43 protein-coding genes and 2 pseudogenes (1 of these 45 running past the window's edge) are annotated in these 57,671 nt (G+C 52.8%); 15 read left to right on the plus strand and 30 right to left on the minus strand.

Annotated elements, in window-relative coordinates:
• The 15 genes from rfbB to CWM53_RS10775 form a co-directional block, all read right to left on the minus strand.
• The coding region (gene rfbB, locus CWM53_RS10715) for a dTDP-glucose 4,6-dehydratase (protein ID WP_100750787.1) at nucleotides 1–1,055 on the minus strand (1,055 nt) is incomplete at its 3' end.
• 222 nt (nucleotides 1,056–1,277) lie between these two features.
• Nucleotides 1,278–2,684, minus strand: a complete 1,407-nt coding sequence (gene gndA, locus CWM53_RS10720; RefSeq protein ID WP_060619172.1) for an NADP-dependent phosphogluconate dehydrogenase — start codon at nucleotides 2,682–2,684, stop codon at nucleotides 1,278–1,280.
• 244 nt (nucleotides 2,685–2,928) lie between these two features.
• Complete coding sequence (locus CWM53_RS30475) at nucleotides 2,929–3,978, minus strand: hypothetical protein (protein ID WP_133123784.1); 1,050 nt, start codon at nucleotides 3,976–3,978, stop codon at nucleotides 2,929–2,931.
• Nucleotides 3,979–4,008: 30 nt separating this feature from the next.
• On the minus strand, nucleotides 4,009–5,253 hold the full coding sequence (locus tag CWM53_RS10725) for an oligosaccharide flippase family protein (protein WP_165785069.1): 1,245 nt from the start codon (nucleotides 5,251–5,253) through the stop codon (nucleotides 4,009–4,011).
• Nucleotides 5,253–6,170, minus strand: a complete 918-nt coding sequence (locus tag CWM53_RS10730; protein ID WP_100729443.1) for a glycosyltransferase family 2 protein — start codon at nucleotides 6,168–6,170, stop codon at nucleotides 5,253–5,255. Before CWM53_RS10730 ends, CWM53_RS10725 begins: the two co-directional genes overlap by 1 nt.
• 32 nt (nucleotides 6,171–6,202) lie before the next feature.
• On the minus strand, nucleotides 6,203–7,030 hold the full coding sequence (locus CWM53_RS30480) for a glycosyltransferase family 2 protein (protein WP_133123785.1): 828 nt from the start codon (nucleotides 7,028–7,030) through the stop codon (nucleotides 6,203–6,205).
• A 32-nt stretch (nucleotides 7,031–7,062) separates the two neighbouring features.
• Entirely contained in the window at nucleotides 7,063–8,151 is a 1,089-nt protein-coding gene (locus tag CWM53_RS10735; RefSeq protein WP_100729444.1) for a glycosyltransferase, read from the minus strand.
• The gene (locus CWM53_RS10740) at nucleotides 8,148–8,978 is read right to left on the minus strand and encodes a glycosyltransferase family 2 protein (protein ID WP_060619714.1); all 831 of its coding nucleotides are present in this window, start codon (nucleotides 8,976–8,978) and stop codon (nucleotides 8,148–8,150) included. The genes CWM53_RS10735 and CWM53_RS10740 overlap by 4 nt, the downstream gene beginning before the upstream one ends.
• Nucleotides 8,979–9,020: 42 nt before the next feature.
• Nucleotides 9,021–10,136, minus strand: coding sequence for an EpsG family protein (locus tag CWM53_RS10745; RefSeq protein WP_100729446.1), 1,116 nt, complete (start codon nucleotides 10,134–10,136; stop codon nucleotides 9,021–9,023).
• A 167-nt stretch (nucleotides 10,137–10,303) separates the two neighbouring features.
• On the minus strand, nucleotides 10,304–11,221 hold the full coding sequence (locus tag CWM53_RS10750) for a glycosyltransferase family 2 protein (RefSeq protein ID WP_072199776.1): 918 nt from the start codon (nucleotides 11,219–11,221) through the stop codon (nucleotides 10,304–10,306).
• A 39-nt stretch (nucleotides 11,222–11,260) separates the two neighbouring features.
• The gene (wbaP, locus tag CWM53_RS10755; RefSeq protein ID WP_060619717.1) at nucleotides 11,261–12,688 is read right to left on the minus strand and encodes an undecaprenyl-phosphate galactose phosphotransferase WbaP; all 1,428 of its coding nucleotides are present in this window, start codon (nucleotides 12,686–12,688) and stop codon (nucleotides 11,261–11,263) included.
• Nucleotides 12,689–12,772: 84 nt separating this feature from the next.
• Nucleotides 12,773–14,941: a polysaccharide biosynthesis tyrosine autokinase gene (locus CWM53_RS10760; RefSeq protein ID WP_100729447.1), complete on the minus strand. Its 2,169-nt coding sequence runs from the start codon at nucleotides 14,939–14,941 to the stop codon at nucleotides 12,773–12,775.
• A 15-nt stretch (nucleotides 14,942–14,956) separates the two neighbouring features.
• Nucleotides 14,957–15,391 carry a protein tyrosine phosphatase gene (locus CWM53_RS10765; protein ID WP_072199778.1) on the minus strand — a complete coding sequence of 145 codons (435 nt, stop codon included), beginning with the start codon at nucleotides 15,389–15,391 and terminating at the stop codon, nucleotides 14,957–14,959.
• Nucleotides 15,391–16,527 (minus strand): polysaccharide export protein, encoded by a 1,137-nt coding sequence (locus CWM53_RS10770; RefSeq protein WP_032740100.1) that lies wholly within the window; start codon nucleotides 16,525–16,527, stop codon nucleotides 15,391–15,393. Before CWM53_RS10770 ends, CWM53_RS10765 begins: the two co-directional genes overlap by 1 nt.
• Nucleotides 16,528–16,672: 145 nt before the next feature.
• Nucleotides 16,673–18,106, minus strand: coding sequence for a capsule assembly Wzi family protein (locus tag CWM53_RS10775; protein WP_032740101.1), 1,434 nt, complete (start codon nucleotides 18,104–18,106; stop codon nucleotides 16,673–16,675).
• A gap of 330 nt (nucleotides 18,107–18,436) precedes the next feature.
• Between CWM53_RS10775 and CWM53_RS32360 the strand changes: the two are divergent.
• Nucleotides 18,437–18,520 (plus strand): annotated as a pseudogene (locus CWM53_RS32360) (hypothetical protein); the annotation flags it as partial.
• A gap of 545 nt (nucleotides 18,521–19,065) precedes the next feature.
• On the opposite strand, the gene CWM53_RS10780 reads toward CWM53_RS32360, so the two are convergent.
• Entirely contained in the window at nucleotides 19,066–19,695 is a 630-nt protein-coding gene (locus CWM53_RS10780) for a phosphatase PAP2 family protein (protein ID WP_100729448.1), read from the minus strand.
• A 315-nt stretch (nucleotides 19,696–20,010) separates the two neighbouring features.
• Nucleotides 20,011–20,984: pseudogene (galF, locus tag CWM53_RS10785) on the minus strand (GalU regulator GalF).
• 770 nt (nucleotides 20,985–21,754) lie between these two features.
• On the opposite strand from galF, the gene CWM53_RS10790 reads away from it, so the two are divergent.
• Nucleotides 21,755–23,338, plus strand: a complete 1,584-nt coding sequence (locus CWM53_RS10790; protein ID WP_100729449.1) for a TerC family protein — start codon at nucleotides 21,755–21,757, stop codon at nucleotides 23,336–23,338.
• Nucleotides 23,339–24,077: 739 nt separating this feature from the next.
• Here the strand turns inward: CWM53_RS10790 and asmA are convergent.
• The 4 genes from asmA to alkA form a co-directional block, all read right to left on the minus strand.
• Nucleotides 24,078–25,925 (minus strand): outer membrane assembly protein AsmA, encoded by a 1,848-nt coding sequence (gene asmA, locus CWM53_RS10795; RefSeq protein WP_100729450.1) that lies wholly within the window; start codon nucleotides 25,923–25,925, stop codon nucleotides 24,078–24,080.
• 30 nt (nucleotides 25,926–25,955) lie between these two features.
• Nucleotides 25,956–26,537, minus strand: a complete 582-nt coding sequence (dcd, locus tag CWM53_RS10800) for a dCTP deaminase (RefSeq protein WP_004151145.1) — start codon at nucleotides 26,535–26,537, stop codon at nucleotides 25,956–25,958.
• A gap of 90 nt (nucleotides 26,538–26,627) precedes the next feature.
• Nucleotides 26,628–27,269: a uridine kinase gene (gene udk / locus CWM53_RS10805; protein WP_002912442.1), complete on the minus strand. Its 642-nt coding sequence runs from the start codon at nucleotides 27,267–27,269 to the stop codon at nucleotides 26,628–26,630.
• A gap of 114 nt (nucleotides 27,270–27,383) precedes the next feature.
• Nucleotides 27,384–28,232, minus strand: coding sequence for a DNA-3-methyladenine glycosylase 2 (gene alkA / locus CWM53_RS10810; protein WP_100729451.1), 849 nt, complete (start codon nucleotides 28,230–28,232; stop codon nucleotides 27,384–27,386).
• 137 nt (nucleotides 28,233–28,369) lie between these two features.
• Here alkA and yegD point away from each other — a divergent pair, with 137 nt between their 5' ends.
• The 5 genes from yegD (at nucleotide 28,370) to CWM53_RS10830 (ending at nucleotide 33,689) form a co-directional block, all read left to right on the plus strand.
• On the plus strand, nucleotides 28,370–29,722 hold the full coding sequence (yegD, locus tag CWM53_RS10815; protein WP_100729452.1) for a molecular chaperone: 1,353 nt from the start codon (nucleotides 28,370–28,372) through the stop codon (nucleotides 29,720–29,722).
• A 289-nt stretch (nucleotides 29,723–30,011) separates the two neighbouring features.
• A complete protein-coding gene (locus tag CWM53_RS10820) occupies nucleotides 30,012–31,868 on the plus strand; it encodes a sensor histidine kinase (protein WP_100729551.1) in 1,857 nt (618 codons plus the stop codon).
• Between the two features lie 14 nt (nucleotides 31,869–31,882).
• Nucleotides 31,883–32,584 carry a response regulator transcription factor gene (locus CWM53_RS10825; protein WP_012541069.1) on the plus strand — a complete coding sequence of 234 codons (702 nt, stop codon included), beginning with the start codon at nucleotides 31,883–31,885 and terminating at the stop codon, nucleotides 32,582–32,584.
• Between the two features lie 237 nt (nucleotides 32,585–32,821).
• A complete protein-coding gene (locus tag CWM53_RS30985) occupies nucleotides 32,822–32,962 on the plus strand; it encodes a small membrane protein (protein WP_046621842.1) in 141 nt (46 codons plus the stop codon).
• 115 nt (nucleotides 32,963–33,077) lie between these two features.
• Nucleotides 33,078–33,689, plus strand: coding sequence for a helix-turn-helix transcriptional regulator (locus tag CWM53_RS10830; RefSeq protein ID WP_023297970.1), 612 nt, complete (start codon nucleotides 33,078–33,080; stop codon nucleotides 33,687–33,689).
• A 275-nt stretch (nucleotides 33,690–33,964) separates the two neighbouring features.
• Here CWM53_RS10830 and CWM53_RS10835 read toward each other — a convergent pair whose 3' ends face one another.
• Nucleotides 33,965–35,239 carry a dicarboxylate/amino acid:cation symporter gene (locus CWM53_RS10835; protein ID WP_008804082.1) on the minus strand — a complete coding sequence of 425 codons (1,275 nt, stop codon included), beginning with the start codon at nucleotides 35,237–35,239 and terminating at the stop codon, nucleotides 33,965–33,967.
• 300 nt (nucleotides 35,240–35,539) lie between these two features.
• On the opposite strand from CWM53_RS10835, the gene CWM53_RS10840 reads away from it, so the two are divergent.
• The 8 genes from CWM53_RS10840 to yegS all read left to right on the plus strand — a co-directional run bounded on the left by CWM53_RS10840 (nucleotide 35,540) and on the right by yegS (nucleotide 49,400).
• Nucleotides 35,540–36,778 (plus strand): MdtA/MuxA family multidrug efflux RND transporter periplasmic adaptor subunit, encoded by a 1,239-nt coding sequence (locus CWM53_RS10840; RefSeq protein WP_100729453.1) that lies wholly within the window; start codon nucleotides 35,540–35,542, stop codon nucleotides 36,776–36,778.
• Nucleotides 36,778–39,900 carry an MdtB/MuxB family multidrug efflux RND transporter permease subunit gene (locus tag CWM53_RS10845; protein WP_100729454.1) on the plus strand — a complete coding sequence of 1,041 codons (3,123 nt, stop codon included), beginning with the start codon at nucleotides 36,778–36,780 and terminating at the stop codon, nucleotides 39,898–39,900. The genes CWM53_RS10840 and CWM53_RS10845 overlap by 1 nt, the downstream gene beginning before the upstream one ends.
• On the plus strand, nucleotides 39,901–42,978 hold the full coding sequence (gene mdtC / locus CWM53_RS10850) for a multidrug efflux RND transporter permease subunit MdtC (protein WP_074388076.1): 3,078 nt from the start codon (nucleotides 39,901–39,903) through the stop codon (nucleotides 42,976–42,978).
• A gap of 1 nt (nucleotide 42,979) precedes the next feature.
• Nucleotides 42,980–44,395, plus strand: coding sequence for an MFS transporter (locus CWM53_RS10855; protein WP_074388075.1), 1,416 nt, complete (start codon nucleotides 42,980–42,982; stop codon nucleotides 44,393–44,395).
• On the plus strand, nucleotides 44,392–45,894 hold the full coding sequence (gene baeS / locus CWM53_RS10860; RefSeq protein WP_061153901.1) for a two-component system sensor histidine kinase BaeS: 1,503 nt from the start codon (nucleotides 44,392–44,394) through the stop codon (nucleotides 45,892–45,894). The genes CWM53_RS10855 and baeS overlap by 4 nt, the downstream gene beginning before the upstream one ends.
• Nucleotides 45,891–46,613, plus strand: coding sequence for a two-component system response regulator BaeR (gene baeR / locus CWM53_RS10865; protein ID WP_074388074.1), 723 nt, complete (start codon nucleotides 45,891–45,893; stop codon nucleotides 46,611–46,613). The genes baeS and baeR overlap by 4 nt, the downstream gene beginning before the upstream one ends.
• Before the next feature lie 286 nt (nucleotides 46,614–46,899).
• Nucleotides 46,900–48,261 carry a tRNA 5-hydroxyuridine modification protein YegQ gene (gene yegQ / locus CWM53_RS10870; RefSeq protein ID WP_008804076.1) on the plus strand — a complete coding sequence of 454 codons (1,362 nt, stop codon included), beginning with the start codon at nucleotides 46,900–46,902 and terminating at the stop codon, nucleotides 48,259–48,261.
• A 242-nt stretch (nucleotides 48,262–48,503) separates the two neighbouring features.
• The gene (yegS, locus tag CWM53_RS10875; protein ID WP_165784240.1) at nucleotides 48,504–49,400 is read left to right on the plus strand and encodes a lipid kinase YegS; all 897 of its coding nucleotides are present in this window, start codon (nucleotides 48,504–48,506) and stop codon (nucleotides 49,398–49,400) included.
• Between the two features lie 239 nt (nucleotides 49,401–49,639).
• On the opposite strand, the gene CWM53_RS10880 is transcribed toward yegS, so the two are convergent.
• From CWM53_RS10880 to dalT, 8 genes are all read right to left on the minus strand, one after another.
• On the minus strand, nucleotides 49,640–50,413 hold the full coding sequence (locus tag CWM53_RS10880; RefSeq protein ID WP_044649923.1) for an ABC transporter ATP-binding protein: 774 nt from the start codon (nucleotides 50,411–50,413) through the stop codon (nucleotides 49,640–49,642).
• A 10-nt stretch (nucleotides 50,414–50,423) separates the two neighbouring features.
• The gene (locus tag CWM53_RS10885; protein ID WP_100698113.1) at nucleotides 50,424–51,287 is read right to left on the minus strand and encodes an ABC transporter ATP-binding protein; all 864 of its coding nucleotides are present in this window, start codon (nucleotides 51,285–51,287) and stop codon (nucleotides 50,424–50,426) included.
• The gene (locus CWM53_RS10890; protein ID WP_100729455.1) at nucleotides 51,259–52,164 is read right to left on the minus strand and encodes an ABC transporter permease; all 906 of its coding nucleotides are present in this window, start codon (nucleotides 52,162–52,164) and stop codon (nucleotides 51,259–51,261) included. The genes CWM53_RS10885 and CWM53_RS10890 overlap by 29 nt, the downstream gene beginning before the upstream one ends.
• Nucleotides 52,161–53,198 (minus strand): ABC transporter permease, encoded by a 1,038-nt coding sequence (locus CWM53_RS10895; protein ID WP_004149062.1) that lies wholly within the window; start codon nucleotides 53,196–53,198, stop codon nucleotides 52,161–52,163. The genes CWM53_RS10890 and CWM53_RS10895 overlap by 4 nt, the downstream gene beginning before the upstream one ends.
• Nucleotides 53,195–54,817 (minus strand): ABC transporter substrate-binding protein, encoded by a 1,623-nt coding sequence (locus tag CWM53_RS10900; RefSeq protein WP_100729456.1) that lies wholly within the window; start codon nucleotides 54,815–54,817, stop codon nucleotides 53,195–53,197. Before CWM53_RS10900 ends, CWM53_RS10895 begins: the two co-directional genes overlap by 4 nt.
• 119 nt (nucleotides 54,818–54,936) lie before the next feature.
• A complete protein-coding gene (locus tag CWM53_RS10905) occupies nucleotides 54,937–56,091 on the minus strand; it encodes a mandelate racemase family protein (RefSeq protein ID WP_074388072.1) in 1,155 nt (384 codons plus the stop codon).
• 297 nt (nucleotides 56,092–56,388) lie between these two features.
• Complete coding sequence (locus CWM53_RS10910; protein WP_100729457.1) at nucleotides 56,389–57,051, minus strand: HAD family hydrolase; 663 nt, start codon at nucleotides 57,049–57,051, stop codon at nucleotides 56,389–56,391.
• 48 nt (nucleotides 57,052–57,099) lie between these two features.
• Nucleotides 57,100–57,671: the final stretch of a D-arabinitol transporter gene (dalT, locus tag CWM53_RS10915; protein ID WP_100729458.1), read on the minus strand. The gene runs 706 nt beyond the window's last position; only the last 572 of its 1,278 coding nucleotides appear in the window; its start codon lies off the right edge, out of view — the gene reads right to left on this strand; the stop codon is at nucleotides 57,100–57,102.

Here is a 57,671-nt window from a genome sequence, read left to right on the forward strand (position 1 = left end):
AGGCCAAGACGCTCGCCGGCATAGGAGCCGTCCAGCACGCGCTGCCACCAGGTCTGGTTGTTCAGGTACCAGTGCACGGTTTTCTCAATCCCGCTCTCGAACGTCTCCTGCGGTACCCAGCCCAGATCGCGCTGAATTTTCGCGGCATCGATGGCATAACGCAGGTCATGTCCCGGACGGTCGGTGACAAAAGTGATCAGGTCGGCGAAGTGGGCGATGTTGCCCGGCTTCTGCGCCACCACCTTGTCGAGAATGGCGCAGATGGTGCGCACCACGTCGATATTTTTACGCTCGTTATGACCGCCGATATTGTAGGTCTCGCCGCTTTTGCCTTCGGTCGCCACTTTGTACAGCGCACGGGCATGGTCCTCAACATACAGCCAGTCACGGATCTGCTCCCCATTGCCATACACCGGCAGGGGTTTACCCGCCAGGGCGTTAAGGATGGTCAGCGGGATCAGTTTCTCCGGGAAGTGATACGGACCATAGTTGTTGGAGCAGTTGGTCACCACCACCGGCAGGCCATAGGTGCGGTTCCAGGCGCGAACCAGATGGTCGCTGCCCGCTTTGGAGGCGGAGTACGGGCTGCTCGGGGCGTACGGGGTTTCTTCGGTGAACAGGTCATCGGTGCCGTGCAGGTCGCCGTACACCTCATCGGTGGAAATATGGTGGAAGCGGAAGGCCTGCTTCTGCGCGTCCCCAAGCCCGGACCAGTAGTGACGGGCCGCCTCCAGCAGAGTGAAGGTGCCGATCACGTTGGTCTGGATGAAGGCTGCCGGGCCATCAATGGAGCGATCCACATGGCTTTCTGCCGCCAGGTGCATCACGATATCCGGGCGGAACTCGCTGAACTGGGCTGCCACAGCAGCAGCATCGGTGATATCAGTCTGGGAAAACGAGTAGCGTTCGCTCCCGGCCACCGGCGCCAGGGATTCGAGGTTGCCGGCATAGGTCAGGCAGTCCACCACGCGGACTTCATCCCGGGTACTTTCAATGATATGACGAACTACAGCAGAGCCGATAAAGCCTGCGCCACCGGTGACAAGAATCTTCATATTTTATTTACCTTTGATTACACATGCAAAAAGAAAATAATTGCATACATCTCCATATTAAAATGTTTGAGATGTAATTTCATGGGGATAATATCGGAGGAACACTTTAAAAACAAATAGCGAAATTCTTAATTTTCGCTATTTATCATAATAGAACTTGATAATATTCGAGCTTTTTTAATAGACCTTCAATAAAGTTATGAAGGTCTAGTAAGATAAATATTAATCTAACCACTCAGTGTGGAAAACGCCTTCCTTATCGGTACGCTTATAAGTGTGCGCACCAAAGTAATCGCGCTGAGCCTGAATCAGGTTAGCTGGCAGAACTGCGGAACGGTAGCTGTCGTAGTAGGCAATTGCGGCAGAGAAGGTCGGTACCGGAATACCATTCTGCACGGCATAAGCCACGACATCACGCAGCGCTTGCTGATAGTCATCAGCGATCTGTTTGAAGTACGGCGCCAGCAGGAGGTTAGCAATGCCAGCGTTTTGCGCATAAGCATCAGTGATCTTTTGCAGGAACTGCGCACGAATGATGCAGCCAGCGCGGAAAATCTTAGCGATCTCGCCGTAGTTCAGATCCCAGTTGTATTCATCAGAAGCAGCACGCAGCTGGGAGAAGCCCTGAGCATAGGAAACGATTTTACCGAGGTACAACGCGCGACGCACTTTTTCGATAAATTCCGCTTTATCACCGGCCGGTTGAGCCTGCGGACCACTCAGCACTTTCGACGCGGCTACACGCTGATCTTTAAGCGAAGAGATGTAACGAGCAAATACGGACTCGGTGATCAGAGACAGAGGTTCGCCGAGATCCAGTGAGCTTTGGCTGGTCCACTTGCCGGTACCTTTGTTTGCAGCTTCATCAAGAATGACATCAACGAGGTACTTACCTTCTTCATCCTTCTTGGTGAAGATATCTTTGGTAATATCGATCAGGTAGCTGCTCAGTTCACCTTCGTTCCATTCGGTGAAGGTTTGCGCCAGCTCTTCGTTGGAAAGTGCCAGACCGCCTTTCAACAGCGCATAGGCTTCAGCAATCAACTGCATGTCACCATACTCGATGCCGTTATGAACCATCTTCACATAATGGCCAGCGCCATCAGCACCGATATAGGTCACACATGGCTCACCGTCTTCAGCAACCGCAGCAATCTGCTTCAGAATCGGAGCGACCAGCTCATAGGCTTCTTTCTGCCCACCAGGCATGATGGAAGGCCCTTTCAGAGCGCCCTCTTCACCACCGGAAACACCGGTACCGATAAAGTTAAAACCTTCGGCAGACAGTTCACGGTTACGACGGATGGTGTCCTGGAAGAAGGTGTTGCCGCCATCAATGATGATGTCGCCTTTGTCGAGGTAAGGCTTCAGGGAATCGATGGCGCTGTCGGTGCCAGCCCCGGCCTTCACCATCAATAGGATACGGCGTGGTGTTTCAAGGGATTCAACAAACTCTTTTACTGTGTAGTAAGGGACCAGCTTTTTGCCAGGATTTTCGGCAATCACTTCTTCGGTCTTTTCACGGGAGCGGTTGAAAACGGAGACGGTATAACCACGGCTTTCAATGTTCAGCGCTAGGTTACGCCCCATCACTGCCATACCGACAACCCCGATTTGTTGCTTGGACATTACATACTCCTGTCAGGTGTGATCACTGCAATATTTACTGTAAGTCATTCGTACTCATGGTAACTCAAAGATGACTATACTCAAAGAGCAAAACATTAAGTTTAACTCTTCTATAAAGCAACAACATCAAAATCAAAAAAACATTGTAAATATCAAAATCAGAAAAACCACACAGTAAATAATGCTTTATTCGTAACACTCTTTATCAGAAGATAAAAAATTAATATGAACTAGACATCCCGGACTAATTAGCTAATATATTTCTTGCAAAATCAGAGGTGAAATTCATGTTGCTAACAGATACTCGCTTATTAGACAAAACAGTAAAATCGTTATTGACACCATCGGTTAACAATGTAACGTTATTTAAAGTTACCTGGTTATGATTGTACTGCTCAAATAGATAGTACTGACTTTTATTTTTACCAATAAAAATACAGCCACCATTAAAAAAGAATGAAGAGATATCGTTATGAATAGTTACAATAGGCGAATCTCGTTCTGCAAACTCAACATGGCCATTAATAGTTACATGACCATTTATGATATGAGCGATTTCTTTAAAATAATCAAAACTTCCTCCCTGCCAATATATTTGACCTAAAGGATTGTCAATATAAAATGCAGTGCCACCATTTTGCCATATGCAAGAAGAAAAAGAAAAACGTTCATATGAGTCTTTCTCTTTAATCAAATAAAGAAGATAATTACAATTATCGAAACCGCAGCGATCCCAATTCCACCCCCAACCACCAACACCATTACTAAAGATGCGATTAAAACCAGTGAATCTGCATTGAGATATGTTAATTAGGCATGAAGGATTACTCCCCGGAGTAGCATTATTCGAAGCGTAAATTAAGTTAATTTTATTTTCGGAGACAAAGTTTATCGAGTCAAATAATGAACCAACTCCATTGGTGTAAGACACATTACCTTGACCATCAGGTCTGAGTACTATTGCGTAATCCCGGCCTCTGCTCTTTTGAGAGAAAACTAGAGTCACTGGTCCTAATATATTAATTTTTGACGCGTCAATGTATAAAGTTTTAGATATTCTAATCACACCACTCAATTGAATTAATACCTTCTGAACCCCATTAGGTACAATTTGCGCATACCCTGCAGCCTGATCTAAAACTTTTTGCAGGGCATCAGTACTATCTTTTCCACCGGAAAAATCTATGTCATTGAGTAATAAATTAGAGGAATCAACAGGTGACCCATTAGCAGTATAGACTTTCAGAAATGGTGCACTAATCAGCGCTGTTGAGATAAACGTTCTTCTATCCATAAACCACCTTTGAATTATAAAAATGAGTACCTATTGAATTAATATTTTCTTTTTCTTTATGAACTTATAAAATAGACACACAATCAACAATTCAACTAATGAAATAGAGATTGCCACACCATAAACCCCTCCCCATTTAATCATAGGGTATATGATTGAAAAATAGAAAATGACAGCAAATAGATACACTTTTTTAAGATAAAAACTTTGTCCTGCCGGAATCACTATTAAGTTAACTAATATCATCGAGATAGCAATAATGAACTGAGTGAAAATCATAACACGCAATAGTGCCGATACACTCTCACTCTCAGAGAAAAACAAATTAATTACGACCTCTCCTAAAAAATAATTAGAAATATAGGCAAAAAGGCTAATACCTAAAAAAACATACGCAATTTTAATGAATAACTTTTTTAAAGTCGAATATTGTTGCTCATGAAACAATGAGCATACACGGCTAAAATTTGCTTGAACAAGAGGTATATATAACTGACGCAAAACATTAGCTAATTTATCAGCAAAACTATAGACGCCTAAAACACTATCCCCTAAAAACACTTTAATGATAATTGGATTAAAATAAGTAAAACCAAGAGTCAAAAATGAAGCTGAAAAGTTATGAAAACTATCTCGAGTGAGTATTTTAATGTCCTCAAAAGATATATAAGACGTGGCGAAATCGACAATTTTATTTTTTAATATTATTATTTGCATACCAACACCAGCTAGTACTGGTGAAAATAGCTGACAAATGGCGGCAATTATAAGATCATCTTGATCCTTTACAAATAAAACAATCAATAATAATGATAACAACCTAGATGCAAAATTAAGAAAAGCCACATTTGAATTTCGTCCTAAACCTTGAAATAACCATGCAGGCATTAATATTGATGAGCTGGCTGATATAACACCTAAAATTGTTAACTTTTTATCAATTATGCTTTGATTTGATAACAAAACAAAAACAACACCTAATAAAATAACCACAATAAAAATTAGCGATTTGATAACCTGTACATTTGAATAAATTCGGCTAATATTTTTTGTGTTGTTAGTATCTATCCCAATATTTCTTGCAGCAGAAAAGTTAAATCCAAAATCCACGAAAAAAATAGCAATATAGCTTATTGCTTGCGCATAACTTAGTTTTCCAAAAAACTCAACGCCCAACACATGTGCCAAATAAGGAACTAGTACGAGGGGGAGAATTATATTTGAGACTTGCACCAAGTATAAATATATAGTTTCCCGACCAACATTAGCTTTCATTAAATAAACCACCATATCAAATAAGTTAAATACTTCGACTCCCCTGATTTCACTTTTTTAAGTAAAGACAATCTTTCTTTGTATGTTATTTTACCTAGGACTAGACTAAGAAACTTATCATTTTTGACTGTTGGTTTTGCCAAATTATTAAAACGCTCAATGAATCTTTTCGTTATGATATTGTTTCGTCTTAATAATTCAGGAATATTTTTAATCATTGTGAGTGTAATACCATCTTGTTTAAACATGCCTGACGCACCAACTACATTCCCACCATGCTGTCTATATTTAATTAATGGTTTATTGACATAAAATATATTTCCATAATATGCAGCAATTAAAGCAATCCACCAGTCATGCATGCGCACATCATCAGGAATTGGTTCAAATAGACTTTTTAGAGAACGATTAAACATCATTACACAACCAGGTATGTGGTTGCTAATTAAAAAATCCTCAGGATTACTACATTGATTACTTTTGTTAGATATCCGGAAAAAAGAACTATGAATGCAATTCAATGTTGAATCAACCACTTCTAAATCAGAAAAAACAAGAACAGGTTCTCCGAATTCATTTTCTTTATCTTTCATACTGCTTAGTAAAGTTTCTAATTTATCAGGCATCCAATAATCATCTTGGTCACACAAACATATATAGTCCGTATTGCAGTACGATAATGAACGTTTAAAGTTTTTGAGAGCACCTTGTCCACCCGTAACATCATGTACAATCAACTTTCCCTCTGTGTATAGGGGATGCTGATGTAAGAGTTCAAGTGTATTATCAGACGAACCATCATCGCATACATGAATAATGAAATTATTGTATGTTTGTGATTTTATCGAATCCAACAATTCAGTAATGTAGCGAGATCCATTGTAAGTCGCCAACGCAATAGAAACATCAATAGCCATCGTTCACCCTCTATCCAAAATACGATTAAAAACTAGCAGCGTGGATGCTTACCTTTAATAAAACAACTTATTAAAGATAATAGATTGCCCCAATTAAATAGAATGATATTTTTTAGCAAGCGCTTCACGAAATAATATATTCTAATGCGATTTGGGTAACGCCTTGCTATAATTGCAGCATCATAAAGCCTTTCTCTTTCTCTAAATAACGATGGTTTAGAATTATTTGCTCTTGATAAAGAATGCATTATCACGGAAGAGCAGATGACATTTAATTTATAATCTAGTTCTTTTAATCTTAGAAAGAATGATGTATCTACACCATATAACGCAAAATTTTCATCAAAGACACTTCCATATTTATTTTTCAACAGCGGTACTATATCACGTTTAATAGTAAGCCCTGATGATATAGACATTAGGTCATCAATATCGATATAGCCTTCATTCGTAATTGGAACGCCGTTCACCGTCGGGTAATAATATTGACCATCATCAACACTTAATATCCTTGGAACGCAAACATCAAAGATGTTTAAAACAATATTTCTAAAAAAAGTGATCTCCAACTTTGAATCATCATCGATAATAACAAAATAATCAGCTCTACTATTATCATCAATAAAATCATTATATACTTTACTTAAAGGTTTATTTTCTAAATGTTCAATATATCTTATCCCTTGGAATAAACTCTCATTAGATGACAAAAATTCTTGCACTTGTGGGATCGATTTTGGACCATTATTGACAATGGTAAGATCTACATTGCATAAATCATTGCACAATAACATTGTACGTAATGTGGCTGAATCTGATATGATTTTATTGTATAGAACTACCAGTACTGAAATTTTCATTCTCTTCCCATCATTCACCAAATGGTATCAAATCAGCTATCGAGAGCATTTTTCAAAATCTTTGTCCAAGAAAAATTATCTATAGCAAAATTACGCTCTTTACTTGCAAAATCTGTAGGTAATTTTTTGTACCAAAGAATTATTTCAGATATATTGATATCGCTTTCATCCGCATTAACTTGATATATAAAAAACTCATTATCAAAAGCATCATCAACATGACTTTTTATAAATGGTATGCCCATTGCTGCATATTCTTTCGATTTAATTGAGCTGTTATTATTATTACCACTTCGATGTCTGCCTAGCGCATCAACACAAACATTAACTTCTTCTAACAACTTGTTTATTTCATCATCTTCCATTCTTCCCAAAAAATGGACTTGGTTTTCAACACCTTTATCATGAACAAGTTTTTTAAGTCTAGAGTATTCAGGTTCTGTATCACCAACTATATAAAAACTAATAATATCTTTATGTTCGTACTCTGCGATCGCGTTTATTAATCGATCATAACCATGCCAGTACATTAAGTTAGCAATACCAGCAAATGTAAAACGAGTTACATCTCTTTTATTACTACCTAAAAATTTAACTCTAGATTCATCAACACCATTATTCATTTTTTTAGCATTTATACCATATATCTTTTCTGGCCCCTCTCCAATGTAAAGAACCTTAGAAAGATTTTTTTTAAAGAAGCAAAGTGAAAATTTATATGATAAATAACTAATATAACCCAGCAAGCCTTCACTTTCATTTTTATAAGGATAGGTTGGAATTTCGAAAAAAATTTTTGCTAATGTATTAGCCTTTTTTACTTTATTAATTGGCATGAATGAGAATAAAGGATACAACCCACCATGAGGTTTACGAAAATACACGACATCATAAATGTCATTTATTTTCTGAGATAAGGTATAAAATATAAAATATCGGTGAAACAGTGGGTAAGTTACTTTATTGTTGTCACTTTCAATAACTAACGCCCCGGCATCATAATAAACCAAATCGACTGAATAACCTAATCCATGCAATGCATTAGCTTGTGCTTGTATCTTTTTCCAAACTCCATTAGATAAGTCTTTTGTTATATGCGTAAGAAACAATAATTTTTTCATTCACCCCCCCCTTTCCTTTCAATTAGTATGACATAAAGGTATTTCAAGATAGAAAATGGTAAAGCTCTTTTTTTGAATTTAAAAGCTATCTTCATGTCATTTTTGGCTGATATCAACCTACTCCAATAAGGGTTTTTTTTGCGCTCTCCTCCCCATCCCCTGCAATGATATGCAAATAAGTCATTAAATATTAAAATCTGCCATTTACTTTTTATTCTTAACGAAAGCTCAATGTCTTCTTTGTACATAAAGAAGCTCTCTTCGAAGCCAATATTTCCTGAACTATCCTTTAATTGCATTAAAGCCGAGACTCTACAAAGCATAAAAGCACCACATATTGCCTCATATTTAACTAATGACGTAGAGTTAATCTCACATCTAATATCCTTCCATCTGCCAAGATAATCACAATAGATCCCCAAGGAATCATAGTTATTACTTTTCTTTCCTTCATCAAAATTATACTGAATTAATGGAACAGAAAAAATGCCAACATTGGAATATTTTTTTTCGTAAATACGTTCTAACATTACACTTAGAACGTGCTTTTCAACTCTTGCATCAGGGTTTAAAAAAAGCACAAAATCATAATTAATAATATCGTATAAGCCTCTATTATTAGCCTTTGCAAAACCAATATTATTCTCAAAGATGACATCTATCTCTTCGTTTTCTCTAGATAAAGCTTTCAAGTACGCTGTATCAGAAGAACCGGAGTCTACAATCCGAACCTGACACTCAGCATTATGTAATAAAGGTTCTAATGCCCAACTTAAATATTTACTACTATTATGAGTTACAATTACCACCAAAATCTTCTTATGCATATGAAATCCTATAGTTGAACGATGCTCCATCATTATTATAAATTAAAGGCATCTGGTTATGACAATATCTTCATAGTATTTACGTAATATTGTACACTTTCGACCTATCTCATTATTAATATCTTTCTGTTGAGAAAAAACAGAAAGATGATTTGAGGCACCTTCTCTATAAAGTGGATTCCATAATGGTATTGTTGCAATTGAATAAACAATTATCACATAAGTGAATTTGAATAGTGTCATTTTAGAGCCTTTACCGCTCTGACTCATGAACCCGTCCACTGAGATAATCAAGAACGGAACAAAATAATACCCTATCCTCACCAAAAATGAAGACAATCTACTCAAGAAAAGGAAAAAGACAGCCCCCACCCCAGAAAAGATACCAGCATTAGCATCCCGCTTTAGATATAATAAAACAAACAACAAAAAATAAAGATAAATCAATTTTGACTGAAATACATATGTCCAAAAACCGATATTTTTATCAGAAAATAAATAAGCATATGCCGAAATTTTATCGCCAACAAAAGGTATCCAAGAAAACAAAGCAGGATTATATAATGAATAAAGCAAAACTGAAGTAAGTATGAACGATAATATCATAAACTTAATCATACTTGCTTTATTGCTTTTTAGCATAAATAAATATAGCAGCGTTAGAATAGCCGAAATATGAAAAAAACTGGCTATTATCACATAAAACACAAACAGTAATTTCTTTTCCTTTGCTATAAATTGCATTGCATATAAAATTATACATAACGCAATACCTTGTCTTATTTGCTCGGTAAACATGAAAAAACTTAAAAAGCAAAATATAGTAAAAAAAGCAAGATTTGGACTTTTCAATCTTATACAGAAGGAGTAGACCATGATATACATCAATGCAGTAACAATTGAATTAAATACAGGAAAATCCATGCCTAAGAATACAGACAATCGCATGAAAATAAGGTAGCCGGGCTCTATAAAAAAGCTATTATAATATCCTCTTTGTACATCAAGATAGGTATCATAATAATTCATCCAATCATACCCATAAGCAAAGGTTAGACTATAATACAAGCCTACGATTATAATGGATAGTTGAAACAATCTTTTATTCTCGATGAAAGTCATAAATAACAATATTGTTGCCGATATTAAAAATACCATATCCACCACTTTCAGATTATAATATTTATATTACTTTAAGGAAGGCAGTGCAGAATAAAACCCCACAACCTTCAGTGTTCACTATTTAACCTATACTACTTTAACAATAAACTTATATGGTTAATAAATGCGACTTTCAATGATTTAAATAACCTTCAAATAATATTTCATGAACTTGTTTTCCAGAACCGCTTATGCATACTGCAAAGCCGCACCAAAGATTTTGGAATATGTCTATATCTTTTACCTAATTCATATCCCATGAATTTCATAAAATTATTAATTATTGCCAGCGGCACAATCATCCATTTGTCGTTATTTATCAAATATCTTAATTCTGATATAATGAATTTTTTACCTTCCCCTCCAGCATTCCCAAATTTTTCTCGAATCCATTTCTCATCAGTATGAAAAACGCCAATATCAAAATAACGTTTAAACTCCTCACTAGGAGTGTAGTTATGTGAATGATATACTATTGCACTTGGTACATAAGCAATTTTATAACCTGCCAAAACAACTTTAGCTGCATAATACATATCTTCACAGAGGATTGTATTTGAAGGAAATCCGCCTAACTTTCGGAAAATAGATAATCTATAAGCAGAAAATGAATTCGACATAAAAACAGTCTTAATTCCCATCTCTGGAATATTTTCTTTTCCACAAACATAACCATGTGAAGAGTAATTAAATGAACGCGCATGTTTTGCTAATGCACTAGCTCCCTCATGTGGAAGTTGCCTTCCATAAGCGCATGCAACATCTGGATCGTCAAATGCTCGAATTATATTTTCGATAAAATGCATCTCAGGTATAGCATCTTGTGTAAGAAATATTACAACATCGTACTCTTTAAAATTATCGATTGCGCGATTACGGGTACCACCATGATTAAAATCACTACCAGGAATCATCTGCACATCAAACCCATTTTGTTCAGCAATTTTTACTGTATCATCCTTGCTTTCTGAGTCAATAACATGAACGTGAGTATTATTAGGAGCATATTTCTTTATTTCAGAAGCAGATTTCTCCCAGATTTTCCCGCCATTATATGTCGGAATTGCAATAAAATATCTCATTGAACATAACTCTTCAGTTTCATAAAAATATAAAATTTTTTAATATGCACCATCTTTTCTTAAAACAACACTAATTGTTTTAAACAAAATGGCAATATCGTTCCACATTGACCAGTTTTTGACATACCACGCATCTAAATATACTCGAGTCTCATAGTCTACATCACTTCGCCCACTAACTTGCCATAAACCAGTCATTCCTGGTTTACTTAAAAGATAGTACTCGACCTCCTCATTATATCTTTCAAGCTCTGCGGTAATAATTGGTCGAGGACCAACCAGACTCATTTCGCCTTTTAACACATTAAATAATTGAGGAAGCTCATCTAAGCTAGTTCTACGCAATACACCACCGATCTTAGTTATCCTCGGATCGTTTTTTAGTTTAAATGTTTCATCCCATTCTTTTTTTGATTCTGGATCGCTTTCTAGAAGAGCTGTCAAAACTTCTTTTGAGTTAATAACCATCGACCGGAACTTAAGGCATTTAAACGGAACCCCACCTTTACCAATTCGTTCATGTCCATATATAGCAGGTCCACCATCCTTTTTTACCTTCCTACTGATATATAGCAGCAATGGAGATAATACAATTATAATTGCAAGAGAACCAAATATATCAAATGCTCGTTTAAGTATTCGGGATGACCACTTTGCTAAGTTTTGTTGAACACGGAATATCATAACCTCATGACTAAAAATAAACGACATATCTGTACTATCTAATGGCATACCACGCAAAGTTGGGATGACTGAAACATATCGATATCCATTTATCATAAAAGTACGTAGCCACTTATTACGTAAATCACTTTGATGTGATTCAACAGCTACTATGAATTGCGTTTTCTTGTCAATGTTGGTTAACCAACTTGGAGATCTTTTTAATACTGGTAAGTTGTCAATATATGTATCATCATCAAAATCTTCATCACCTGAAATAAACCCAACAATTACTAGACCTAAATTCCGCTCACTACTTATCGCACGATAGGCCTCTTGAGCATTCGGTCCACTTCCTATAATCCAAGTATCCCTTCGCCACAACCCGAAAAAGTCAAGTGTCCTCTTAGTCAACATCCTCGCTAATGGGACCAACATCATTATAAAGATCCATGTAAGTATCCATAGAGAACGTGAAAATGACCAAGTTGCAAATGCCATTACAGCAATTTCTATAATAGCAAAAATGACTAGTGTTCTTAATATTTCTTTAAGTTCGAACCAAAAAGTTTTACGATAAAAATAATGTCTAAGCCGCATCGAATACCATGCTACACAACAAATCGCCAGTATCCAATGTAATGCAATCCATTGTGAGATCGGATTATCATGCACATATTTATCATAATCAGTAATGATCATCGAAAAAATATTTAACGATAAGTACAAAGAAATCATGAAGCTAAATAAATCAGATATAGCCAAGGCGGTACTGACAATTATATTTCTGCCGAGAAGCGTCATATTCCCCTCTCAATTTAACACGCTTTGAATTAATCAAGATCAGGGGTATAAAAATGATTATACCCCATTACTATAAATTACTATTTATTTATCATTTTTATCCGAATACGAGTATCCGTAATGATTATATCCATAACCGTAGTAGCTACTAGCTTTTTTAACTACACCATTCAATATACTACCTTTAACTGTAACACCAGCTTGTTCAAAACGTCTTACACTAACTTCAATTTCCTTTGCTGTATTCAACTCAAATCTAGCAACTAATAATGTAGTTCCTGCATAGTTACCTATGATCGCAGCATCGGTTACAGCAAGTATCGGGGGAGTATCTAATACGATCAAATCATATCTTCCACTTGCCAATTCTAATAATTCCCCAAATCTTCTATGCATAAGAAGTTCAGCAGGATTAGGCGGTACCATACCTCTTGGGATATAATCAAAACCAGCCTCGTTGATTGTTCTTACTGCATTATTTAAATCTATTTTTCCAGATAGAATATCTGATAGGCCATTAATATTCTTTTGTTTGAAAAGTTTATGCGTATATCCTTTACGCATATCTGTATCGATAAACAATACCTTTTTTCCTGTCTGGGCAATTACTGCAGCCAGATTTGAACTCACAAAAGTTTTTCCTGCATTTGGACTTGCTCCAGAAATCATTAGCACATTATTACGTGACTCCATCATTGCAAAATGTAAGCTTGTTCGCAGTCCTCTGATAGCTTCAATTGCTAGATCTGCTGGATTTTCTACTGCCAAAAATGATGAAATTTCATCTTTTGAATTTTTTAACCATCCTTTATCTTTTGCATTACTTTTCGCAACACTTTCTGCAACTGGTATGCTTGCATATACATTGATACCAATTTCTTCAAGTTGTTCTGGCGTCTCTAATCCTCTGCGGAGAAATACTCTTACTAATACAAGCCCTGCAGAAAATATAGCACCAAGTACTATGCCAATAAGAACAATTAATATTTTTTTGGGTTTTACTGGCTTTGGCTGAGTAACAGCGTTATCAATTATGCGGACATTACCTATTGCACTTGATTTTGCAATACTCAATTCTTGTTGCCGGTTAAGCAATTGCATGTAAACTGCTCGACCAGATTCAACATCACGACTTAAACGCAATATTTCTTGCTGTGTTTCCGGCATTGCACTTACACGTTTATTTAATTTTGTTTTTTCATCCTGTAAAGTCTTCCTTTTTTCCATTAATGCTTTATAAGTTGGATGCTCTTTAGTATAGAGTTGTGATATCTCAGATTCTCGGAATGTTAATTCATTTAATTGATTATCAACATTAACAATCTGATCAAGTACAGCTTTAGCTTCTAGTGATAAATCAACTGAATCACTCTTTCTTCTATATTGATTTAATTTATCCTCTGAAAGGTCAAGATCATTCCTAACTTGTGGTAGTTGTTTATTCAAAAAATCTAGGCTCTTTGCATCCTGAGCGGCCTGCCGTGCGATATTTTGCGCTAAATAATTTTCACTAATACTATTGATAATTTTTTCTATCAAATCTGGATTATCACCATTTAATGATAATACTAACATCCCAGTATCTTTACCTTGGTCTACTACACTAATTCTCTCTTGAAGATCCGTAATTGCTTTTAGTCGAGATAGATAAGTTATAGAGAATTCAGTACCAGGCTCAGCATCTATTTCATCAACTTTTAGTGAAATACCTTTCTCATTAATTAGCTGCCCAACATATCCAGTAAAAGTAGAGTTATCAAGCTTGACACTAAATCTATTGGAGTCTATTACACTTAGCGAAATCTCCGGCTCATCACGGCCGTTTTCTGGAATATATAATCTCGATATTGTAAGATGTCCTGGTTTGTTACCTATTAAGCGTGAAAATCCTCTTCCAAATACTGGGAAGTATTTTTGTTTTACCTGTGCCTGCAAATTAAGATCATCGACAGTTTTCCCAATTATCATCCTAGACTGTATTAGTGCAATTTCCGGTGCAGACTGAGGTTGGCTATCAGGTAGCATCTGACTTAAATTACTTAATATTGCATTGGCTTGCTTTTGTTCAACTTGAATTAATGCATCGGCTTGATATATCGGAGTTGAAAATAAAGCGTATATCAATGCTATTAATGTAAAAAGAGAAGTAACTGAAATAATTAATTTACGATGATCTATAAACTCACCAATAAGTCGCCCTAAGTCGATTTCATCTGTTTCTTTTGATGGTGTTTTATTCGTCACTGATGGCATGTGATTTTTCCCGATTTATGCACTTAGTTTTTGAGCCCAAAGTTTACCTGCTTGCTCAATAAGTTTATATACTGATAAGAAAGCCTCGTCACTTTTACGGTAAGGGTCAGGGATCTCTCTTTGATTGAGCCAATGTCCGAATAGCATGGTTTTTCCTCTGAGTTCTGGTGCAATCCGTCCAACCTCTTCGAGATGGTGTTTTTCCATAACCAATATCAAATCATACTGACGCCCAAGTGCAGAGGTAAATTGTCTGCCTTTATGCCCAGCCAGTGATAACCCATATGCTCCAGCAACTTTTATAGCGCTTTCATCTGCAGAATGTGCAATTAAAGCCCCTGTCCCAGCTGAATCGATTTTCCTATCTGGTAACAAATTCTGTAAAAAACGCTCTGCAATTGGTGAGCGACATATGTTTCCCGTACAAACGACAAGAATAGAGTCAAACATTATTTCATATCCTTGACAAACTTAACGGTTTCAGTCATATCATGTACACCAGTAATTGTCGGCACTAACTGTGAAATTACGCGATTCCAACGTACTAGCGGTGCAGTAGTCACATATACAATGTCATAAGGTTGTAACTGAAATTCGGTGCCGAGCACCATTGCCGACGCATCCTGTGCATTCAATTGATAAATATTTGCTATTTTACCTTGCTTATCACCTTTCAATTGGCGAATAACAAAAACACCTGTAGCATCGCTGAAAGCCTGCGACATGCCTTCAGCATTCCCCAAAGCTTCTGCCAGGGTCATACCACTGCGATCCATTTTCATCGTGCTTTGTTTACCAACCTCTCCCATCACGAATACTTTAAGATCGTCATTACGGGGTACAAACAGAATATCCCCTGGATACAGCAAGCGGTTTTCTGTCAAATCACCTTTCTGCATAAGGGCATATAGTGAGATTTTGGTGTCCTTACCATTATGCGTTAGCACCACATTGCGCCAGTCAGCGTCTTCTGATAAACCACCTGCAGCATTGATTGCATCCATTACAGTTAACGGAATATTTGTAATCGGTTGCTGTCCTGATTTAGCAACTTCGCCAGTCACATAGGCTTTTTGCGAGCGGAATGCAGCAATACTTACATCAACCTGAGGGCTTTCAATATAAGTGGTCAAACGGCTGGCTATATCCTGGCGTACCTGGCTAAGCGTTTTCCCCGCCACCTGTACTTTACCGATATAAGGATAGAAAATGGTACCGTCGGAGTTAACCCAGTTACCGGTGTCGCTGGCGCTACGATATTGGCCTGCAGGTGTAGTGAGCTCTGGGTGGTCCCATACGGTAACCATCAACACATCGCCAACTCCAATGCGATATTCATAACTTCTGAGTAAATTATCAAGCTGTGGGTTTGGACGAGCCAGTACACTTTCCGGGCGAAGCTGATCGATCAGCCCCGGCGTCATGGGATACACATTAACCAGTTTATCCAGATCGTAGTCGCTGTCCGGCAGCTCAACCACGTTCTTCCGCAGACTATTTAACCCTTGACCGGGGATAATCGTACAACCCGATAAAAACCCAATTGCCAACGCTAATGCCGAAAATCTAACAAGTTTTTTCTTCATAATGTCACATCATCAGTAAATCAAAATTTGCCAATTCCTGAGCAGCTGTCATAGCCGTTGCTTCCCTGCCGGCTTATGGAGAGAGAAAAGCTTACTGCGTCCTGCAGCGCTACCACCCTCTATCCCCTGTTTTCAGCATTCAGCCTTATAAACTAAACGGTATTTCTATCCCTGCGCTGGCCCCAACGTCATCGCTGTCGCTGTTGTTTGCGTTGGTGTACCACAGTGAAGTATTCAACCGGACCGACTGATAAACATCCCCGCTCCAGCCAAGCTGTACTCCTTTCAAGGTATCAGCATGAGGGAATGCTTTGTTGATCGACTGATTCTCCGGGTTAACTTTGGCGTATACCAGACGTGTACTCCAGCGTTGGTTATCCTCTGTAATAAGCTCGACTTTTCCTGCGATGAGCTGACCATCTCCGCCCATTGCATCGCCCAGCGGATAGCCCTGCTGATAATATCCATCAGTATAGATATGATGATTATAACTGTAATTGGTCCGGCTCATATTGGTGCGCGTATCATGCGCTTCCAGGTACCAGTTCACAGCATCCTTACCCCAGCCGTGGTGGCCTTCCACACCGCCCAGATACATATTGGCCGAAGGCAGATAACCTGACTCATCCTCACCGATCATTTGTCCGTAGAAGCTCACCGGCCAGCCCAAAGTTGGCTCTAGTTTGAATTTAAAGTCAAATCCGGCCAACTGGTTCCCCGGCTCGTTATCCGTTCCGGTATTGTCTTTCCCTGTAAAGCCATCCCAGAAGCTGCTGAAGGATTGCGGCCGCCCTTCCCCGCCCCACTGCATAATGCGCGACGCGCCTAATTCTAAAGACTGGAACGGCGTGAAGGTGAAACGACCACCAATAATTTTAGCATGGGGTACTGCGGTATATTGATTCATCTGGCTGGCGGAGATCTGGTACTGCCATGGACCCACCCAGCGCAGCCACCAGGTTTCCGGTGCCGCCTGCTCGGCTCGCTGCATCAGGAAACCGGTCATCGGTCGCATCGCATCCCCGCGGATCAGGCTTCCTTCATACCCCGGCCCCCACCACTGCGGAACCTGACCAAAAGAGAGCCACTGGTTCCAGAACTTCACCGCGCCGTAGGCACCGTTGGCGTTGAAACGCGATCCGTTACTGATCCGCTCCCCCCCTTCGACGTTACCCTGAAGGTGGACATCCCACCATTCGCCGCTGTTGTTAAACGCCAGGCCTAACGAGTTATCTGCCGGCTGCGTCTGGCCAAACCCCTGCGGGGTGCCCGGCTGGTCGGTTGAGGTGTAGCCGGTGACCCGGAAATCAGCTTTTAAAGCAGACAGTCGCTGGTTGATACGGGCCAGGACCACTTGTTCAGAAGAATAGGACGGTTTGGCCTTTTTTAGCGCCCGGGCGATCTCTTCCTGGCTTAGCGGCCAGGTTGACAGGCTCAGATGGATGACCCCGCGATCGGAAAGCCAGGCAAGGTCGTTACGCAGATCATTATCATTTACTACTAACCCGGCCGCGTAAGCCTGGGCTCCCAGTGAGGAAAGCAAGCCCAGCGTCACGGCAATGCGCGCAATTTTTATCATTGTACAAGATCCATTTTCAGCCCCGCTGTCGTATCTCAATGAGAATGAGGGGAATACCAAGATAGAAAGCGCTCGCGGCACCAGCTGACTTCACTGTGCAACACCGGCGAGGCAAGTACAGTTACCCTAAGCTGCTTGTCACCCTTATAACATCCACCCAGCTCACAATGTAGGCGAATTTTACCGTACAGGCTATCGATGAGACGGGAAAGTTGGTGTACAGGTGATATTAGCAACCGCTCCTGACCCCTTTATGAGGATATCTGATGAGCATGATAGATATCTTATGGCGTTAATCACCCAAAGTGCTTCGATTTTTAGAGACGTTCAGAGAAGGTATTTTGTGCAGCAGCACGTGGTTTCAGCGACGCTACCGCCCCTGGCTTAACAGCTACCAGCGCACTGACTACCTGAACGGCGTATTTAATCGGCCTGTGGGTGATAAATTGGTCAGGCCTTTATTTTTGGCGGCGTTAAGTCTACGGGATTTCGGTCACAATTGGGAGTCTTGCTGCCGAATATCTGCCAATTAATCCCATCCGCTGTTTTATTGGCGAAAAATAAGCGGCTCGCCAATAAAGATTATTTATTGTTCTCAACTATCGAACATCTGCCTGGCGCTGCCACACCAGCACAGATACAGCTAACCATTTGAAAAAACTACAATTTCTCGCGACACTGACGTCATTCTAAAATCAGATGATGTCGCCATAGTCAACTACAATTTCTAATAGTTTCTCGTTGCTGGGTTATTCATCCAACGTGGAACAGGTGCTTTCTGAACGCATTTAAGAAACGTCTGACCACGGCTATATCCAGGCAAATTGACAATAACAATGTAGTAGCACTGCGTTATTTCATAAATATGAATTATCAATTACCTGGCATATAGTAGATTATTTTCTTATTTGTCTAATTAACCGGCGAAAACTTAATTTCCCCTGTAAAACAAATGGCAATTACCAGGCCTGCTTATGCAGATCAGTTCGAGTAAAAGGTTTATCCAGCGGCCCCACCGCGGTGGCGATTTGCCCCAGCAGGGACTGAGTCGGCGCTTTACTGCCGCTATGCAACAGGATAAGCGGGACCATCACCAGGCACGCGACACCGCCCCAGGAAATACTCACGCTTTCTGGATGGGTGGTACGTTTTTGCAGCAGCAGGAACAAAGCGCTGCCAGCAGCACCGAGCAGCAGGCCAGCGATCACTTCCGAGACGGAATGCGCATGGATGGCCAGTCGTGAATACCCCACTACTGCGGCCAGAATATAGCCGGTGGCGACGGCTGCTTTTTGCAGCCCCGCGGAGAAACGGGCACTGAGCAGCCATAAGAAGATAGGCCAGAAGGCTGCGGAGAGCGCTGAGTGGCCGCTGAAGCCGGTGTAATCCAGCTCGCGAATGCCCAGACCCCAGCCCATAAAGGCCAGTTTGGAGGCGCAGACGATGGCGCCGGTGATGCCGAACAGCAAACTCCACTGCCACGCCAGCAACCGCGACGTTTTACGCAGTATCAGGACAATAAACAACGCCGCTGCGCTGGGCAGCAAAACGGTGCTATCGCCAAAAAATGAGATGAGTTGCCAGTTCATATACCTGTGATCCTTCGATGATGTCCACTGCCGTGCTCAGGGATTATCCGTAATGTCTGTACCAGCTCGCATGCCAATTCATTTCACATTTTTATGCATGCAAGTGAGATGTTTAAAGCGGAAACATGATCGCAGTCAAGTTTTATTTTTGGCTGACGTTGACCGCTTTCCCTGCGCTTTAGGAATTGTCGCACTAAGTGACTATTCACAAAGCATTATTGCCGCTACTCCGACCATTGCACCACAGAGGCCAGAGACAAACTACCAGAAGTCTCCGAAGCCATACGTTTCTTTACAATCGTTATAACATTCACGTTATGAATAATTTCTGCATAACGTTATGAGCGGCGTGGCGAAAGCCTTTGCCCTGCCGCTCATCTTCACACCAGCTGTCAGGCCAGCAGTTTTTTAATGCTTTCGCGGAATTTGGCGCCTTCTTTCAGGTTACGCATTCCGTAGGTGACGAAGGCCTGCATGTAGCCCATTTTTTTACCGCAGTCATAGCTTTCGCCGGTCATCAGCATCGCGTCAACGGACTGCTTCTTCGCCAGTTCGGCAATGGCGTCGGTTAGCTGGATACGGCCCCAGGCGCCTGGCTCGGTACGTTCCAGTTCGGCCCAGATATCTGCCGACAGCACGTAGCGGCCCACCGCCATCAGGTCGGAGTCCAGAGTCTGCGGTTCGTCCGGTTTTTCAATAAACTCGACGATACGCGCCACCTGCCCTTCGGCCACCATCGGCTCTTTGGTCTGGATCACGGAATATTCGGAGAGGTCCCCCGGCATGCGTTTCGCCAGCACCTGGCTGCGGCCGGTCTCGTTAAAGCGGGCGACCATAGCGGCGAGGTTATAGCGCAGCGGGTCTGCGGTGCCACCGTCGAGAATGATATCCGGCAGCACTACGACAAACGGGTTGTCCCCGACTACCGGGCGGGCGCAGAGAATGGAGTGGCCCAGACCCAGCGGCTGTGCCTGGCGCACGTTCATGATGGTTACGCCCGGCGGGCAAATGGCCTGGACTTCCGCCAGCAGCTGGCGCTTCACACGCTGCTCAAGCAGGGCTTCCAGCTCGTAGGAGGTATCAAAGTGGTTTTCCACCGCATTCTTCGAGGAGTGCGTCACCAGGACAATCTCTTTGATCCCGGCGGCGACGATTTCGTCAACAATGTACTGAATCATTGGCTTATCAACGATCGGCAGCATCTCCTTAGGAATTGCCTTTGTGGCCGGCAGCATATGCATGCCTAGTCCTGCGACCGGAATAACCGCTTTCAAATTCGCCATATTCATCTTCACCTGTTTGGTTGCAAAACACGCAGCTTTGCAAAATTGTACATGTCACAAATCCATTGGAACTGATAATACACGGATACTGCTCGGGCATCTGCCCGCCAAATTCTTAAATTCACTGTCACCTAAAAGAATACACACAACTTTCTTTTATCAACAGGTCGAAGTGAGAATAATCTTATTCTCCATCAGGTTATTCAGCGGCCCGCTTCCCTGCACAGCGCGATGTCGCCGCGAGGCCCGTACATCGCGGCCTTTGGCACGCAGCCCCTGCCAGCTGCATGCTGCGGCGTTCATATGTCCGGAAAGAATAGATATAGATAATTAATTTCGCCAGGCAATATATTTCAGCATAAACAGCCAGATATGGCAGGATAATAACCGTATACCACGGCAGGGTACTGCGATCGGCGCTATTCTGCGCTCACTTCATGATATGAATTATGCCGATTTTGTGAGCGGGCTTCGCACTTCACGCGAGGATGAGGAAGGGTACCTACCGTGGTGAATGACGGGACTGTCCGCGCTTTTGCGCCGGGCAAAACGCAGCGGGTGGTGGTTCTGATATCAGCAAGCTTATTCCAGCGCGTTCCGCCATATTGTTATTTTTCCGCTGATCTTTTCTGGAACATAATTCTTATCTGTTCACCTAATTTGCTGGAAATATATCCACCTCCGGCGGAGTGATATCCGCGTCGTTATTGCATTTTAGACTCATCTTATCCATGATCGTGGTAACACATACCGCAGTCGTACAGGTTTTAATACATATGGAATGGATTGCCGATCCGTCAATCTGGGCAGGTCTCGTCACGCTGGTGGTTATCGAACTGGTGTTGGGTATCGATAACCTGGTTTTCATCGCTATCCTCGCCGAAAAGCTGCCGCCCGCTCAGCGCGACCGCGCTCGTATCACCGGTCTGCTGCTGGCGATGGTGATGCGTCTGCTGCTGCTGGCCTCTATCTCCTGGCTGGTGACCCTGACCAAACCGCTGATTGTTTTTCACGACTTCAGCTTCAGCGCCCGCGATTTAATTATGCTGTTCGGCGGCTTATTCCTGCTGTTTAAAGCCACCGTCGAACTCAACGAACGGCTGGAGGGGAAGGACAGCGATAATCCCACCCAGCGCAGAGGGGCGAAATTCTGGGCCGTGGTGGCGCAGATCGTGGTGCTCGATGCCATCTTCTCGCTCGACTCGGTGATCACCGCCGTCGGCATGGTCGACCACCTGGCGGTGATGATGGCCGCGGTGATCATCGCTATCAGCCTGATGCTGATGGCCAGCAAGGCCCTGACGCGCTTCGTTAACAGCCACCCGACCATCGTCATCCTCTGTCTGAGCTTCCTGCTGATGATCGGCTTCAGCCTGATTGCTGAAGGCTTCAGCTTCATTATTCCGAAAGGCTATCTGTACGCGGCAATTGGCTTCTCGGTCATGATTGAAGCCCTTAACCAGCTGGCGCTGTTTAACCGCCGTCGCTTCCTCTCCGCCAATCTGACGCTGCGTCAGCGCACCACCGAGGCGGTGATGAACCTGCTGAGCGGCCAGAAAGAAAAAGCTGAACTGGATGCTGACACGGCGTCGCTGGTCGCCGATCAGGACCATCATCCGCTGTTTAATCCGCAGGAACGGTTGATGATTGAGCGGGTGCTGAACCTTAATCAGCGCAGCGTCAGCAGCATTATGACGTCGCGCCATGATATCGAACGCATCAACCTCAGCGCACCCGAGGAAGAGATCCGCAGCCTGGTGGAGAAAAATCAGCATACCCGGCTGGTGGTGACCGGCGGGAAAGATAATGAAGACCTGCTGGGGGTGGTTCACGTTATCGACCTGCTCCAGCAGTCCCTGCGCCAGGAGCCGTTGGATCTGCAGGCGCTGGTGCGGCAGCCGCTGGTCTTTCCGGAGGGGTTACCGCTCCTCTCCGCGCTTGAGCAGTTCCGTCAGGCCCGCACCCACTTCGCCTTTGTGGTCGATGAGTTTGGTTCCGTCGAGGGGATTGTAACCCTGAGTGACGTGATGGAGACCATCGCCGGTAATCTGCCTAACGAGGTGGAGGAGATCGACGCCCGGCACGATATTCAGCATCATCAGGACGGTTCGTGGACGGTTAACGGCCATATGCCGCTGGAGGATCTGGTGCAGTACGTTCCGCTGCCGCTGGATGATAAACGTGAGTACCACACCGTTGCCGGTCTGTTGATGGAGTATCTGCAGCATGTGCCGCAGGTGGGAGAAACCATTGAGATTGACGGCTATACCCTGCGCACGCTGCAGGTCGACAGCCATCGGGTGCAGAAGGTGCAGATCGTCCCGCCGGCAAAGCAGGATGAGCTGGATTATGAGGTGTAATCGCCAGGCATAAAACGGCCCGGGGTATCCCGGGCGGTGGGATGGATAATCAAACCCATGCCTGATGGCGCTGCGCTTATCAGGCCTACGGGATGGCAACACAAACCGGGGGATTACCCCACCGCACAACCCAGGCCGGGTCAGGCGTAGCCGCCACCCGGCATCATCGTGACATCACACTTTGACGACATTCTCACATCGCGGGGAATTGATGCTCTATACCTGCCACACTGCCTGATGGCGCTGCGCTTATCAGGCCTACATTAATTGGCGACGCAAGCCGATGATATTGCGCACATCCCAGGCCGGGTCAGGCGCAACCGCCATCCGGCATCAACGGGGCTCCACGCTTTGACGACATTCTCACATCGCGGGGAATTGATGCTCTACACCTGCCACACTGCCTGATGGCGCTTCGCTTATCAGGCCTACATTAAGTGGCGACTCAAGCTGATGATATTGCGCATATCCCAGGCCGGGTCAGGCGCAGCCGCCATCCGGCATCAACGGGGCACCACACTTTGACGACATTCTCTCATCACGGGGAATTGATGCTCTACACCTGCCACACTGCCTGATGGCGCTTCGCTTATCAGGCCTACATTAATTGGCGATGCAAGCCGATGATATTGCACAAAACGTAGGCCGGGTCAGGCGCAGCCGCCACCCGGCATCAACGAGGCTCCACCCTCTGACGACAATCTCACAGCCCGGAAGGCCCGGGCTGCGGTGATGGAGATTACAGCTTATCAAGCAGCTTTTTGGCGTCTTTGCTCTCTTTGCTGCCTTTATTACGCTCAACCCAGTCGTTGAGGCGCTGCTTCGCTTCATCCTGTAGCTGTTTCCGCAGGATCTGATCGACCTGCAGACTGTAGCTCAGCGACTGCCAGTCGCCGTAGATGCGCAGCGGGATGGCGGTCTGTTTCAGGCGGTCGATAAGTTTGCCCTCCCCTTTCCAGCCGCCGAGCACGCGCACGTTAAAGCGCATATCGCAGTTCTCTTTCTGCAGATCGAGCTGACCTTCGCCGGTCATCGCCATCATGTCGGACTGCCCCTGCAGGCGGTTCAGCGTCACCACCCCGTTATCCAGCGTCAGCTGGCTGCTCACGGAATCCAGGCGGGTGGCATTGTCATAATTCTCCTGCGCCCGCACGTTGGTGCTGCGCTCCACGGCCTGCTGCACCAGCTGCTGGAAGTTCAGCCCTTCGGTACGGGTATCGGCCATCTGGAGCTGAGCCTGCCCCTGCCAGTGACGACGGAAATCATCCGCGTCAATGCGTGTTCCGGAAAACTCGCCGGTCAGCGACAGCTTGCCGGTCAGGTTTAATGAATAGTTAAAGGCTTTGATCAGCGAACCGATCTCTACATTCTGCAGCGCCGGCTGGAACGTCGCCTGCGGCGTGTCGCCACGGGCATCCAGAGTGCCGGGGAGAGAGAGCTGCCCGCCGTCGAGGTTGCCCTGCATTTTGCTGACCGTCAGGAGCCCCTGCTGGTTGCTGATTTCGCTCTGCACCTGGGTGAAGTTCAGGCCGCGCCATTGCAGCTGGTCGGCGCTCAGGGCCATCCGGCCGTTAAAGCCGCGCAGGCTCTGGTAATCTTCGCGCTCATCGCTGTCGGCGATCACCGGACGCAGCGGTCGCGTCTGGCTCTGGGCCTGCTGGCTGGCACTGCTGTCCGTCGCTGGCGAGGAGGGTGCCAGCAGGCTGTCGAGATTCAGGGTGGTCGCGTGGAGATCCAGCGACCAGTCCGGGCGATCCCCCAGCACCACGCTGCCGTTGCCGGTAAGGGTGCTGCCGCTGGCCATCAGATTCAGGTTGTCAAAGCGCAGGGTTTTGCCATCTTCCTGCCAGCTGGCCTGCAGACTGCCCTGGCCATTAATGCCATCAGGGGGCAGCTCGGCGCCGCGCAGCTGCCAGCTTAGCTGGCTAAAGTCGGCTTTTAAGGAGTGGGGATAGTCGCCGCCCTGCACGGTAGCGGAGAAGTTGAGTGCCAGGTCGCGCTGGTCGCGGTTGATCCGACCGGAGAAGTCGACGGTGGCCCGGTGATTCTCATCCTGCTCCATTTGCAGGCGGATATCGCGCACGGTCACCTGCTCGCCGTTCTCATGCTGGAAGAAGAGCACGCTGTCGGCCACCTGCAGCTGGCGCACGTCGTAGGACCATCCGCGGTCCTCCGGGGCCTGCGGCAGGGTGTTGTCATGCGGTACCACCGGCGCAGCGCTATCGCGAACCGCCTCGGTTTTCGGGGTCAGCTGGATCACCGCGCCCTTGAGCATCACCTGCTTCACCTGCAGCTGATGCGAGAGCAGTGGCAGCAGCGCCACGTCGAGGCGCATGTTGTCGGCGCGGATCACCGGCTCTTCGGCGCCCCGAGCGGTCAGCGTCATGCGTCCGCTGAGAATGCTGAGCTGCGGCCAGACGTGCCAGCGCAGCGGGCCATCGAGTTCAAGCTGATAACCGCTGCGCTCTGCCACCTCATGCACCATATAGGCGCGAAAATCGTTGGGATTGACCAGCAATACCAACGAGGTAAGCCCGGCGACAATGACCGCCAGCAGGATCATCAGCGTTGTCAGTATTCGTCTCATGGCACCCTCTGCAACACCCCGTTGACGTTATCAATCCTTGTCGATTCTGCTCGCCACCGCGCCCTGCTGGTCGCGATATTTGGCGTCTTCACGGCGGTTATACGGCCGGGCCGCCGGGCCCGATAATGGCTCAAAGCTCAGCGCGCCGATAGGCATCCCCGGACGCAGCGCCAGCGGCAGTTTGCCGGAGTTGTAGAACTCAAGCACGATGCAGCCGGACCAGCCCGGGTCGATGCGGTGCGCGGTAACGTGCACCATCAGCCCCAGCCGCGCCAGTGAGGAGCGTCCGTCCAGCCAGCCCACCAGATCGGCTGGCAGGGTGACTGATTCATAGGTCACCGCCAGCGCCAGTTCGCCAGGATGCAGGAAAAAGGCCTCCCCTTCCGGCAGGACGATCTCTTCGCTCATCACGCGGTCCAGCGCGGCGCTGACCTCGGCCTTCGGTCCGCTTAAATCGATAAACGGCGCCGTGTGGCCGCGGAAGGTGCGGAATTTATTACCCAGCCGTACATCAACCGTCGCGCCATTAATACGCTCAACGGGTGGGCGCGGATTAATGGCGAGTCGCCCTTCATCCAACCAGGCTTCGATATCTCGGTCACACAGACGCATGGGCTTTCTCCTTATAAGGCTGCTTCCCGCACGCTTCGCGGCGGACAGGGCAATAGGGCTACTCTTTGCACGTTACACAATTCGGCCAGGTTATTCAAAGAACTGACTGATTTTGGCCTTCAGAATATCAATCGCGATGCGGTTTTTGCCGCCGCGCGGCACGATGATGTCGGCATACTGCTTCGACGGTTCAATAAACTGCAGGAACATCGGGCGCACGGTCTTCTGGTACTGGGCCATCACCGAGTCCATGGAGCGGCCGCGCTCGTTAACGTCGCGCTTAATACGGCGCATCAGGCAAATATCGAGCGGGGTGTCGACGAAAATAGAGAAGTTAAGCTCGTTACGCAGGCGCGCGTCGGTCAACAGCAGGATCCCTTCAAGAATGATCACCTTCTTCGGCTCGACGTGAATGGTGTTCGGCGTGCGGGTATGCTCGACGTAGCTATAGACCGGCAGTTCAATCGGCTGGCCGCTTTTCAGCATCTGCAGGTGCTGGAACAACAGACTGTGGTCCATTGAGCTCGGGTGGTCATAGTTGGTTTTGACGCGCTCTTCCATCGACAGATGACTTTGATCTTTGTAATAGCTGTCTTCCGGAATGACGCCAATATGTTCGTCGCCAACTTGTTCACGCAATTCGCGATAGAGAGTACTGGCAATAAGACTTTTGCCAGAAGCCGATGCGCCGGCGATACCTACAATGACGCACTGATGGGACATATCAGTCATAAATTTTTGCGACCTGATTAACCTGGATAGAGATGGAGGGTGGCGGCGGACCGCCAAACGCGGCAATTATAGGGATTTCAGCGCCCCGATACCAGTGGTATGCGCCCCGGACGGCTATTCCGCCGCCGGGATCCAGTCATCGGTATACCAGATATGCAACAGCGCATACGATCGCATCGGCTGCCAGCGGCGGGCATAGCGGGCGATGGCGGCCGGGGTCATTGCCGGAAAGCGCTGTTTAATCAGGTAATCATCCGGCAAAAAGATATCTTTCGCCTGCCAGCCGCGCAGAGCAAAGTAGTTTGCCGTCCAGCGGCCAATCCCGGGCAGGCTCTGCAGTTGACGCAGCCCGGCGTCGATGTCCGCTGGCGCGGTCAGGGGCAGCTCGCCGCTGAGCGCCGCCCGGGCGAGGTGGATCAGCGCCTCCGCGCGCCGAAGCGGCATTCCCAGCGCCTTCAGCGCCTGCGGGTCGGCCCGGGAAAGCGCCTCTGGCGTCGGGAATAACACATAGCCGGGCGCGTCCGCCAGCGGTTCGCCCCAGCCAGCCGCCACTTTGGCGGTGAGCCGGGCGGCCATCGCCACGCTCACCAGCTGGCCCAGCACCGCACGTACCGCCTGTTCGAAGGCATCCAGCGCCCCCGGCAGGCGCAGCCCCGGCCGCGCCTCAGCCAGAGAGCCCAACGCCCCGGCGACCTGCCGCGGATCGCAGGCTAAATCAAACAGCTGGCCAATTCGCGTATAGCAGATCTCCGCCACCGGTTGCAGCCCCGGGGAGAGGGTCACCCGCAGGCCCTGCGCCTCCTCGTCCGGCGCCAGATGAATCAGCCCGCGATGGCCTGCAGTGCCAAAGCTGCGGCTATAGCCTCCTTCATCAAAGCACTCGACGCCGGCGACGGCACGCGCCTGCAAAAAACCAACCATCCACGCCCAGTCGTAAGGCGGGGTCCAGGGTAACAACACCATAAGTTCTCCTTTATATAGCGTTTCAATGATAGTCGCCCTTGACCGTCAGCGCCTTGCTTTTAAATTCCAGTTGTCGCCATGGCGACGATCCGCTAAAGTCGCCCCCCTTCTTCACCGGCATGGGGATTTTGCAGACGATGTTTATTGGTTTTGACTACGGCACCGCCAACTGTTCGGTGGCCGTGATGCGGGAAAACACCCCTCAGCTGTTGACGCTGGAAAACGGCAGCGCGCTGCTGCCCTCGATGCTCTGTGCGCCAACGCGCGAAGCGGTCAGCGAGTGGCTCTATCGCCATCATGACGTTCCCACCCACAGCGATGAAAACCAGGCGCTGCTGCGCCGGGCCATTGCCGCCAACCGCGACGAAGACATCGAGGTGCTGCGCAACAGCGTGCAGTTCGGTCTCGCCTCGCTGCATCAGTATGTTGAAGATCCGGAAGAGGTCTACTTCGTTAAATCGCCAAAATCCTTCCTCGGCGCCAGCGGGCTGAAGCCGCAGCAGGTGGCCCTGTTTGAAGACCTGGTCTGCGCCATGATGCTGCACATCAAACTGCAGGCTGAGAGCCAGCTGCCCGAGCAGATCGACCAGGCGGTGATTGGCCGACCGATTAACTTCCAGGGCCTCGGCGGTGACGACGCGAACACCCAGGCGCAGGGGATCCTTGAGCGGGCAGCTCTCCGCGCCGGTTTCCGCGATGTGGTCTTCCAGTTTGAACCGGTTGCCGCCGGGCTCGATTTCGAAGCCACCCTCAATGAAGAAAAGCGGGTGCTGGTCGTCGATATCGGCGGTGGGACCACCGACTGTTCTTTGCTATTGATGGGCCCGCAGTGGCGGGAGCGCGCCGACCGCCAGCAGAGCCTGCTCGGCCACAGCGGCTGCCGCATCGGCGGTAACGACCTCGACATTGCCCTGGCCTTCAAATGCCTGATGCCCCTCCTCGGCATGGGCGGCGAAACGGAGAAAGGCACCGCGCTGCCGATCCTCCCGTGGTGGAACGCGGTGGCCATCAACGACGTGCCAGCGCAGAGCGATTTCTACAGCACCGCCAACGGCCGTCTGCTTAACGATCTGCTGCGCAGCGCCCGGGATGCCGACAAGGTGGCTCTGCTGCTGAAGGTCTGGCGCCAGCGTCTCAGCTATCGTCTGGTGCGCAGCGCCGAAGAGAGCAAAATCGCCCTCTCCAGCGCCGCCAGCGTTGAAACCGCGCTGCCGTTTATTCAGGACGAGCTGGCCACCGCCATCGCCCAGCAGGGTCTGGAAGCCGCGCTGGATCAACCGTTGACCCGCATTATGGAACAGGTGCAGCTCGCGCTCGACAGCAGCCAGACCACCCCGGACGTGATCTATCTTACCGGCGGCAGCGCCCGCTCACCGCTGATCAAAAAGGCGCTGGCCGCCCAGCTGCCGGGTATTCCGCTGGCCGGTGGCGATGATTTTGGCTCGGTAACCGCCGGGCTGGCCCGCTGGGCGCAGGTGGTTTTCCGTTAACCCCAGCCCACCGCCGCCGCGCAGCAGGTCTGTCCTGATCCTGCCGATGCAGATTACGCTGGAATATTCCTGGTCTCCCACGCAAAATGGCCTGTTCGTCCGGACAGGCCTGTCCACTCTTCCCCATTTCAGGGGGCGTATTATCCATACCGTAGCCAGATGTCTGCGGTCTGTATCGTTGGCATGCCGCAAGGGGGCGTGATTGAAAAGGGTGTCTGCGATCTTCGCAGCGGTCCGGCGTTGCCGGCCGCAGTTCCTGGCAGGCTGGCTGCTCAGCTGTGGATTACTCTTGCTGCTGGTCGCCCCACAGGCGCAGGCGGCGACGCGCCAGGTGGGCATTGATATTCCGGTCCAGTGGTACGCGGACGCCAGCGGCCAGATGACCATCGATCGCTTCGCCGCCCTGCCCACAGACCAGCTCGCCACCACCCGGCAGATCCCCTCCTTTGGTTATTCGCGAAAAACCTGGTGGCTGCGCAGCGAGCTGCCGGGAACGTGGTTTGCCGGGGAGCCGCGCTGGCTGCAGCTGGGCCCCTCTTTTGTCGACCATCTGACCATTTACTACCGACCTCTGGGCAGCGACGCCCCCTGGGAACAGCGCACCTTTGGCGACCGCGACGGCGCCCGCGAGAGCGATCTGCACTACCGGGAAAGCGTGCTGATTATCCCCCCGCCGCCAACCGCCGCCGGCTATGAGGTGGTCTTTCGCCTGCAGAGCACCAGCACTCTGATCCTGCTGGCCTCGCTCTCTTCGCCGCAGGAATTTGTACAACGGGCGACCGCCGACACCGCTTTCTGGAGCTTCTATTTCGGCCTGGCCGCCGTCGCCAGCGGCGTGGCGCTGTGGCTGGCGCTGGCCCTGCGCCGGCGTCTGCTGTGGGGCATCTGTCTTTTCTCGCTCAATTATCCGCTGGTGGCCGCCCTGCACGGCTTCCCGGAGTGGTTTTTCGGCCACGCGGCGCTGCCGTTCCAGGACTTCATGATCAGCAGCCTCTCTCTGTTCAGCTATGCCACCGCCCTCTGGCTGCACAGCGAGATTTTTGATTTGAAGAAGAATATGCCGCGGCTTCATCAACTACTGATCGCCGCGGTGGTCCTCAACCTGGTGCTGCAGGTCAGTATTCCGCTCGGGTTTTACGGCTTCGCGATGCAGATTGAAGGGGTGATCTTCATCATTATCACCCCGGTGCTGCTGTTCACCTCCTGGTGGCTGTGGCGCAAAAAAGCCATCGACCGTAACACCCTGCTGCTGGGTCTGCTACCGCCGTTCTACGTCGCCGCCGCGGTGCTGGTGCAGTTGTCTATCCACGGGATAATCCCGTTCCATATGGCGATCTATTCCCTCTGGCAGTATGCGCTGATCGTCCACATCATTACGGTGCTGATCATTGCCATCCTGCGGGTGCGCGCTGAAAACCGCCAGCTTGAGCAGAAGCAGCGCCTGGCGCGTGAGTTGCAGATTGAGCGTGAAGCCAGCTTCCATCAGCGGCAGTTTATGGGCATGGTAGCGCACGAATTCCGCACGCCGCTGGCGGTGATCCAGGCGGCGCTGGAGAATCTCCGCCTCTCGGCGGCCTCGGCCAGCCAGGAGGCGCGCTTCGATCGCATCGGGCGCGCCGCCACCCGTCTGGTGCAGCTCACCGATAACTGCCTTGCCGACGCCCGGCTCGCCTCCCACGACCTGCACGTCGATCGCCAGCAGACCGCCCTGTTGACGGTGATCAACATGGCCGCCTCGGTGGTGGCCATCTCCCACGACCATTACCTGAACATCCGCCATCACGGCGCGGTGGAAAGCCCGCAACTGCAGGCCGATGCCGGCCTGCTGTGCATCGCCATCGCCAATCTGCTGGATAACGCGGTGAAGTATTCGCCCCCCGGTGAAATCGCCATCGATATCCGCTCCGAAGCCGGGCATACCGAGCTGCGCATTCGCGACCACGGCCCGGGCCTGCCCGACGGGCAGGCGGAACTGATCTTTGAGCGCTACCGCCGCGGCGAGCACACGTCGCAGGTGCCGGGCGGCACCGGTCTCGGACTGTATGTTGCGCGTCAGATCGTGCAGGCTCATGATGGCAAACTGTGGCTGGCCGAGCATGGCCCGGACGGCTGCACCTTTATTCTCACCCTCCCGACAGTTGCTTAAGAGGAGAACGACGTATGGCTTTACGGCTGGCGATAATTGAAGATAACGCCGATCTGCTGGATGAACTGCTGGCCTGGCTGGGCTATCGCGGCTTCGAGGTGTGGGGCTCGCGCAGCGCCGAAGCCTTCTGGCGACAACTGCATAGCCATCCGGTGGACATCGTGCTGATTGATATCGGCCTGCCCGGGGAAGATGGCTTCAGCGTGCTGAGCTACCTGCATGAGCTGGGGCATTACGGTCTGGTGGTGGTCAGCGCCCGCGGCCAGCAGCAGGATAAACTGCAGGCGCTCAGCCTTGGGGCCGATGCTTACCTGATTAAGCCGGTTAACTTCGCCCACCTTGCGGAGACCCTCACCGCCCTTGGCGCCCGCCTGCAGCAGGATCGACCCGCCGCCCTTCCATCGGAGGCGCCCGGCACCGCGTCATCCGCCGCCACCGGACTGTGGCGTCTGCATGAGGATAAACTGATTTCTCCCGATGCCCGGACGCTGGAGTTAACCCAGCAGGAGTACCGTCTGGTGGAGCTGTTAATGCGCAATCGCAACGAGGTGTGCAGCAAGCTGGACCTCCATGCCTGCCTGTTTTCCCACGACAGCGAGCCTGACCTGCACCGCATCGACGTGGTGATTAGCCGCCTGCGCCATAAGGCGCGCCAGCAAGGGATCCACCTGCCCGTACGAGCGATCTTTGGCAAAGGACTGGCGTTTATTTCCTGATCGAAAGCGCGATCTGGCCGCTGCGCGGGGTGTGAATAACTCGCAAGTGTTAATTTTTCTCATTTTCTGAGAGAAATGAGAGGAATGAGACTGACGACGCGCTTAAGAACTTTCTTATAGTGCTAGCACATCAGGATGATGTCGTATGATTTTCAGTGGACAGGAAAACATATAACAAAACGTAATAGCCGTTCGCGGTAAATTCTGACACCATGCAGCACAAACAAGGTAAAAACGATGGCCATGCAAACGTGGTTAATATTATTGCTATGCATATTTTTCTTCAGCATCTCTGTATACAGTTTTATTTCCTATCTAAAAGACAGGAGACGGCAGAAGTTTACGTTTAACGATAAGCGTTCGACGCGTCGTAAATAATTCACTTTATAATAATTAAAAACGATTACAGGTACGTTTATAAAATCAACACACCGCATACGCCCGGAGGATTTGTCACAGCATGGCGTTATGTTTTGCATAAGGAAATAACGCCATGAGAAACATTAATGTCACCATCAATACCCGCAACACCTTTGTACGTGAATCGCTGGTGGCCATGGTTAATGATCTCTCCCGGGACGAGATGCGGGCCCGTTTCTCCTGGCGCAATAACGACCTGTCAGACGAAGATATTATTATATGCGAAGTGATCCCTGGTGAAATCTATCTGTGCAATACCCTGATTAAAAACAGAAAAAAAGGCAGCTCCCTGATTATCCTCCACAGCTACGACCAGCTGCCGGAAGACGATTTCATGATTAATTGCCTGAAAGGAGTCATTTTTGTCTCGCTGAAAACGGCCAGTATTCCACAGCTGCTGGCGATCATTAAAAGCGAACTACAGCATTGTATGGACCCGTCGGCCACTGACGCCACGAGCCGGGAACTGAGCTGCGCCAGCTGCCCGCATCGTGTCCTGTCGCGGTCGCAGACCGCTGTGGTGCACGGTATTCTTGAAGGGCTGGACATGAGTAAAATCGCCGCCCTGCAGCGGGTCAGTCCCCGCACCGCCGCTTACCATAAGAATAAGATTATGGAAAAATACAGCCTGAATAATAATCACGACTTTTTCCAGTTTATGAATCTGTTACGTGAGCGCTGGTAGGCAAATAGCGAACAGAAGAGAATAAGATATTCCCGTAGTGATATTGTCTGGAATCCGAAAATAGCCGCAGGATGCTAAAAAAGCGCCAGCGCTGCCGAACATAACGTTAAACTCTGACGCTTCCTCGGTATAAAGACGTTACCGCGCGTTTTTATATAAGAAAAAAGACTAGTTACGAGGAAAACTGATACTTCGTCACATTACCCCTGACGTGCCTGTCAGGGGTCTTTTTTTTCCGTGCGGAATGGCGCCCTTTGTGAAAGGGCGCGGCAGGATCAGGCTTCCGCTTTCTCGGCTTCCCAGTCCGGCTGTGCTTCCTCGTCGGTCAGCAGACCTTCGTTTTTCGACAGCATGGCGGTGGCGATGCCGTTACCCAACACGTTGATGGCGGAGCGCCCCATGTCGAGGAAATGGTCGATACCCATCAGCAGCAGGATCCCGGCAACCGGAATATTGAAGCTGGGGATCGTGGCCGCCAGCACCACCAGCGCCGAGCGCGGCACCCCGGCGATGCCTTTCGAGGCCAGCATCAGCGTCAGCATCATGACCGTAATCTCGCTAAAGCTCAGCGGTACGTTATAGGCCTGGGCGATAAACATCGCGGCGAAGGAGCAGTAGACCATCGAGCCCACGAGGTTGAACGAGTAGCCAATGGGCAGGACGAACGAGACGATATTGCGCGAGCAGCCAAACTTCACCAGCCGCTCAAGAGTCTTCGGATAGGCCGCTTCGGAGCTGCTGGTGGTAAACGCGACCAGCACCGGGTCCTTCAGCATGTTCAGCAGACGGAAGACCTCTTTCTTCAGCACCATATAACCAACGGCAATCAGCACCGCGCTGGTCAACAGCACCGCCAGGTAGTAACCGCCGATGAACGAAGCGTAGTTGAGCAAGATCCCCAGCCCCTGGGAGGCAATCACCGACGAAATGGCGGCGAAGATAGCCAGCGGCGCAACGTACATCACGTAGCCCGTCACCTTCAGCATAATGTGCGACACCACATTGAGGGCCGCCACCAGCGGGGCATTAAACTTCTCGCCCAGCGACGCGCCGGCGATGCCAAAGAACATCGAGAACACCACAATCTGCAGGATCTCGTTGTTGGCCATCGCCTCGGTGATGCTGGTGGGGATGGTATGCGACAGGAATCCTTTCAGGCTCATGCCGCTGACCGCCAGGCCGGTATCCACCGCCTCTTTCGGCACCGCCAGGTTTAACCCGGCGCCCGGGTGCTGGAAGGTGACGATCACCAGCCCGACGAGAATGGATAATACCGAGGAGGTGATGAACCACACCATCGCCTTCCCGCCTACCCGGCCAATGGTCGCCGTCTCGCCGAGACGCATAATGCCGACCGTCAGGGTGCTGAATACCAACGGCGCGATGACCATTTTGATCAACCGCAGAAACAGATCGGTCAGCAGCGTAATGTTGTCCGCCCAGGCGGAGATGGTGGTCGGCGTCGCGTAGGCATGGATAGCCGCGCCGGAGAGGATCCCCATCAGCATAAAAATGACGATGAAGAGCGTGAGTTTGTTTGCGTTTGCCACAGCAATGACCCCTGATTATTTAACACGTTGATTTTTAAGTGCATATGTTATTATTATGAAAATGCACTGATTTATTCACCGCATAAATCTAATTAAAGCCCTCCCGGATACAACTATTTTTTACTTTTTTAAACTAAAAGTTGATATCACCCCGGAAATCTACAACGAGACCGCCCGGCGTCGCGGCGGTTATCCAGACATTTCTCAACCTTCTTTTCATAATTCCTCCATTTTTACGGCCCCTTCCCTCACTAAACTAGTATCATTCAGCGAAACGCTTCAGGATGAGACCGTAAACTAATGAAAGGCAGTAACATACGTCGTTGGGGCGCCGCGCTGGCGGTAGTGATTATCGCCGGAGCCGCCTACTGGTTCTGGCACGATCGTGGCACGAGCGGCAGCAGCGCTCCCGCAGCGGGACAAGGCCCGCAGGGGCCGGGCGGCGCGCGCCATGGCCGTTTCGGCGGCGCGCTGGCGCCGGTGCAGGCGGCGACCGCGACCGAACAAGCGGTGCCACGCTATCTCACCGGGCTGGGTACCGTGACGGCGGCCAATACCGTGACCGTGCGCAGCCGGGTCGACGGCCAGCTGCTGAGCCTTCACTTCCAGGAGGGACAGCAGGTCAAAGCCGGCGACCTGCTGGCGCAGATCGACCCCAGCCAGTTTAAAGTCGCCCTCGCCCAGGCGCAGGGTCAGCTGGCGAAAGATAACGCCACCCTGGCGAACGCCCGCCGCGATCTCGCCCGTTACCAGCAGCTGGTGAAAACCAACCTCGTCTCCCGCCAGGAGCTCGACACCCAGCAGTCGCTGGTGGTGGAATCCGCTGGCACCGTAAAGGCCGATGAAGCCGCCGTCGCCAGCGCCCAGCTGCAGCTCGACTGGACCCGCATCACCGCGCCGATTGATGGCCGCGTCGGCTTAAAGCAGGTGGATATTGGCAACCAGATCTCCAGCGGAGATACCACCGGGATTGTGGTTCTCACCCAGACGCACCCGATCGATGTGGTCTTCACCCTGCCGGAAAACAGCATCGCCACGGTGGTGCAGGCGCAGAAAGCGGGCAAAGCGCTCAGCGTCGAAGCCTGGGATCGCACCAATAAGCAGAAAATCAGCGTCGGCGAGCTGCTGAGTCTCGACAACCAGATCGATGCCACCACCGGGACCATTAAGCTGAAGGCGCGCTTCAGCAATCTGGATGACGCGCTGTTCCCCAACCAGTTCGTTAACGCCCGCCTGCTGGTGGATACCGAAGAGAACGCGGTGGTGATCCCCGCCGCCGCCCTGCAGATGGGCAACGAAGGGCATTTTGTGTGGGTGCTGAACGACGAGAACAAGGTCAGCAAACACAGCGTGACGCCCGGCATCCAGGACAGCCAGAAAGTGGTCATCAGCGCCGGGCTTTCCGACGGGGATCGCGTAGTCACCGACGGGATTGACCGTCTGACCGAGGGGGCGAAGGTGGAAGTTGTCACCGCCAGCGGCAGCGAGCAGGCGCAGCCCGCTCCGCGCCAGAGCGGTAAACACGGAGCGCGTTCCTGATGCAGGTGTTACCCCCAGGCCGCACCGGCGGCCCGTCCCGGCTGTTTATTATGCGTCCGGTCGCCACCACTTTGCTGATGGTGGCGATCCTGTTAGCCGGGATCATCGGCTACCGCTTCCTGCCGGTCTCCGCTCTGCCGGAAGTCGATTACCCGACCATTCAGGTGGTTACCCTCTATCCGGGCGCCAGCCCGGATGTGGTGACCTCCGCTATCACCGCCCCGCTGGAGCGCCAGTTCGGCCAGATGTCCGGCCTTAAGCAGATGTCGTCGCAAAGCTCTGGCGGCGCCTCGGTAGTCACGCTGCAGTTCCAGCTGACCCTGCCGCTGGACGTCGCCGAGCAGGAAGTGCAGGCGGCCATTAACGCCGCCACCAACCTGCTGCCGAGCGATCTGCCCAACCCGCCGGTGTACAGCAAGGTGAACCCGGCGGATCCGCCGATCATGACCCTCGCCGTCACCTCCTCCGCGATCCCGATGACCCAGGTAGAGGACATGGTGGAGACGCGGGTGGCGCAGAAGATCTCCCAGGTTTCCGGCGTCGGTCTGGTGACCCTCGCCGGCGGTCAGCGCCCGGCGGTGCGGGTGAAGCTTAACGCCCAGGCCATCGCCGCCCTCGGCCTGACCAGCGAAACCGTGCGTACCGCTATCACCAGCGCCAACGTTAACTCGGCGAAAGGCAGCCTCGACGGCCCGGCCCGCGCGGTGACGCTTTCCGCTAACGATCAGATGCAGTCCGCTGAGGATTATCGCCGGCTGATTATCGCTTATCAGAACGGGGCGCCGATCCGTCTCGGCGATGTCGCCAGCGTCGAACAAGGCGCCGAGAACAGCTGGCTCGGGGCGTGGGCCAACCAGCAGCGGGCCATCGTGATGAACGTCCAGCGTCAGCCGGGGGCCAACATCATCGACACCGCCGACAGCATTCGCCAGATGCTGCCGCAGCTCACCGAGAGCCTGCCGAAATCGGTGAAGGTGCAGGTCCTCTCCGACCGGACCACCAACATTCGCGCCTCGGTGCGCGACACCCAGTTTGAGCTGATGCTGGCCATCGCCCTGGTGGTGATGATCATCTACCTGTTCCTGCGCAACGTCCCGGCGACCATTATTCCCGGCGTCGCGGTGCCGCTGTCGCTGGTGGGCACCTTCGCGGTGATGGTGTTCCTCGACTTCTCGATCAATAACCTGACGCTGATGGCCCTGACCATCGCCACCGGCTTTGTGGTGGATGACGCCATCGTGGTGATCGAAAACATCTCGCGCTATATCGAAAAAGGCGAGAAGCCGCTGGCCGCCGCGCTGAAAGGTGCCGGGGAAATTGGCTTCACCATTATCTCCCTCACCTTCTCGCTGATCGCGGTGCTGATCCCGCTGCTGTTTATGGGCGATATCGTCGGCCGTCTGTTCCGCGAATTCGCCGTCACCCTTGCCGTCGCGATTCTTATCTCGGCGGTGGTCTCCCTGACCCTGACACCGATGATGTGCGCCCGCATGTTAAGCCACGAATCGCTGCGCAAGCAGAACCGTTTCTCCCGGGCCAGCGAGCGCTTCTTCGAACGGGTGATCGCCGTCTATGGCCGCGGACTGAGCCGGGTGCTGAACCATCCGTGGCTGACGCTCGGCGTCGCGCTGAGCACCCTGGCGCTGTCGATTATCCTGTGGGTCTTTATCCCGAAAGGCTTCTTCCCGATCCAGGATAACGGCATTATTCAGGGCACCTTACAGGCGCCGCAGTCGGTCTCTTTTGCCAGCATGGCCGAGCGCCAGCAGCAGGTGGCCAGCATTATCCTTAAGGATCCGGCCGTGGAGAGCCTGACCTCGTTCGTCGGCGTCGACGGCACCAACCCGGCGCTAAACAGCGCCCGTCTGCAGATCAACCTCAAGCCGCTGGATGAACGCGATGACCGCGTCCAGACGGTGATAAGCCGCCTGCAGCAGGCGGTGGACGGCGTCCCGGGCGTGGCGCTCTACCTGCAGCCGACCCAGGATCTGACCATCGACACCACGGTGAGCCGCACCCAGTACCAGTTCACCCTGCAGGCGAACTCCCTGGAGGCGCTGAGCACCTGGGTGCCGCCGCTGCTCAGCCGCCTGCAGGCCCAGCCGCAGCTGGCCGACGTCAGCAGCGACTGGCAGGACAAAGGCCTGGCCGCCTATATCAAGGTGGATCGCGACAGCGCCAGCCGTCTCGGCATCTCAATGGCCGATGTCGATAACGCGTTGTACAACGCCTTCGGCCAGCGGCTGATCTCCACCATTTACACCCAGGCGAATCAGTATCGCGTGGTGCTCGAGCAGGATACCGAGGCGACGCCGGGCCTGGCGGCACTGGATAATATCCGCCTGACCAGCAGCGACGGCGGCATCGTGCCGCTGACCGCCATCGCCACGGTGGAGCAGCGCTTTACCCCGCTGTCGGTGAACCACCTCGATCAGTTCCCGGTGACCACCATCTCGTTTAACGTCCCGGACAACTATTCGCTGGGCGAAGCGGTGGACGCGATCCTCGCCGCCGAACAGTCGCTGGATTTCCCGACCGATATCCGCACCCAGTTCCAGGGCAGCTCGCTGGCCTTCCAGTCGGCGCTCGGCAGCACCGTCTGGCTGGTGGTCGCCGCAGTGGTGGCGATGTATATCGTGCTGGGGGTGCTGTATGAGAGCTTCATCCATCCGATCACGATCCTCTCCACCCTGCCCACCGCCGGGGTCGGGGCGCTACTGGCGCTGTGGCTGGCGGGCAGCGAGCTGGATGTGATCGCCATCATCGGCATCATTCTGCTGATCGGCATCGTGAAGAAGAACGCCATCATGATGATCGACTTCGCGCTGGCCGCCGAACGCGAGCAGGGCATGCCGCCGCGGGAAGCGATCTACCAGGCCTGTCTGCTGCGTTTTCGGCCGATCCTGATGACGACCCTCGCCGCCCTGCTCGGCGCCCTGCCGCTGATGCTGAGCACCGGCGTCGGCGCGGAGCTGCGGCGTCCGCTGGGGATCGGCATGGTCGGCGGTCTGATGCTCAGCCAGGTGCTGACCCTGTTCACCACCCCGGTGATCTATCTGTTGTTCGACCGCCTGTCGCTGCACCTGAAGCGCCGCTTCCCGCGTCAGGAAGAGGAGGCGTAAGTGAAGTTTTTCGCCCTCTTCATTTACCGCCCGGTGGCGACGATCCTCATCTCGCTGGCCATCACCCTGTGCGGCATTCTCGGCTTCCGGCTGCTGCCGGTAGCCCCGCTGCCGCAGGTGGACTTCCCGGTGATCATGGTTAGCGCCTCGCTGCCGGGAGCCTCCCCGGAGACCATGGCCTCATCGGTGGCCACCCCGCTGGAACGCTCCCTGGGACGGATTGCCGGGGTCAATGAGATGACCTCCTCCAGTTCGCTGGGCAGTACGCGCATCATTCTTGAGTTTAACTTCGACCGCGATATCAACGGCGCGGCGCGCGACGTTCAGGCGGCGATCAACGCCGCGCAAAGCCTGCTGCCGAGCGGGATGCCCAGCCGGCCGACCTACCGCAAAGCCAACCCGTCCGATGCGCCAATCATGATCCTGACGCTGACTTCGGACACCTACTCCCAGGGTGAGCTGTATGATTTCGCCTCCACCCAGCTGGCGCAGACCATCGCGCAGATCGACGGCGTGGGTGATGTCGACGTCGGCGGCAGCTCCCTGCCGGCGGTGCGCGTCGACCTCAACCCGCAGGCGCTGTTCAACCAGGGCGTGTCGCTGGACGCGGTGCGCACCGCCATCAGCGACGCCAACGTGCGCAAACCGCAGGGGGCGCTGGAGGACAGCGCGCACCGCTGGCAGGTGCAGACCAACGATGAGCTGAAGACCGCCGCCGACTATCAGCCGCTGATCGTCCACTACCAGAATGGCGCCGCGGTGCGGCTGGGGGATGTCGCCAGCGTCTCGGATTCGGTGCAGGACGTACGCAACGCCGGGATGACCAACGCCAAACCGGCGATCCTGCTGATGATCCGCAAACTGCCGGAAGCCAATATTATCCAGACAGTGGACAGCATCCGCGCCCGCCTGCCGGAGCTGCAGCAGACCATTCCGGCGGCTATCGACCTGCAGATCGCCCAGGACCGCTCGCCGACCATCCGCGCCTCGCTGGAGGAGGTGGAGCAGACGCTGGTGATATCGGTGGCGCTGGTGATCCTCGTGGTGTTCCTGTTCCTGCGCTCGGGGCGCGCCACGCTGATCCCGGCCGTCGCCGTCCCGGTTTCCTTAATCGGTACCTTCGCCGCGATGTATTTGTGCGGCTTCAGCCTCAATAACCTGTCGCTGATGGCCCTGACCATCGCCACCGGCTTCGTGGTGGATGACGCTATCGTGGTGCTGGAGAATATCTCCCGCCATCTGGAAGCGGGGATGAAACCCCTGCAGGCGGCGCTGCAGGGGAGCCGCGAGGTCGGCTTTACCGTGCTGTCGATGAGCCTGTCGCTGGTGGCGGTGTTTCTGCCGCTGCTGCTGATGGGCGGCCTGCCCGGCCGTTTGCTGCGCGAGTTCGCCGTCACCCTGTCGGTGGCGATCGGCATCTCGCTTGCGGTCTCCCTCACCCTGACGCCGATGATGTGCGGCTGGCTGCTGAAAAGCGGTAAGCCCCACCAGCCGACGCGCAACCGCGGCTTTGGCCGCCTGCTGGTGGCCGTGCAGGGCGGATATGGTAAATCGTTAAAATGGGTGCTGAAGCATAGCCGGCTGACCGGGCTGGTGGTGCTGGGCACCATCGCCCTCAGCGTCTGGCTCTACATTTCGATCCCGAAAACCTTCTTCCCGGAGCAGGACACCGGGGTGCTGATGGGCGGCATTCAGGCCGACCAGAGCATCTCCTTCCAGGCGATGCGCGGCAAGCTGCAGGACTTTATGAAGATCATTCGCGAAGATCCGGCGGTGGATAACGTCACCGGCTTTACCGGCGGCTCGCGGGTCAACAGCGGGATGATGTTTATCACCCTCAAGCCACGCGACCAGCGCCACGAGACAGCGCAGCAGGTGATCGACCGTCTGCGCAAAAAGCTGGCCAACGAGCCCGGGGCCAACCTGTTCCTGATGGCGGTGCAAGATATTCGCGTCGGCGGCCGGCAGTCGAACGCCAGCTATCAGTACACTCTGCTGTCCGACGACCTGTCGGCGTTGCGCGAGTGGGAGCCGAAGATCCGCAAAGCGCTGGCGGCGCTGCCTGAGCTGGCGGACGTCAACTCGGATCAGCAGGACAATGGCGCCGAAATGGACCTGGTCTATGATCGGGATACGATGTCGCGCCTCGGTATCAGCGTCCAGGACGCCAACAACCTGCTGAACAACGCCTTCGGCCAGCGGCAGATCTCCACCATCTACCAGCCGCTCAACCAGTACAAGGTGGTGATGGAGGTGGATCCGGTCTACACCCAGGACGTCAGCGCCCTCGACAAGATGTTTGTTATCAACAGCGAGGGCAAGCCGATCCCGCTGGCCTATTTCGCCAAATGGCAGCCGGCCAACGCCCCGCTGTCGGTGAACCATCAAGGGCTGTCGGCGGCGTCCACTATCTCCTTTAACCTGCCCACCGGCCGCTCGCTGTCGGAAGCCAGCGACGCCATTAACCGCACGATGACCCAGCTCGGCGTGCCGTCGAGCGTGCGCGGCTCCTTTGCCGGTACCGCCCAGGTATTCCAGCAGACCATGAACGCGCAGGTGATCCTGATCCTCGCGGCTATCGCCACAGTCTATATCGTGCTGGGGATGCTCTACGAGAGCTATGTGCATCCGTTGACCATCCTCTCGACGCTGCCCTCCGCCGGAGTGGGCGCCCTGCTGGCGCTGGAGATATTCGATGCCCCGTTCAGCCTAATCGCCCTTATCGGGATCATGTTATTAATTGGCATCGTGAAGAAAAACGCCATCATGATGGTTGATTTTGCCCTTGAGGCGCAGCGTAACGGCAATCTGGCGCCGGAAGAGGCGATTTTCCAGGCCTGCCTGCTGCGTTTCCGGCCGATTATGATGACCACTCTGGCGGCGCTGTTCGGCGCCCTGCCGCTGGTACTCTCCGGGGGCGATGGCTCTGAGCTGCGCCAGCCGCTGGGGATCACCATCGTCGGCGGTCTGGTGATGAGCCAGCTGTTAACGCTCTACACCACGCCGGTGGTCTATCTTTTCTTTGACCGTTTGCGGCTGCGTTTTTCGCGTCACTCCTCTCAACCGGTAAGCGAATAACATGACAGACCTCCCGGCCAGCGTGCGCTGGCAGCTATGGATAGTGGCGTTCGGCTTCTTTATGCAGTCGCTGGACACCACCATCGTTAACACCGCCCTCCCCTCGATGGCCAAAAGCCTCGGGGAGAGCCCGCTGCATATGCATATGATCATCGTCTCCTATGTCCTGACGGTGGCGGTCATGCTGCCGGCCAGCGGCTGGCTGGCCGATCGGGTTGGGGTGCGCAATATCTTCTTCACCGCCATCGTGCTGTTTACCGCCGGATCGCTGTTTTGCGCCCAGGCCAGCACTCTTGACCAGCTGGTGATGGCGCGGGTGCTGCAGGGGGTCGGCGGCGCGATGATGGTGCCGGTTGGTCGCCTGACGGTGATGAAGATCGTCCCGCGCGATCAGTACATGGCGGCGATGACCTTCGTGACGCTGCCAGGCCAGGTCGGCCCGCTGCTCGGCCCGGCGCTGGGCGGGGTGCTGGTGGAGTACGCCTCATGGCACTGGATCTTCCTCATCAATATCCCGGTGGGGATCGTCGGCGCCATCGCCACCCTCTGCCTGATGCCCAACTACACCCTGCAGACCCGGCGCTTCGATCTCTCCGGCTTTCTGCTGCTGGCCGCCGGGATGGCGACCCTGACCCTGGCGCTCGACGGTCAGAAAGGACTCGGTATATCGTCACGCTGGCTGGCGGGGCTGGTGGCCATCGGCCTCGCCGCCCTGCTGCTGTACCTGTGGCACGCCCGCGGTAACGCCCGGGCGCTGTTCAGCCTCGACCTGTTTCGTAACCGCACCTTCTCCCTCGGCCTCGGCGGCAGCTTCGCCGGACGCATCGGCAGCGGCATGCTGCCGTTTATGACTCCGGTGTTTCTGCAGATCGGCCTCGGCTTTACCCCCTTCCACGCCGGGCTGATGATGATCCCGATGGTGCTCGGCAGCATGGGCATGAAGCGGATCGTGGTCCAGGTGGTCAACCGCTTTGGCTACCGCCGCGTACTGGTCGTCAGCACCCTGGGCCTGGCCGCCGTCAGTCTGCTGTTTATGTTTAGCGCCCTGGCCGGCTGGTATTACGCGTTGCCGCTGGTCCTGTTTCTGCAGGGGATGATCAACTCCAGTCGATTCTCCTCGATGAATACCCTGACGCTGAAAGATCTCCCGGACGATTTGGCCAGCAGCGGCAACAGTCTGCTGTCGATGGTGATGCAGCTGTCGATGAGTATCGGCGTAACCATCGCCGGGCTGCTGCTGGGGCTGTATGGCCAGCAGCATATGAGCCTCGACGCCGCCAGCACCCATCAGGTCTTTCTCTATACCTATCTGAGCATGGCGACGATCATCGCCCTCCCGGCGCTCATTTTTTCCCGGGTACCGGATGACGTCGGCAGTAATACCGTCATCCGTCGACGCAACAGGAGTGGATCGTGAAATTTTGGCGCCCGGGCATTACCGGTAAGCTGTTCCTCGCTATTTTCGCCACCTGCATCGTGCTGCTGATCAGCATGCACTGGGCGGTACGTATCAGTTTCGAACGTGGGTTTATCGACTACATCAAGCGCGGTAATGAGCAGCGGTTAACCATGCTCGGCGACGCGCTGAGTGAGCAGTATGCCCAGCACGGCAGCTGGGCGTTTCTGCGCAACAACGACCGCTTTATCTTCCAGCTGCTGCGCACCTTCGAACGGGACAACGACGACCGCTCGCCGCCGGGACACGGCATGAAGCCGGGTCCGATGGAGGGTCAGGGGCCAGATGGGCCACCGCCGGATGGGCCGCCCGACGGCCCCAGCGACACCCCGCCGCCGAGGCCGGAAATGCCGCCCCACGGCTGGCGCACCATGTTCTGGGTGGTTGATCAGTCGGGCCGCGTGCTGGTGGGGCCCCGTGAGCGCGTACCGGAGGACGGCACCCAGCGCAGCATTATGGTCAACGGCGTGGAGGTAGGCAAAGTGATCGCCTCGCCGGTAGAGCGGCTGACGCGCAATACCGATATTAACTTCGACCGGCAGCAAAAGCGCACCAGCTGGCTGATTGTCGCCCTTGCCACCCTGCTTGCCGCGCTGGCCACCTTTCCGCTGGCCCGCGGCCTGCTGGCGCCGGTGAAGCGGCTGGTGGAAGGCACCCATAAGCTGGCGGCGGGCGACTTTTCCACCCGCGTGACGGTGACCGGCGGCGACGAGCTCGGCCGCCTGGCGCAGGATTTCAACCAGCTCGCCAGCACCCTGGAGCGCAACCAGCAGATGCGTCGCGACCTGATGGCCGATATCTCCCATGAACTGCGCACCCCGCTGGCAGTGCTGCGCGGCGAGCTGGAAGCGATTCAGGACGGGGTCCGGCGCTTCACCCCCGAGTCCATCCCCTCCCTGCAGGCCGAGGTGGCTACCCTCACCAAGCTGGTGGACGACCTCCATCAGCTGTCGATGTCCGATGAGGGGGCGCTGGCCTACCAGAAAACGTCGCTGGATATCATCACCCTGCTGGAGGTGGCCGCGGGCGCTTTTCGCGAGCGCTTCGCCAGCCGGCAGCTGAGTATTCAGGTGTCGTTCCCGGAGCAGGCGATGATCTTCGGCGACCGCGACCGCCTGATGCAGCTCTTCAACAATCTGCTGGAGAACAGCCTGCGCTATACCGACAGCGGCGGCAGCCTGCTGATCACCGCCAGCCGCAGCGGCCGGATGCTGGTGATCGACTTTGCCGACAGCGCCCCCGGGGTCAGCGATGAGCAGCTGGCCCGCCTGTGCGAGCGCTTTTACCGGGCGGAAGGATCGCGCAACCGCGCCAGCGGCGGCTCCGGCCTCGGGCTGGCGATTTGCCTCAATATTGTCGCGGCCCACGGCGGCACCCTGCGTGCCGACCATTCGCCTTTTGGCGGGGTTAGCATTAAAGTTGAGTTACCTCTGGAACATGATTTACCGAGAGACGTATGACTGAATTGCCTGTAGATGAAAACACCCCACGCATTCTTATCGTGGAAGATGAACCGAAGCTCGGCCAGCTGCTGATTGATTATCTGCAAGCCGCCGGCTATGCGCCTACGCTGATTAACCACGGCGACAAGGTCCTGCCCTACGTTCGGCAGACGCCGCCGCACCTGATCCTGCTGGACCTGATGCTGCCCGGTACCGACGGTCTGACGCTGTGCCGGGAAATTCGCCGCTTCTCCGACGTTCCGGTGGTGATGGTGACGGCGAAAATCGAAGAGATCGACCGACTGCTGGGGCTGGAGATTGGCGCCGACGACTATATCTGCAAGCCCTACAGCCCGCGGGAAGTGGTCGCCCGGGTGAAAACCATTCTCCGCCGCTGCAAGCCGCAGCGCGATCTGCAGGCGCTGGACGCCCAGAGCCCGCTGATTGTCGACGAAAGCCGTTTTCAGGCCTCCTGGCGCGACAAGCTGCTGGACCTCACTCCCGCCGAGTTCCGGCTGCTGAAAACCCTCTCCCAGGAGCCGGGCAAGGTCTTCTCCCGCGAACAGTTGCTCAACCATCTGTATGACGATTATCGGGTAGTGACCGACCGCACCATCGACAGCCACATCAAAAACCTGCGGCGCAAGCTGGAGGCGCTGGACGCCGAGCAGTCGTTTATTCGCGCCGTTTACGGCGTTGGCTATCGCTGGGAGGCCGACGCCTGCCGGCTGGCGTAGTTAGCCTTTTCCCGGCTCGCGCTGCGCTTAGCCGGGCTACACGTTCACCGCCGTCTGCAACCCGGGGAATTCCATAGAGCCTATCCCACCATGCGTTATTAGTGCTGTCAGTGTGAGCACTGCCCAGGTTCAAAATGGCAGACAAATTAGCCATGCTGAAAGATACCCATCTGATATTTACTCCCCTTCGCCGCGGCGCTACAATGCCCGCCCTTAATGTGGGGACACTCCCCAACTCGCCGCACCAGGTGCGGCGAATCTGACCTGTCATCAGAACGAGAACACCATGTTTAAACCAGAACTCCTCTCCCCGGCGGGAACGCTGAAGAATATGCGTTACGCTTTCGCCTATGGCGCCGATGCCGTTTATGCCGGCCAGCCGCGCTACTCGCTGCGCGTGCGTAACAACGAATTCAATCACGAAAATCTGCAGCTCGGCATCAATGAAGCCCACGCGCTGGGTAAAAAATTCTATGTGGTGGTCAACATCGCCCCGCATAACGCCAAGCTGAAAACGTTTATTCGCGATCTGAAGCCGGTGGTGGAGATGGGGCCGGACGCGCTGATCATGTCCGATCCGGGTTTAATCATGCTGGTGCGGGAACACTTCCCGGAGATGCCGATCCATCTTTCAGTGCAGGCCAACGCTGTCAACTGGGCGACGGTCAAATTCTGGCAGCAGATGGGGCTGACCCGGGTGATCCTGTCGCGTGAACTGTCGCTGGATGAAATCGAAGAGATTCGCCGCCAGGTGCCGGAGATGGAGATTGAGATTTTCGTCCACGGCGCGCTGTGCATGGCTTACTCCGGCCGCTGCCTGCTCTCCGGGTATATCAACAAGCGCGACCCGAACCAGGGGACCTGCACCAACGCCTGCCGCTGGGAATACAACGTGGCGGAAGGCAAAGAGGACGACGTCGGCAACATCGTCCACAAATATGAGCCGATCCCGGTGCAGACCGTGGAGCCCACCCTCGGCATTGGCGCGCCGACCGATAAAGTCTTTATGATTGAGGAAGCTAAACGTCCAGGCGAGTACATGACCGCCTTTGAGGACGAACACGGCACCTACATCATGAACTCGAAAGATCTGCGGGCTATCGCCCACGTTGAGCGTCTGACCCAGATGGGCGTTCACTCGCTGAAGATCGAGGGCCGCACCAAATCCTTCTACTATTGCGCGCGCACCGCTCAGGTTTACCGCAAGGCGATCGACGATGCCGCCGCCGGCAAACCGTTTGATACCAGCCTGCTGGAGACCCTGGAAGGACTGGCCCACCGCGGGTATACCGAAGGCTTCCTGCGCCGCCATACCCATGACGATTACCAGAACTATGAGTACGGCTACTCCCTCTCCGAGCGCCAGCAGTTTGTCGGCGAATTCACCGGGGAGCGTAACGGCCCGCTGGCGGCCGTGGCGGTCAAAAATAAGTTCAGCGTCGGCGACAGCCTCGAGCTGATGACCCCGCAGGGTAACGTCAACTTCACCCTCGAGCATATGGAAAATGGCAAAGGTGAAGCCATGCCGGTGGCCCCGGGCGATGGTTATACCGTATGGTTGCCTGTGCCGGACGACCTGCCCCTGCAGTATGCGCTGCTGATGCGCAACTTTACTGGTCAGACAACCAGAAATCCGCACGGTAACTAGTTAATTTGCGTTATTTTTTCACGAAGTAAGGATATTAGAATCGGATCACATACCGTTTCGATCGAAACAGGTATCATCCATTTCGCTGAAAAACATAACCCATAAATGCTAGTTGTACCAGGAACCACCTCCTTAGCCTGCGTAATCTCCCTTACGCGGGCTTATTTTTTTGCCTCTCCTCCGGTCTTCGCTTTCGTCATGCGGTACACTTTATGCAACATTGCGCAATAAAGGTTCCCTTGATGATGTCTACGTTTCCTGCCAGCTTACTGATCCTTAACGGCAAAGGTGCCAATGAACCGCAGTTACGTGAGGCGGTTAACCTGTTACGCAACGAAGGGATCGATATTCACGTCCGCGTCACCTGGGAAAAGGGCGATGCCGTGCGGTTTATCGATGAGGCCCTGCAGCTGAACGTTGAAACGGTGATCGCCGGCGGCGGCGACGGCACCATTAATGAAGTGGCGACCGCGCTGGTGGAGCGCGGCAGCAAGATGGCGCTGGGGATTTTACCGCTGGGCACGGCCAACGACTTTGCCACCAGCGTCGGTATTCCGCAGGATCTGGCCAGCGCCCTCAAGCTGGCGATCGTCGGCCGCGATGTGCCGATAGATATCGCCCGGGTGAATGATAAAACCGGCTTTATTAATATGGCGACCGGCGGGTTCGGCACCCGAATCACCACCGAAACGCCGGAAAAACTCAAAGCCGCGCTCGGCGGTGTCTCTTATTTAATCCATGGTCTGATGCGTATGGATACTCTGAAGCCGGACCGCTGCGAGATCCGCGGGGAGAACTTTCACTGGCAGGGCGATGCGCTGGTCATTGGCATCGGCAACGGCCGCCAGGCCGGCGGCGGCCAGCAGTTGTGCCCGGAGGCGTTGATTAACGATGGTCTGCTGCATCTGCGCATTTTCACCGGCGAAGAGCTGATCCCTGCCCTGTTCAGCACCCTGGCGAATCCGGAAAACTCGCCGAATATTGTTGACGGTGTCTCCTCATGGTTTGAGATCACCGCCCCCCATGAGATGACGTTTAACCTCGACGGCGAGCCGCTCAGCGGCAAAACCTTCCGCATGGAGCTGTTACCGGCGGCTCTGCGCTGCCGGCTGCCGCCCGACTGCCCGCTGCTACGTTGATCAGGCTTCGCAAAGCAAAGACGGCGCCCGGCTGGTATACAGCAGCCGGGTTCGTTGATTGAGCCTCTGAATGTTAAGGTAAAACGGCACCTGCGGCTGCAGGAAAAACCTGGGCAGGATATCGATCCAAACACCGCACTTACATTAATAGACGATACCCACAACTACAAAAACCTATAATATCAAATAGTTATCCATTAAAATGGGCGCATCTGCCGTGAGACAATGCGCCATCAAGCTTAGTACTCCGCCACCTCGCGCGCCATTTCGCGCGTATATTGCCGACTGGCGTTAACCAGCATCTGCGTATAGGCCGTCCGCGCCTCGCCGCTGACCAGCGCATCGACCGTCAGGGTTTCGAGGATCTTCCCGTACTGCATCACCGCCACTTTCTGGCATAAGTGGGCAATAACCCCGAGATCGTGGGTGACCATCAGGTAAGTGAGCTTAGCCTCCCGCTGCAATTCTGCCAGCAGGTTAAGGATCTCAGCCTGCACCGACACATCCAGCGCCGACGTCGGCTCATCCAGCAGCAGCACCTGAGGCTCAAGAATCAGCGCTCTGGCTATCGCCACGCGCTGCCGCTGCCCGCCGGAGAGCTGATGCGGATAGCGCTCGCGAAAGGCGCGGTTGAGGCCAACTTTGTCCAGCAGCGCATTGATTCGCCGGTCGCGGTCGTTGATACGATGGATCTGCAGCGGCTCTTCGAGAATATCGCCAATGGTGTGACGGGGATGCAGCGATCCGTAGGGGTCCTGAAATACCATCTGCACCTGACGGCAGCGCTCGCGGCTAATTTCATGCCCTAAGGGCTGAGCATCGATGGTCAGTTCCCCCTGCCAGTGGGTAAACAGCCCCGCCAGGCACTTGAGCACCGTCGTTTTACCGGAACCGGACTCTCCTACCAGACCGTAGATCTCGCCAGGCTTAACGTGGAAACTGACGTCATACAACACCTGGTTACGCTTCTCCCCCTCGCCAAACGCGAGGTTGAGATGTTGAACTTCAATCATTATCCGCTCCTTAATCCGTTAACCAGCTGGCCTGACGCTGCAGCACCGGCAGTATCGGGCGACGATGCTGCATATCCGGCAGCGAGTTAATCAATCCCTGAGTGTAGGGGTGACGGGCGTTATCGAGATCTTTAGCGGCAATGGACTCCACTACCCGTCCGGCATACATCACCAGTACGCGGTCGCAGAAGCTACGCACCAGGTTGATATCGTGGCTGATAAAAATCAGCCCCAGCCCTCGCGACTGAACCAGGTCGTCCAGCAGGCCCAGCACCTGCAGGCGCACCGACACGTCCAGCGCGGAGGTGGGCTCATCGGCAATGATCAGTTCCGGGTCGGTAATCAGCATCATGGCGATCATGATGCGCTGCCCCTGTCCGCCGGATATTTCATGCGGATAAAGCTGATAAACGCGCTCCGGCTGGCGAATACGCACCACCTCCAGCATCTCCAGCGCCCTGGCTTTCGCCTCATCTTTGCGCCCGGGATGATGAGTAAGCCAGGCCTCGGCGATTTGCTTACCCACGCAGACCACCGGATTAAGCGAATATTTCGGGTCCTGCATAATCATAGAGATACGTTTGCCGCGTACGCCGCGCATCTGCGCTTCGCTAAGATGATGCAGATCGAGGTCGGCAAACTGCATCCGGCTGGCGCTGACGCGGGCCTTTTTCGGATGCAGCTGCAGCAGCGCGCGCCCAACGGTGGACTTACCCGAACCGGACTCGCCGACAATGGCCAGCTTCTCATGCCCCAGTTGGAAGGAGACGCCGCGCACGGCGTGGGTCACCGCGCTACCGTTAACAAAGTCGACGCACAGATCGCGTACGTCGAGCAGCGGTGCATTATTCACTGCGGGGATCGAGGATGTCACGTAGGCCATCTCCTAAGAAGTTGAACGCTAAGCTATTGATCAGAATCGCCAGCCCCGGAATGGTTACGACCCACCAGCACTCCATCATATAAGTGCGCCCGCTGGAGATCATCGCTCCCCACTCCGGCTCTGGCGGCTGCGCGCCGAGGCCGAGAAAGCCGAGGCCGGCCGCGGTCAGAATGATCCCGGCCATATTCATGGTGATACGGATAATGACCGAGGGCAGACACAGCGGCACGATATGGCTCCAGAGGACGCGGGCCGATGAAGCGCCTTGCAGACGCACGGCGGAGATAAAATCGGCCTGGCGCAGAGAGAGCGTTTCGGCGCGCGCCAGACGGGCAATCGGCGGCCAGGCGGTCAGCGTGATGGCGATAACCACGTGCTCCAGCCCCGGTCCTAAAGCGGCGACAAACGCCAGCGCCAGGACCAGACTCGGGAAGGAGATGAAAATATCGGTGACGCGCATCAGCACCATATCGACTTTACCGCCGAAATAGCCGGCACTGACGCCCAGCAGCAGCCCGAGCGGACCGACAGTCACCGAGACCAGCAGCACGATATAGAGCGTGATGCGGGAGCCGTACACCAGGCGACTAAAGATATCCCGGCCAAACTCATCGGTGCCGAACCAGTGCTGTGCATTCGGCGCGACCAGCGCACTGTTCAGGTCCTGTACCAGCGGGTTATAAGGCGCAATCAGCGGCGCGAAAATCGCCACCACCAGCAGCAGAAAGATAATTCCTCCGCCGATGGCCGTGAGCGGATTGCGCGCCATTTTGCCGATAAACCCGACGGCCCGCGCCGCCGCGCGTTGCAGCCGCTGGCGGCCTTCGCCCGCACCGCCCGAAAGCGGCGAATCCAGAGAAACGGTCATGATTTTGTCCTCGGGTCAAAGAATTGATACAGCATGTCGGAGAGCAGGTTGAGCATCACGAAGATCACGCCCACCAGCAGCACGCAGCCCATCACCGCATTCATATCGCCCAGCAGCAGGCTACCGGTAAGGTAGGAGCCGAAACCCGGCCATGAGAAGACGGTTTCAATCAGCACCGCGCCTTCCAGCAGCGCGCCGTAGGCCAGCGCCACTACCGTCAGCAGCTGCACGAGGATGTTACGAAACGCATGGTTCCAGATAACCTGACGCTCGGTCAGCCCTTTCACCCGCGCGGTAATAATGAACTCCTGCGACAGCTGGGCCAGCATAAAGCTGCGGGTCATACGGCTGATATAAGCCAGCGAGTGAAAACCCAGCAGCGAGGCGGGAAGAATCAGATGATTAATGGCGTTCCAGAACACCTGGCCGTTGCCTGCCAGCAGCGCATCAACGGTCATCAGGCCGGTGCGGCGCGGCACCACACCATCCAGCCCGAGATCTACCCTCCCGGCGCCGCCTACCCAGCCAAGCCAGGCATAGAACACCAGCAGTCCCATCATTCCGACCCAGAAGATCGGCGTCGAGTAGCCCGCCAGGCTGATAATGCGTACCACATAATCGGAGACGCTGTTGCGCCGCGCCGCCGCCAACACGCCCAGCGGAATACCAAGACCCGCGCCGACAATAATCGCCATCGTTGCCAGCTCCATGGTGGCCGGGAAGACGCGGATAATATCGTCCACCACCGGTTTCCCGGTCAGCAGCGCGTTGCCCAGATCGCCGTGCAACAGGTTGACAAAATAGATACCAAACTGGGTGGTCAGCGATTTATCAAACCCCAGCTGCTGGTAAACCTGCTGATAGGTACTCTGGTCAGCATCCGGGCCGACAATCGCCAGCACCGGGTCGATGGGCATGACGCGGCCAATGGTAAAGGTCAGTAGCAGCAGGCCGAACAGTGTAATTACCACCTGCAGTAGCCGTTTTGATAAGCGCCGGCCGCGTGAACCGGGCGCAAGGATTGCGGTACTCATCCTTTCTCTCCTTCGCGGACTTTATAGACGTCACGCAGAAAAGTGGTGGCGGAGGGGTGCGGCTGATACTCCCGTACCTCGTTGCGCACGACGACCGAATCAACCATTTGCGAAAGCGGAATTAAAGCCGGAACCAGCTGGTCGTAGCGTGTCTGGATGGCCTGGTAGTCAGCCACCTGTTTTTGCGGATCGCGTTCCAGCAGGGCCTGGTCAATCATCGTATTAAGCTGCGGGTCGTAAAAACCGGTACGCCAGCCCTGGAAGTTGGTCAGGCGCGCCTTATCGCTGTTATCCGGGTTATAGACAAGCGCGCGTAGGCTGGAGTGCGGATGCGGCTCCATCCCGCTGCCGCCGCGACCTACCAGCAGGTCAAATTTACGCTCGCGCATTGCACCGTAGATCTGGTTACCAGTGCCGGTGATGATTTTGGCGTTAATCCCCGCCTGCATCAGCGTCGACTGCACGGCGATAGCAATGTTAAGAAATGGCTGATCGGAGAGGACCCGCAGCGTGGTATCAAAGCCGTTGGGATAACCCGCTTCCGCCAGCAGCTTTTTCGCCCGCGCCACGTCCAGCTTATAGCCAGGGTCAGGCAGCGTAGACGGCATGCCCGCCTTAATCGGCCGCTGGTGCAGCACGCCGTAGCCCGGCATTAGCGCTTTATTGATACCCTGGTAATCAATCAGATAGCGCACCGCTTCGCGCACTTTCGGCTGGGCGAAGTGCGCCTCTTTCATGCTCATCGCCACGTAGTACATGGTGCCGCGCTGCACCGCATCGACGGTCAGCTGCGGGTCGCTGCGCAGGGCGTTAATGTCGGAAACCGCCATGTTGTTGGCAATATCGAGGTCGCCTTTTTCGATCATCAGGCGCAGGGTTTGCGACTCCTGGAAATGGCGCAGCACCACGCGGCTCATTTTCGCCTCGCCGCGCCAGTAGTCAGGATTGCGCTTCATGCGCAGCACCTCTTTTGCCTGCCAGGTTTCCAGCGTAAACGGCCCGGAACCGGCTTCATGGGTGGTTAGCCAGCGGTTGCCCCAATCGTTATCCTGCTGGTGGCTTTGCACCGTTTTACTGTCCAGCACCCCGAGGTTACCCAGCGCCGCCAGCGAGTAAATCACCAGCTGCGGATCGTTATCTTTGGGTAATACGATTTGCACCGTGAAGCGGTCCGGCGCACTGACCTGGCTGTCGATATTTTTCTTACTGAAGCCATAGGATTTCCATACCGAGGCCTGGGCCAGGTTGAGATGCAGGATGCGCCGCATCGACCACACCACATCGGCGGCGGTCAGCGGGTTACCAGAGTGAAACTTCACGTTATCGCGCAGATGGAAGGTCAGGGTTTTACCGTCGGGGCCGATATCCCAGGATTTCGCCAGCGCGGGCCTGACGGTGGTGAGCTGCTCAGGGTCCAGCTCCACCAGCGAGTCGTAGAGGTTGACCACGATCCCCACCACTTCGTTACCGGTCATCGCTGCCGGGTCAAGGGTGAGCAGGTTATTCATATTCATGCCGATAATAAGCTGATCGGGCGGCGTTTTCGCCACCGCCGCCCCGCTTCCCATCGACACGGCGAGCGTGAATAAACACGCTGCCAGTAGGGAGGTTTTTTTCATATCTCTGTTTGCCTGTACTGTAGGGTACATGTTGCCGGATGGCGGCATTTTCGCCTCATCCGGCCTACCGGGCCGCAGACCCGATAAGCGCAGCGCCACCGGGCATTTATTTTTTTGAATCAGTCGTGGCTAACGGTATTGGCTTCGATATACGCAAAATTAATGTCTTCACCGAGGCCTGGACGTTGTGACAAATGCACAAATCCCTGATCATCCATCGGATCGACAATGCTGTTGAGATAAGCCGCTGGTTCATCGTAGTCGAGGAACGGATGCAGCAGGCCACGCTCATACCAACGGCAGTTACGAATCGCGCCGACCACCGCCAGGCTTGCCGCGCCGTTGCCGTGGACTTCGCAATCCATGCCGAAAGATTCCGCCAGCGCCGCGACCTTCATGGTCGGGGCAATACCGCCCACGCCGTTAGCGCCGGCGCGCAGAATGTCGCAGGCTCCGGCTTTCACCCATTCGGCGCGCATGTGGTGCTTGCCGCCGAAGCTCTCCGGCCCGACGATGGGAATCGACAAGTTTTCCGCCAGCCACGCGTAGGAGGACATCGAATCCTCCTCCATCGGCTCTTCAAACCAGGCGAAATTGAGTTTTTCCAGCGCTTTGCCTATCCACAGCGCCTCGGCGCGGCTGTACCAGTGATAGCCATCAATCATCAGGTCAATATCCGGCCCTACCGCTTCGCGCACCGCCGCGCAGGCTTTAATATCCATTTTGGGATTGGGCGCAAAAGAGATTGGCGGCATCCAGGTGTGCAGTTTGATGGCCTTGTAGCCGCGGGCGACCAGCTTTTCGGCAAAGGCGGCATACTCTTCCGGGGTCGACAGGCCGCCCGGTAGATCGTCGCCGCACATGGTGCTACCGTAAGCCGGGACGGTGTCGCGATAGCCGCCAAGCAGCTTGTAGACCGGCATCCTGAGGCTGCGGCCAATCAGGTCCCACAGCGCTTGTTCAACAAACGACAGCGCGCGCTCCGTTAGCTGATGTGCGCTGCCGCGCTGCCAGTGGTTAAGATCCTGCCAGATACGCTCGCGGTTAAACGGGTCCTGTCCCACCAGCACTTTGCGAAAAAAAGTATTCACCACGAACGGGCGCACGACTTCCGGAGGCGCAAACGAAAAACCCTGCGCCCCATCATCAGCGGTGATGGTCAGCATCGCCATTTTGGCCATGCTTTCAGCCCCCGGATGGGAGTGCCCGGCGCTGTCGGAAACCCGACGAGTGGGATACTGGAAAACGGTGACATTTACAGATTCAATTTTCATGCTCAATCCTTATCACGGCCAAATCCGATCGACAGAAGTAAATCGGCAAAGCGGTTTCACATTATTGAAAATACGTTTCAATATATAATCTAAGCACAATTACGTAGCAGTGCCTCGGACAAACACCGCTAAGCAAGGCCATAAATTTGGGCATTGGCACAACAAGACGTGACTGTTTTCACAAAAGATGAGCGAAATGTGAGGCGGATCGGCATGGAGAAAAAAGGGCGTGAGCGCAGAAAAGAGAGTGACCGACCGTGTACATCCCGGGATTTTCTGCGCTCACGAAAGCGTAAGTTATGCGACCGCCGCTGGCTCCGCGTTAAGCGCTTCCAGCAGTTCAGGTAAGGTTTGATAGCGGCCCACCGCGGCCTGATAGCGACCCTGCCGGCTATCTTCGGCAACCACCGCCGTGGGAATACCCGCCGCCTGAGCCGCGCAAAAGCCGGTAAAGCTATCCTCAATCACCAGACACTGGCTGGCGTTGAGATTGAGCTTGCGCAGGGTCGTCAGGTACACCGCCGGGTGCGGTTTGCCTCGTGATTCATCGTCCGCGCTGGAGACCACGTCGAAAAAGTGCCAGAGCGAGAGTTTGTTCAGCACAGCAGCAATAACCTGATGGGATGAGGACGTGGCGAGCGCAATCTGATAGCCCGCCTCGCGGAAATAACGTAACGCCTCATGTACGCCGTGCATCGGTTCGCCTTTCGCGGCAATCAGGCAGGTGATGCGCTGCAATATCGCGGCTTCAAGCCGCTGCGGGGCGAGCTCAAGCTGAAAATAGCGGCACCAGGTGCCGGCGATTTCGTCGAGGCGTTTGCCTTTGGTCAGGGTTTCACACTCATCCACGCTCGCCGTTGCCCCCCACTGCGCGAGAGCGTCAATCTGCGCCTGTCGCCACAGCGCCTCGGAATCAATAATCACGCCATCCATGTCAAAAATAACTGCCTGCATACTCATTCGTTCACCTCATTAAGGCTGGCATGAAGCGCATGCCAGCCGCATCACCTAAGAGAATTCAACCTGCTCGTGGGCGGGCGCTTCCTTGTGGGAGAACCCCGGCTGCTCCACGCGGATAAAGGCGCAGAGGAAAAAGGCCACCACGTACAATGCGGTGTAGGCGATCACCACCCCAATGGTGCTGAAGAACGGCAGCAGCACCACGGCAATCGCCGGCGCGAGAAAGTTCGACATCCCCGCCGACAGGTTGTAGACCGAAATCGCCGCGCCTTTGTGCTTCGGCTCCAGCGCCGGGAACACGGCGGCCAGCGGCACGAAGGCGGCGACAAAGATCCCGAGGGCGATGGCGGGGATCAGCGCCATCGCAAAGCTATGGCCAAAGTGCTGAGGGATGTAGTAAAACGCCAGGCTGGAGAGCGCCATTCCGATGCAGCCGAACCAGCGCACCACCTTCATCCAGCCCAGTTTTTCCCCCAGGATCCCCCACAGCACGTTAGAGAAAATGGTGGTGAAGAAGAAGACTGCCCATACCTGGAGCCATTCTGAAGTGGTGAAGCCCAGCTCATCGACGAACATCATCGGCATAATGACCGCAAAGCCGAACAGCGAGAGGGTATTGA

The sequence above is a fragment of the Klebsiella sp. A-Nf5 genome (assembly GCF_002810545.1).
GTDB lineage: Bacteria > Pseudomonadota > Gammaproteobacteria > Enterobacterales > Enterobacteriaceae > Klebsiella > Klebsiella variicola.

Coding starts and splice junctions, on each gene's coding strand:
- CWM53_RS10825 (WP_012541069.1), top strand. CDS start 31,883: ATGGCTTTACGGCTGGCGATAATTGAAGATAACGCCGATCTGCTGGAT.
- CWM53_RS10740 (WP_060619714.1), bottom strand. CDS start 8,978: ATGCATAAGAAGATTTTGGTGGTAATTGTAACTCATAATAGTAGTAAA.
- CWM53_RS10855 (WP_074388075.1), top strand. CDS start 42,980: ATGACAGACCTCCCGGCCAGCGTGCGCTGGCAGCTATGGATAGTGGCG.
- CWM53_RS10765 (WP_072199778.1), bottom strand. CDS start 15,391: ATGTTTGACTCTATTCTTGTCGTTTGTACGGGAAACATATGTCGCTCA.
- CWM53_RS30985 (WP_046621842.1), top strand. CDS start 32,822: ATGGCCATGCAAACGTGGTTAATATTATTGCTATGCATATTTTTCTTC.
- yegD (WP_100729452.1), top strand. CDS start 28,370: ATGTTTATTGGTTTTGACTACGGCACCGCCAACTGTTCGGTGGCCGTG.
- udk (WP_002912442.1), bottom strand. CDS start 27,269: ATGACTGATATGTCCCATCAGTGCGTCATTGTAGGTATCGCCGGCGCA.
- CWM53_RS10770 (WP_032740100.1), bottom strand. CDS start 16,527: ATGAAGAAAAAACTTGTTAGATTTTCGGCATTAGCGTTGGCAATTGGG.
- CWM53_RS10780 (WP_100729448.1), bottom strand. CDS start 19,695: ATGAACTGGCAACTCATCTCATTTTTTGGCGATAGCACCGTTTTGCTG.
- yegQ (WP_008804076.1), top strand. CDS start 46,900: ATGTTTAAACCAGAACTCCTCTCCCCGGCGGGAACGCTGAAGAATATG.
- CWM53_RS10725 (WP_165785069.1), bottom strand. CDS start 5,253: ATGAAAGCTAATGTTGGTCGGGAAACTATATATTTATACTTGGTGCAA.
- CWM53_RS10775 (WP_032740101.1), bottom strand. CDS start 18,106: ATGATAAAAATTGCGCGCATTGCCGTGACGCTGGGCTTGCTTTCCTCA.
- CWM53_RS10845 (WP_100729454.1), top strand. CDS start 36,778: ATGCAGGTGTTACCCCCAGGCCGCACCGGCGGCCCGTCCCGGCTGTTT.
- CWM53_RS10745 (WP_100729446.1), bottom strand. CDS start 10,136: ATGGTATTTTTAATATCGGCAACAATATTGTTATTTATGACTTTCATC.
- asmA (WP_100729450.1), bottom strand. CDS start 25,925: ATGAGACGAATACTGACAACGCTGATGATCCTGCTGGCGGTCATTGTC.
- CWM53_RS10735 (WP_100729444.1), bottom strand. CDS start 8,151: ATGAAAAAATTATTGTTTCTTACGCATATAACAAAAGACTTATCTAAT.
- CWM53_RS10910 (WP_100729457.1), bottom strand. CDS start 57,051: ATGAGTATGCAGGCAGTTATTTTTGACATGGATGGCGTGATTATTGAT.
- CWM53_RS10905 (WP_074388072.1), bottom strand. CDS start 56,091: ATGAAAATTGAATCTGTAAATGTCACCGTTTTCCAGTATCCCACTCGT.
- gndA (WP_060619172.1), bottom strand. CDS start 2,684: ATGTCCAAGCAACAAATCGGGGTTGTCGGTATGGCAGTGATGGGGCGT.
- CWM53_RS10790 (WP_100729449.1), top strand. CDS start 21,755: ATGGAATGGATTGCCGATCCGTCAATCTGGGCAGGTCTCGTCACGCTG.
- CWM53_RS10730 (WP_100729443.1), bottom strand. CDS start 6,170: ATGGCTATTGATGTTTCTATTGCGTTGGCGACTTACAATGGATCTCGC.
- wbaP (WP_060619717.1), bottom strand. CDS start 12,688: ATGACGCTTCTCGGCAGAAATATAATTGTCAGTACCGCCTTGGCTATA.
- alkA (WP_100729451.1), bottom strand. CDS start 28,232: ATGGTGTTGTTACCCTGGACCCCGCCTTACGACTGGGCGTGGATGGTT.
- CWM53_RS10750 (WP_072199776.1), bottom strand. CDS start 11,221: ATGAGATATTTTATTGCAATTCCGACATATAATGGCGGGAAAATCTGG.
- dcd (WP_004151145.1), bottom strand. CDS start 26,537: ATGCGTCTGTGTGACCGAGATATCGAAGCCTGGTTGGATGAAGGGCGA.
- CWM53_RS10890 (WP_100729455.1), bottom strand. CDS start 52,164: ATGACCGTTTCTCTGGATTCGCCGCTTTCGGGCGGTGCGGGCGAAGGC.
- CWM53_RS10760 (WP_100729447.1), bottom strand. CDS start 14,941: ATGCCATCAGTGACGAATAAAACACCATCAAAAGAAACAGATGAAATC.
- baeR (WP_074388074.1), top strand. CDS start 45,891: ATGACTGAATTGCCTGTAGATGAAAACACCCCACGCATTCTTATCGTG.
- CWM53_RS30480 (WP_133123785.1), bottom strand. CDS start 7,030: ATGAAAATTTCAGTACTGGTAGTTCTATACAATAAAATCATATCAGAT.
- CWM53_RS10880 (WP_044649923.1), bottom strand. CDS start 50,413: ATGATTGAAGTTCAACATCTCAACCTCGCGTTTGGCGAGGGGGAGAAG.
- CWM53_RS10840 (WP_100729453.1), top strand. CDS start 35,540: ATGAAAGGCAGTAACATACGTCGTTGGGGCGCCGCGCTGGCGGTAGTG.
- CWM53_RS10830 (WP_023297970.1), top strand. CDS start 33,078: ATGAGAAACATTAATGTCACCATCAATACCCGCAACACCTTTGTACGT.
- CWM53_RS10900 (WP_100729456.1), bottom strand. CDS start 54,817: ATGAAAAAAACCTCCCTACTGGCAGCGTGTTTATTCACGCTCGCCGTG.
- CWM53_RS10895 (WP_004149062.1), bottom strand. CDS start 53,198: ATGAGTACCGCAATCCTTGCGCCCGGTTCACGCGGCCGGCGCTTATCA.
- yegS (WP_165784240.1), top strand. CDS start 48,504: ATGATGTCTACGTTTCCTGCCAGCTTACTGATCCTTAACGGCAAAGGT.
- CWM53_RS30475 (WP_133123784.1), bottom strand. CDS start 3,978: ATGGATAGAAGAACGTTTATCTCAACAGCGCTGATTAGTGCACCATTT.